Raw genomic sequence first — 57,671 nt, 5'->3', positions numbered from 1 at the left:
GGGCGTGGCGCTGACAGGTCTTCTTCTGATCGCGCTGCTGATGCCCGAGACCGGGCACCGCCGGCGCAGGGCGTGAACGGGCAGGGCGCCTCAGGCGTCCATGCTGCGCAGGCGCTGGCGGTTGCGCAGCACGATCTGGCGGGCACCGGAGAAGCCGAGAACGCCCTGGCTGTGCAACTGCGACAGCGCGCGCGACACGGTCTCCAGGGTCAGGCCGAGATAGTCGCCGATATCGCGGCGGCACATCGGCAGCGCCATCATGCCGGCGACCGCGAGGCGGCGGTCCATCTCGAGCAGGAAGGTCGCGACGCGCTCCATCGCGGTCTTGCGGCCCAGCAGCAGCATGTGGTCCTCGGCATGGCGGAGATCGCCGGCCGTCATGGTCCAGAGCTTGCGGGCGACCGCGACGTCGACGCCTGCGGCCTGTTCGAGGCTGCGGCGCTTCACCAGGCGCACGGTGGTATCGATGATGGCCTCGGCGGCGAGGCGATGCATGGAGCCGAATTCGAGGCCGAAAACGTCACCGGGAAGATGGAAGGCGCCGATCTGGCGGCGGCCGTCGGAGAGCAGCTTGTAGCTGCGAACCGCGCCGGAGATCACCTGGTAGACGTACTCGGCCGGCTCATCCTCGCCATAGATCTCCTCGTCCTTCTTGTAGGAGAACTCGCTGGCGATCAGCCCGGCATGGCCGGTGATCTCGGCAAAGGGATTGGCGGCAGGAGAGACGACAGCAGAGGGGACGGCGTGGGGGGCGTTGGTGCTGACGACCGAATTGGTAATCGACTGATTGAGCATGACCATCTCCTTGCGGCGGATGGCGATGTGGTACACGGCGGCTCCCGTTAAGGACATTTCGGCCGTTATCTTAAGGGGGGTTCCTTACGTAGATATACGTAGCCGGCCCGCTCAGGAGACGCGCTGGGCGGTACCCGAATGGTCGTTGGCGATCGCCTTGCGGATCCGCTTCACCAGATTGTCGTCGAGCAGCGGCTTGAGCAGGAAATCCTGGATCCCGACGGCCGCCGCGCGCGCCGCAAGCCGGTCATCGTAGTGCCCCGTGATCAGCACCACCGGCGCGGTCGCCCCCTGCTTGCGCAACCGTTCGGCGAGCTCGACGCCGTTGATCTCCGGCATCTTGTAGTCGACCACGAAGCAGTCGACGGGCGCGTGGTCCGAGGCCTTGAGCAGCGCGGTGCCGCTGCGAAACGTGCGCACGTCGAAGCCATCGGCCTCCAGCAGGAAGCGCAGCGAGCCAAGGACGTCAGCATCGTCGTCGGCTACGTAGACCGTAGGTTTTGTGTGAGCCGACATCGCACGTGCCGCGAGAATGTGATGTTGAACCGAGGCGCAAGATAACACTCGATTCTGTCAAGGTAGCTTGATCTAGCTCAATCCTTCAGCGCGCCTGCGCGCATCGCCAGACGCACCAGCTCGGAGAGGCTGTTCGCTCCCATCTTGGTCATCACGTTGGCCCTGTAGACCTCGATGGTGCGCGGACTGATGTCGTATTCGCGCGCGATCAGCTTGTTGGAGAGACCGGCCATCAGTCCATCCATCACCTGGCGCTCACGGGGGCTCAGGCTGGCGACGCGCGCCAGGATGTCCTGCGTGACCGATTCGTTCTTCGCGGCCGGCTCGGCCTGCTGGATGGCCGTTTCGATCATGGCGACCAGTCGCTCGTCCTCGAACGGCTTCTCCAGAAAATCGACCGCGCCGAGCTTCATCGCCTCGACCGCGAGCGGCACGTCGCCATGGCCGGTCATCACCAGGATCGGAAAGCTGCTGCCGGCGGCCTTCATGCGCTTGAGCAGCTCGATGCCGTCGATGCCGGGCATCCGCACGTCCGAGACGACGCAGCCGAAAGGGAGCATCGGCAGTCGGCCGAGAAAGACCTCCGCGTTCTCGAACAGCGTGACGTCAAAGCCTGATGAATCGAGCAGGAAGTTGAGCGAATCCCGCATCGCCTCGTCGTCGTCGATCACATAGACCTTGGCCCGTTCAGCCATCGTGCTCAACCTTGGTGGAGGCCGCGGGCAGGGTGAAGCGGAACGTCGCGCCTCCCGCTTCGTTGTTCTCGGCCCACATGCGCCCGCCATGGGCCTCGATGATGGACCGGCTGATCGAGAGGCCGACTCCCATTCCGGTGTCCTTGGTGGTGAAGAAGGTCTTGAAGAGATTGGGCATGACGTCGTCGTGGAATCCCGTTCCGGTGTCGGATACCGAGACCTCGATCAAGTCGTCGCTGAGTCTGCAATTTGTCGCACTGAGCTCGCGGCGTTCGGAATGAGACATCGCCTCGAGTCCATTGCGGAACAGATTGACCAGGACCTGCTGGATCTGGACCCGGTCGGCGAGCACGAGATCGGCCTCCGGATTGAGTTGGAAGCGCAACTGGACGTTCTGCTCGCGGGCGCCGGAAAGGCCGAGGGCGCCGGCTTCCTCGATCAGCTTCGACAGGCTCTCGACCCGCTTCTCCGATTCGCCGCGCGAGACGAAATCGCGCAGACGGCGGATGATCTGGCCGGCGCGAATCGCCTGCTCGGCGGCGCGGTCCATCGCGCTCTCGATCTTGGGCGTGTTCGGATCACTGCTGCCGGCCAGCAGCCGGCGCGAGCCTTTCATGTAATTGCTGATCGCGGCGAGCGGCTGGTTGAGCTCATGCGCCAGCGCCGAGGCCATCTCGCCCATGGCGCTGAGGCGCGACACGTGGACCAGTTCCGACTGCAGTTCCCGCAGCCGTGCCTGGGTCTGCTGGTGCTCGGTGAGATCATGGGCGAAGCCGGTGAAATAGGGCTTGCCGCCGGACTGCATCTCGCCGATCGACAGATGCATCGGGAATGTCGTGCCGTCGCGGCGGCGGCCGGTCACGATGCGGCCGATGCCGATGATGCGGCGCTCGCGGCTGGCATGGTAGCGGGTGAGGTAGCCGGCATGGCGCGAGCGGTCCGGCTCGGGCATCAATTCGCTGACGTCAAGGCCGACCGCTTCTGCCTCGGTGAGGCCGAACATCCGCTCCGCCGCGGAGCTGAAGAACTGGATGGTGCCGCTGCCGTCGATCACGATCATCGCGTCCGGCACGGTGTCCAGGATCGAGCGGAAATGCTGCTCGCGCAGCCGCAGCGTCTCCTCCAGCCGCTTCTCCTGGTCGATGTCGAGGGCGATGCCGCGCAGATGGTGCGGCGCGCCGGCCTCGTCGGGGACCACGCCGGCAAGCACGCGAATCCAGTGGCCGCCGCCGGACACCCTGAACGACATGTCGAACCCGGTGCTCCGATGGCGCGAATCCTCGATCGCCGCCTCGACCGGCGCGCGATCCTCGGGCGCGAGCAGCGCCAGGAAGGACCCGTAGGTCACCGGCTGATCGGCCGCCACGCCGAACAGCTTCCGCGTCGTCACCGACCAGTAGAACTCGCCCGAGGCCAGATCGAGATCCCACGCGCCGAAGCCCAGCCTCCGAGCGTCCTCGGGAGCGTCGTCGAGCCTGGCGGATGCATCCGGGAAGGGGTGGGTGAAGTCGCGCAATTCGAGGCCTTTGATCGATTCGCCGTTGTCCGATTCGCCGTTGCCGCCGCGGCCGGGAGGCCGACCACCGCGGTATCCTATACCAGATTGCGCCCCTGCAACCCGGCCCGACTTAAACTTTGGTTCGACAATTCAAGGCCTTCTCCGATCCTGGGCCGGGTTCCAACGGTGTCCTGCCGCCCGTGCTTCACCGCCGCACCTTGATCTATCTCATCACGGCAGGCGATTTCACCTCTAAGAGTTGCATGGAAGCAATGTTTGGAGAGGCGGGATGACGTTCGCGACTGTCATGGTGAGCCTTGCGCTCAGTCAGCCGAATGAGGCCCGCCTTCAGGTCGCGGCCGACTTGGCGGCGCGCTTTGACGCAGGTGTCATCGGCGTGGCGGCCGGGGAATTCGCGCCGCCGCTCTACTTCACGACCGGCGAGCAGGCGCAGGATCTGATCGAGCAGGGTGAGGCCGCGCTGCGGAATCGACTGGCCGAGCTCGAGCAGCAGTTCCGCACCGCAGTGGGTGACCGGGCTGCGTCGTTGAGCTGGCGCAGCGCCGTGGATTTCCCCGCGCGCTACGTGCTGGCGCAGGCCCGTGCCGCCGACATTCTCGTCACCGGCGGCGTGCCGCCCGGGGTGTCCGATGCGTTCGCGGTCGCCAATCCCAAGGATCTCGTCATGCAGGCCGGGCGCCCGCTGCTCGTGGTGCCGGACAACGCCAGTTCGCTCGATCTCGGGACCGTGCTGGTGGCCTGGAAGGAGACACCAGAGGCGCGCCGCGCTTTGACCGATGCCCTGCCGCTGCTCGCCAAGGCGAGCGGCGTCGTGGTCGCCGAGATCCCGGAGACCGCCTCGGAATATGACGCCTGCGCGGCGCGTCTTGCGGACGTCGTCGCATGGCTCGGCCGTCACAAGATCGTCGCATCGGCGCGCGTCGCGGAACCGGGGCAGGGGCGCAACGTTGCGGCTACGCTCGACGCCGTCGCCGCCGATCTTTCGGCCGGTCTCGTCGTGGCGGGCGCCTATGGCCATTCCCGATTCCGCGAGCTCGTGCTCGGCGGGGTCACCGAGCATCTGATGACGCGCAGCGAGCGTTGCGTTCTGCTGTCGCACTGAAATTCGACCCGCTCCATTCGAGAACAGGATTGCCGCCTTGTACAGATTTCTCGAGGAAACCGCCGGCAACTACATGACGCGGAACGTCACGACCGTGACCCGGGAGACGACGATCCGCGAGCTCGGCGAGATGTTCGACCGCGACGATTTCAACACCTACCCCGTCGTCGAGAACGACGAGGTGATCGGCATCGTCACCAAGTTCGACGTGCTGAAATGCTTTGCCTTCACGCCGAATCAGATGCTGCCGCGCTACAGCGACCTGATGAACCGGACGGTCGCCGACGTGATGACGTCCGAGTTCATCTACGTCCGGCCGGATACGAAGCTGACGCGCGTGCTGCAGCTGATGGTCGAGCATCGCATCCGCAGCCTTCCCGTGACCGATGCCGACAACCGCGTGGTCGGGATCGTCGCCCGCGAGGACATCGTGCGAGCGCTGGCGGCTGCCGCCAAGGATTGAGCGCGGCGCGCTGAGTCCGAAGCCTGCTACGAACGTCTAATGACGGCCGGCATGCATCGCTGCATGCCGGCCGTCGCCGTGTCTGCGAGCGAAACCGCGTCGGGCCGCGTCGTCGTGCAACACTCCGCCTGTTTACCGGCGAACTGGTCGCAAAGTTGATTTCGATCAATTCCACGTGTGAACGATTGTGGTTGCTGGGCTCGTGTTCTTTCAGCGAGATTCCGCATGAGCGCGTCCTCATCCACAAAATCCATGACCATCGGCGAAAGTGGCTTGTCGCTCACTTTTGCCGTCACCGCCTTCCTGTGCGTCTTCGCTGCGGCGAAGGCACTGGATACGGCCTTCGCGTTCCACGCCTCGCTCGCGGCTGCCGCCAGCGCGGCGTCCGTCTTCTTCATCCTCAACCGCTACTTCGAGCGCCGCGAGCTGCCTCCGCAGGAGATCAATGGTCGGCCGAACTACAATCTCGGTCCGATCAAGTTCGCCTCGTTCATGTCGATGTTCTGGGGCATCGCCGGCTTCACGGTCGGCCTCATCATCGCCTCGCAACTGGCCTGGCCCGCGCTGAACTTCGACCTGCCATGGACCAGCTTCGGCCGCCTGCGGCCGCTGCATACCTCGGCGGTGATCTTCGCCTTCGGCGGCAACGTGCTGCTGGCGACGTCGTTCTACGTCGTGCAGCGGACCTGCCGCGTGCGTCTCGCCGGTGATCTCGCGCCCTGGTTCGTGGTGATCGGCTACAACTTCTTCATCCTGATCGCGGGCACGGGCTATCTGCTCGGTGTCACCGAGGGCAAGGAGTACGCCGAGCCCGAATGGTACTCGGATCTTTGGCTGACGATCGTCTGGGTAGTCTACCTGCTGGTCTTCCTGACGACGATCATCAAGCGCAAGGAGCCGCACATCTTCGTGGCGAACTGGTTCTATCTTGCCTTCATCGTCACGATCGCGGTTCTGCACCTCGGCAACAATCCGGCGCTTCCGGTGTCGCTGTTCGGCTCCAAGTCCTACATCGCCTGGGGTGGCGTGCAGGATGCGATGTTCCAGTGGTGGTACGGCCACAACGCGGTCGGCTTCTTCCTGACCGCCGGCTTCCTGGCCATCATGTACTACTTCATCCCGAAGCGGGCTGAGCGTCCGATCTACTCGTATCGGCTGTCGATCATCCACTTCTGGGCGCTGATCTTCCTCTACATCTGGGCCGGCCCGCACCATCTGCACTATACGGCGCTGCCGGACTGGACGCAGACCCTGGGCATGACCTTCTCGATCATGCTGTGGATGCCCTCCTGGGGCGGCATGATCAACGGCCTGATGACCCTGTCGGGAGCGTGGGACAAGCTGCGGACGGACCCCGTGCTGCGCATGCTGGTCGTCTCGGTCGCCTTCTACGGCATGTCGACCTTCGAAGGTCCGATGATGTCGATCAAGGTGGTCAACTCGCTCAGCCACTACACCGACTGGACCATCGGTCACGTGCACTCCGGTGCGCTCGGCTGGGTCGGCTTCGTCTCCTTCGGCGCGCTGTACTGCCTGGTGCCGTGGATCTGGAACCGCAAGGGTCTCTATAGCCTCAAGCTCGTGAACTGGCACTTCTGGACGGCCACGCTGGGCATCGTGCTCTACATCTCCGCGATGTGGGTCTCGGGCATCCTGCAGGGTCTGATGTGGCGGTCCTACACGGCGCTCGGCTTCCTCGAATACTCGTTCATCGAGACCGTCGAGGCGATGCACCCCTTCTACATCATCCGTGCCGCTGGTGGCGCACTGTTCCTGATCGGCTCACTCATCATGGCCTACAATCTCTGGATGACGGTCCGTGTCGGTGAGGAAGAAGTTCAGTCGCCCGTCGCCCTTCAGCCGGCGGAGTGAGGTATCAACCATGTCTTTCTGGCAACGACACCAAGTCTTCGAGAAGAACTCGATCATCCTGGTCATCGGCATCCTGCTGGTGATCGCGATCGGCGGCCTCGTCGAGATCACTCCGCTCTTCTACCTGAAGAGCACGATCGAGGCGGTCGACGGCGTGCGTCCCTATACGCCGCTCGAGCTGGCCGGCCGCAACATCTACGTCCGCGAGGGCTGCTATCTCTGCCATTCGCAGATGGTTCGTCCGCTGCGCGACGAAGTGGAACGCTACGGCCACTTCTCGCTCGCCGCGGAGAGCATGTACGACCATCCGTTCCAGTGGGGCTCCAAGCGTACGGGTCCTGACCTCGCCCGCGTCGGCAACAAGTACTCCGACGACTGGCATGTCACCCACCTGACCAACCCGCGCGCCATCGTCCCGCAATCGATCATGCCCGGCTATCCCTTCCTGAAGGAGACCGAGCTGAACGCCGACAACGTCGCCGATCACCTGAAGACGCTGCGGGCGGTGGGTGTGCCCTACACCGACGACCAGATCGCCAACGCCGCCGCCGACCTCAAGGCGCAGGTCGATCCGGACGGTGCCGGTGCCGAGGCGCTCACCAAACGCTATCCGAAGGCGGTGGTGCGCAACTTCGACGGCAAGGCGGGTGCGCCGACCGAGATGGATGCGCTGGTAGCGTATCTGCAAATGCTCGGCACCTTGGTCGACTTCAAGATCTACAACGAAAAAGCCAATCTGCGCTGAGATCAGAGGCGAACATCATGAAGCCCATCATTGCAGTCGAAAACATCGCGTCGTCACTCGTGACGACGCTGTGGACCCCGATCTTCGTCGCGATCTTCATCGCGATCGTGACCTATGCCCTCTGGCCTCGCAACAAGGCCGCTTTCGACGAGGCGGCGAGCATGCCGTTGCGGGAGGATTGATTCATCATGGCTGACCATACCGAAGTCGACAGTGTCTCCGGCACCCCCACCACCGGCCACGCCTGGGACGGCATCAAGGAGCTCAACACCCCGCTGCCGCGGTGGTGGGTGATCACCTTCTACATCACCATCGTCTGGGCGATCGGCTACTGGATCGTGTATCCGGCCTGGCCGACCATCTCCAGCAACACCCAGGGCCTGTTCGGCTACTCGTCCCGTGCGGACGTGGCGGTCGAGCTTGCCAATCTCGAGAAGATCCGCGGCGCCAAGATGGCCGCGCTCGCGACCGCCTCGCTCGCCGACATCGAGAAGGATCCGGCGATGCTGGCCCTGGCGCGTGCCAAGGGCAAGACCGTGTTCGGCGACAATTGCGCCGCCTGCCACGGGACCGGCGCGGCCGGCGCCAAGGGCTTCCCGAACCTGAACGACGACGACTGGCTGTGGGGCGGCTCGCTGGAGCAGATCCAGCAGACCCTGCTGTACGGCGTGCGCTCGGGTCACCCGAAGACGCGTGAGGGCCAGATGCTCGCCTTCGGCAAGGACGGTGTCCTGAAGCCGGCGGAGATCGTCACGGTCGCCAACTACGTTCGGGAGCTGGCGGGCCTGCCGACCCGGCCGGGTTATGACGCCAAGGCCGGCGCCAAGGTCTTCGCCGAGAACTGCGCGGCCTGCCATGGCGACAACGCCAAGGGCAATCCGGAGCTCGGCGCGCCGAACCTCACCGACAAGATCTGGCTGTACGGCTCCGACGAGGCGACCCTGATCGAGACCATCACCAATGGTCGCGCCGGCGTCATGCCGGCCTGGGAGGGCCGTCTCGACCCGACCACGATCAAGGCGATGGCGGTCTATGTCCACTCGCTGGGTGGCGGAAAGTAACGGAAATCCAACGGAACTTTCCCTTCAATTGAGCTGGATCAACTGAGCGGCCGGAGGTGGACATACCTTCGGCCGCAACTGCGAGAAGACCCCCCAGCCATGATCCGCCAGCCATGAACCAGACGGTAAGACCGGACGACCTGAAGCCTCAGGACCTGCAGCCCGTGGACGATTACGGTCCGCTCTATGCTGCGCACAAGAAGGTCTATCCCCAGAGCGTCTCGGGCACTTTCCGCCGGATCAAATGGGGCCTGATGGGCTTCTGCCTCGGCGTCTATTATTTCCTGCCGTTCGTGCGCTGGAACCGCGGCCTCGGCGCGCCCGACCAGGCGGTGCTGATCGACTTCCCGAACCACCGCTTCTATTTCTTCTTCATCGAGCTGTGGCCGCAGGAGGTGTACTACTTCACCGGCCTCCTGATCATCGCCGCCATCGGCCTGTTCCTGATGAACGCGATCGGCGGCCGTATCTGGTGCGGCTATCTGTGCCCTCAGACAGTGTGGACCGACCTGTTCTATGCCGTCGAGCGCCTGATCGAGGGTGACCGGCGGGAGCGCATGAAGAAGGATGCCTCCGGCGACCCGATGAAGCTGGAGCGGATTTCGGAGCTCGTGCTCAAGCATTCGATCTGGCTGATGATCGCGTGGTGGACCGGCGGCGCCTGGGTGCTGTATTTCAGCGATGCGCCGACGCTCGTGAAGGATCTCATCACCTTCCAGGGGCCGATGCTCGCCTATGTCTGGATCGCAATCCTGACCGCGACGACCTACACGCTCGCCGGCTTCATGCGCGAGCAGGTCTGCGTTTATATGTGCCCGTGGCCGCGCATCCAGGCGGCGCTGACCGACGAATGGGCGCTCAACGTCACCTACCGCTATGACCGCGGCGAGAGCCGCATGTCGGTCAAGAAGGCCGCCGAATTGCGGGCGCTCGGCCAGCCGGCCGGCGACTGCATCGATTGCAAGCAATGCGTGGCGGTATGCCCGACCGGCATCGACATCCGCGACGGCGCCCAGATGGATTGCATCCAGTGCGGCCTCTGCATCGACGCCTGCGATACCGTCATGACCAAGATCGGCCGCCCGACGCGGCTGATCGGCTATGACAACGACATCAACATCCATCGTCGACAGGAAGGCAAGCCGCCGATCTACAAGCTCGTGCGCCCGCGGACCATCGTCTATGCCGCGATCATCGCCGTGGTCGGCGGCGCCATGGTCTACAAGCTCGCGACTCGGTCGCTGCTCGAGGTCAACGTGCTGCACGATCGCAATCCGATCGCGATCAAGCTGTCCGACGGCTCGATCCGCAATGCCTATACGGTGCGCGTCCTCAACAAGCACGGCTTCGATCGCGTCATCGCCATCGACATCGAGGGGCCTGCCAATTCGACCGTCCACGTCGTCGGTGCGGATTCGGTGACGCCGGACCGGCCTATGATCGTGATCGGGCGCGACCAGACCGAGGAGCTGCGCCTCCTGGTGACCGCTCCCGAGGAGAACAATCCCGCGAAGTCCATCCCAGTGAAGTTCCATGTGACGGATATCGGTCTCGGCGTCGTCGCCTCCGCCACCGACAATTTCGTCAGCCCGTAGAGCTAAGGAGCCTGTCAATGGCCAGCCGTTCCAATCCTTCTTTCCAGCTGACCGGAGGCATGGTGCTCGCGATGCTCCTCGCCTTCTTCGGGACCGTGATCGGCGTCAACGTCTACATGATGAAGATGGCGATCTCGACCCTGCCGGGCACCGAGGTCGACAGCGCCTACAGCGCCAGCCTCGGCTACGAGAAGGAGATCGCGGCGGCGCGCGCCCAGGAGGCGCGGCGCTGGCAGGTCGAGGCGCATATCGAGCGTAGCGCCGGCGGTGCCGCCATCCTGCAGGTCAACGCGCGCGACGCAAGCGGCAATCCCGTCTCGGGCCTGACCTTCCAGGGCCGGCTCGAGCGTCCGGCCGACAAGCGCGCGGATCAGGACGTCGCCCTCGCCGAGGTCGGCATCGGCATCTATCGCGGCACGGCGGAGGCGATCGCGCCGGGCCAGTGGGACCTCGTGCTCGAAGGTGATTCCAGCGGCCGCCGCCTGTTCATGTCGAAGAACCGCGTGCTGCTGAACTGAAGGGACTTCCGATCATGCATGTGACGCGTGACTTCTCCCACTACGTCAAGGATCTCGGCGCCGGCCTGAAGCACATCGACCTCGCGGTCGAGGGTGTCAGCTGCGCCGGCTGCATGGCCAAGATCGAGCGCGGCCTCTCGGCTCTGCCCGACGTGACGCTCGCGCGGGTCAACCTGACCGACCGCCGCGTCGCGCTGGAATGGAAGCAGGGCACGCTCGATCCGGCCAAGTTCATCGACCGCCTCGCCGAACTCGGCTACAAGGCCTATCCGTTCGAGAAGGCAAGCGCCGAGGCCACCGAGGCCGAGGAATCGCGCTTCCTGCTGCGCTGTCTCGGCGTCGCCGCGTTCGCGACCATGAACGTGATGATGCTGTCGATCCCGGTGTGGTCCGGCAATGTCAGCGACATGCTGCCGGAGCAGCGCGACTTCTTCCACTGGCTGTCGGCCGTCATCGCATTGCCGGCCGCGGCCTATGCCGGCCAGCCGTTCTTCCGTTCGGCATGGCGCGCGCTCAAGAGCGGCAACGTCAACATGGACGTGCCGATTTGCATCGGCGTGATCCTGGCGCTGGGCATGTCGGTCGTCGAGACCTTCCACCACGCCGAGCACGCCTATTTCGACGCCGCGATCATGCTGCTGACCTTCCTGCTGGTCGGCCGCTATCTCGACCAGAACATGCGGCGGCGGACTCGCGCGGTCGCCGGCAATCTCGCCGCGCTGAAGGCGGAGACCGCGACCAAGTTCATCGGCCCCGACGAGATTTCGGAGGTACCGGTCGCCGCCGTTCGCGCCGGCGATCTCGTGCTGCTGCGACCCGGCGAGCGCTGCGCCGTCGATGGCGTCGTGGTCGAGGGCCGCTCCGAGATCGACCAGAGCCTGATCACCGGCGAGACGCTGTACGTGCCGGCCGAGCAGGGTACCGCGGTCTATGCGGGTTCGCTCAACATTTCCGGCACGCTGCGCGTCCGGGTGTCGGCCGCGGCCGAGGGCACCTTGCTCGCCGAGATCACGCGCCTGCTCGACAACGCGCTGCAGGCCCGCTCGCGCTACATGCGCCTCGCCGACCGCGCCTCGCGGCTCTATGCGCCGGTCGTGCACGCGACAGCGGCGCTCACCGTGCTCGGCTGGGTGCTGATGGGCGCGAGCTGGCATGACGCCATCGTCACCGGCATTGCCGTGCTGATCATCACCTGTCCCTGCGCCCTCGGGCTCGCGATTCCCACCGTGCAGACCGTGGCGTCGGGCGCGATGTTCAAGTCCGGCGTGCTGCTCAATGCGGGCGATGCGATCGAGCGCCTCGCCGAGGCAGATCACGTCATCTTCGACAAGACCGGCACCTTGACGCTGCCGGAGCTCGAGGTCGTCAACGCCGCCGACATCCCTGCAGATGTGTTCGCGCTGGCCGGCCAGCTCGCGCTGTCGAGCCATCATCCGGTGGCCGCGGCGGTGGCACAGGCCGCCAATGCGCGGTCGCCGCTGATGGGCGCGGTCGAGGAGCCGGGCCAGGGTGTCCGCGCCGTCGTCGACGGCGTCGAGATCAGGCTGGGACGTCCAACCTTCTGCGGCGCCGAGGCGCTGGTTGCGCAGACCGGCAGCGTCGATCCCGAGGCCTCGGTGGTGGCCTTCAGCCGCGGCGACAGCAAGTACCTGTTCTCGGTGCGGCAGGGCTTGCGCCCCGACGCCGCCAAGATCGTCGCCGGCCTGCAGCGGCGCGGCATCAAGGTCGAGATCCTCTCGGGCGATCGCGAGGCGGCGGTGGCCGCGGCCGCCAAGGCGCTCGGCATCGGCGAGTGGCGCGCCGGCGTCACGCCGGCCGACAAGATCGCGCGCATCGAGGAGCTGAAGCGCGCGGGCGTCAAGGTCATGATGGTCGGCGACGGCATGAACGACGCGCCGTCGCTCGCCGCCGCGCACGTCTCGATGTCGCCGATCTCGGCCGCGCATCTGAGCCAAGCCACCGCGGATCTCGTCTTCCTCGGTCGTCCCCTGGCGCCGGTGCTGGCCGCGATCGACTACGCGCGCAAGGCGCTGCATCTGATGCGGCAGAATCTGTGGCTCGCAGTCGGCTATAACGCCCTGGCGGTGCCGCTTGCGATCAGCGGCGTCGTCACCCCGCTGATCGCGGCAGCCGCGATGTCCGGCTCGTCGATCATCGTCATGCTGAATGCGCTGCGTGCCCGCAAGGTGGCCGGGGAGGCCGCGTCATGGAAGTGATGATCATTCTCGTCCCGCTCGCTCTGGCGCTCGGCCTTGCCGGCCTGGTCGGCTTTCTCTGGTCGCTGAAGAGCGGCCAGTATGAGGATCTCGAAGGGGCGGCCTGGCGCGCCATCGCCGACGATGATGAGCAGGCCCCGCCGGCTCAGCCCGAGGCCGCGCCGAGCCGGTCCTGAACGCCTGGCAGCGTCATCCGACGCGCCAGGTATCCCGCGACCGCGAGCGCGGCGGCGATGCCTGCCACGCAAGCCGTCCAGCCGAACCGGTCGAACAACTGGCCGAGCACGGCCGTTCCGATGATGCCGCCGGCGAAATAGCTGGCGAGGTAAAGACCGCTTGCAACGCCCTGATCGTGGGCGGCGGTCTTTCCGACGAAACCTGTGGTCACGGCCTGGGCGAAGAACGTGCCCGCGCCGACCAGCACCATGCCGGCGAGCACCGCCCCGAGCTGTGACGACAGCATCAGGACGAGGCCGAGGCCTGCGGTTGCGAGTGCGCCCCAGATCGCGCCCTGTGTGCCAATCCTTGCGACCGTCCGGCCGGCGAGCAGCGTGGTGACGATCGAGGGCAGGAAGACGAAATACACCAGTCCGACCTCCATCATGCCGAGCGACAGCGGCGGTCGCACCAGCACGAAGTTCACGAAGGTGAAGGCGCCGATGAAGGCGAACAGGACGCAGAAGCCGACGCCGAAGGCCGCGCGCAGCCGGCGGTCGCGCAGGTGATCGGCGATGGCCCCGCCGCGCAGCCGCATCGTTCCCTGCACACGCATGGCCGCGCCTCCGACCGCGAATGCGGCGAGAAGGGCACCGCAGACATTGAGCGCGGCGAAGACGTAGAAGGTCGGCTTGAGGCCCAGGGCACCGGTGAGACCGGCCGAGAGCAGGCGCCCGACCAGATTGCTGGCGACGTTGCCGGTGATATAGGCCGCGAAGGCGCCGCCGGCCTCGCTGGCGGTGCACTGCTCGCCGAGATAGGCAAGGGTGAGGGCGAACGCCGAGGCCATGCACAGGCCCTGCAGGATGCGCAAGCCTGCGAACACCGTCAGGTCGGGCGCGCTGCCGAGCAAGGCGGTGAAGCCGGCGAGCAGGGCAAGGCTGGCGACGATGCCGATCCGGCGATCGATCAGCGGGCTGAGCAGGCCGATGACCAGGCTCGCGATCGCCATTCCCAGCGTGCAGGCGTTGACGGCAAGCCCCATCTCGGCCGCGCTGACCTGATAGTAGCGCGCGAGGACCGGCAGCATCGCCTGCGCCGCGAACAGATCGACGAGGCTGAAAAAGGCGAGCAGGCCGACCAGGACCGCGCGCCGCGCCGCCCTTCGTGCATTCACATCGGCGGCTCCAATCGGCAACCGTGCGGACAGATCCGTCATGGCAATCTCCTCGGCTCCACAGGCAACGCGGCCGTATCCGGATCGCCTGCCTGAAGGGGGCGATCCGAAGGCGGCTGGCGGAGGCCCGCGATCTACATGTTGTGATCGTGCGGATCCTTGCGAACGTCGCCGACATAGAGGATGACCGTCTCCTTGCCGTCGTTCTTCCACCAATGCGACGTGCCGAACACCTCGGCTCTCAGATCGCCGGCCTTGTGCAGGATCGGCTCGGCGCAGTTGCTGGCATATTCGATGATCTCGCCCTGCTGAACGAAGATCAGCGCCGGGCGATCGTCATGGCTGTGCCACGGCACGATGCCGCCGGGCGCGATGGTCAGCTTGCGGAAGCGCAACTCGCGGTCCTTGATATTGGCGGGCTGCTTGGCGAGATCGATCGCGCCAAGCGTGACGTCGGTAACGCCGACCGCCTTGACGTCGGCTTTCTCACGTACGCCGGCCTTGATCTTGTCGGCCGGACACTCGCCGGCGCGGGCGCCGGACGCCGCGATCACCGTCGTAGCAACGGCCAGGACGAAAGCAGCGCTCAGGCGGCGCGCGCGTGTAGGTGCGATCTGCATCAACATGTCATTGTCTCCTCTGATGGAACAGCGGCCCGCGCCGAGCGGGCATCGCGAGGCGCACCATCGGGGAGCAGGGGACATGATGGAAATGCATCCTTTCTCTGGAGCCGATAGACCGCCGCTATCGATAGGCGGACGCTATCCTCGCGATTGGACAACGGCATTTCTCAAGCAGAGCAGGTCGCGCTTGTAATGCGGACGCCCGATGACGGGCGACAGCATTCATGAGGAGGAGATATCCATGACCCGCCTGTCCAAGACCTTGATCGCCGCGGCCGTGGTCGCGGTCTCTGCCACCGCAGCCATCGCGCAAGGCGGCCTCGATCTCGCGCCCGGCATGGCCTATGTCTACAGCGCCGGCAAGACCAGCATGATGACGATGGCCGCCGGCGACGCCAATCATCGGGCCATGATGCGCCACGCCAGGAAGGTGCCGAACAACACCGTCTTCTTCATGAGCGACGGGCAGCTCTATTCGGCGTCCGGCATGCTCGATCCCACCGGCAATTTCTATCGGCCCTGAGCGCGACAGTCGGGCAGGCCGCCCTTGTGGTCGGCTTGCCCGGGAAACTATCATGGTTGGGGTCCTGAACCTGCCGGAGCTGCTCATGACAGTGCTTTCACCCGCGGATGCCGAGCGGCTCAGACAGGCCTTCCTGCAATGCAGGGAGATGCAGGGCACCCTGCGTCAGCAGCTCGATGCCTATGCCGCTGCGGGTCGCGAGATCTTTCCGGCCTACGCGTCCGCCGTCGACCGCCTGGTGGCGCGGCTCGGAGACAACGGCGGCGGCGAGACTGCGCCGCGGCCCGGTGAGACGATGCCGCCATTCGTCCTCCCCGATGAGGCTGGCCGGCTGGTGAGCCTGCAATCCTGCCTCGTCCGGGGGCCGGTCGCCGTGATGTTCTTCCGCGGCCATTGGTGCCCCTATTGCCGGCTCAACGTTCGCGCGGTGATCAAGGCGCAGGAGCGCATCGACGCCGCGGGCGGCGCGATCGTCGCGATCATGCCGGAGCTGCAGGCGTTCACGCAGCAGTTCAAATCGGACGCCGGCGCCACCTTCCCTGTGTTGACGGATCTCGACAACGGCTATGCCTTGTCGCTCAACCTCGCGATCTGGCTTGGTCGTGAGATCCAGCAACTACTGGCGCACCAGGACCTGGCGAGCTTCCACGGCAATGACGGCTGGGTGTTGCCCATTCCGGCTGCCTTCGTGGTCGGGCGTGACGGTCTCGTAAAGGCGCGCTTCGTCGATCCCGATTTCCGCAAGCGGATGGAAATCGACGATCTGGTCGAAGCGCTTCGCCAGGCCGCGGCTCAGGACAGCTGAGCGAGCCATCCCTGCCAGTTCCTGCCGCGCAGCATGCGCATCACGGTCGAGGCAACCGCCGTGCGTTCACGGCCAGCAACGCCGTAGAGATGAACGGTGCGCCGCGCGTCGAGTCCGTCGACGGTGGCCCGATGCAGGGTCTCCGGCAGCGTGGTCGTTTGCGGCACCACACCGATGCCGACTCCGGCTTCCATCAGCGCGATCAGGTCGCGTTCGGAGTGGACATCATGAGTTCGTCCGAGGTCGACGCCGCGTTCGCGGAGCAGCGTGCGCAACCTGTCCGCATGTTCGCAATAGTTGCGGCACAGCAACGCGTCACCGCCCAGATCATCGATCGCGATCGGATCCTGCCCGGCCAGCCGGTGCCGGCTGCTCACGGCGAGCGCGAAGTCCTCCGTGAAGAGAGGCCAGACATCCAGCCGATCCCAGGTCTCGTCGATCTCCGAGGCGATGCCGAGCTCCGCTTCGCCGCTCTTCAGATGCTCTGCGATCATGCGGCTGCTGCCGCGTAGAAACCTGAGCTCGAGCTGGTTGAACTGGCGCTGCAGCTGATCGAGCAGCGGGATCAGCAGCGCAAGGTCGACCGAGTCGGCGAGCGCGATCCGGAGCGTGCCGAGCTCTCCGCTCTTGAAGGACGAGGCGAGGGTTCGCGCGCCAACGGCAGCCTCGTAGCATTGCTTCAGCAGTGGATGCATGCGCTGGCCGAGCTCGGTGAGTTGCGCGGCCGGCCGCTCACGCCGGAACAAGTCGCCACCGAGCTCGGCTTCGAGCTGCTTGATCGCACGCGTCAGCGACGGCTGCGTCACGTTGCATTCCTCGGCCGCGCGCGTGAAGTGCAGCAGCCGGGCAACGGCAAGAAAATACCGAACCTGATGCATTTCCATCGAGGTGCTCCGTTCGATCGGGCCGACGTCCCCGGGTGCAATATCCTACCAAGCGGGGCTTGGCACCAGCGATTGCGATAGCGAACACCTATCGTGTGGTGAGCCAAACGGCATTTCCATTGGTCATGGCGGCCCGGCAATTTGTGCAGGCACGGGGCTCAACTGCTCGGACGAAGGCGACGCCATGGCTGTAGATTCACTGAAAGCCCGATCCACATTACCTCCGTTGTCCGGCAGGGTGGCGGTGATCACCGGCTCGACCAGCGGCATCGGTCTGGGGATTGCGCAGGCACTTGCCGGTGCCGGGGCGCACGTGATGCTGAACGGCTTCGGAGCTCCCGAGGAGATCGGCCGCATCAGGTCGCAGATCGCTGCGGAGTTCGGTGTTCGCACCGGCTATGCTGCGGCCGACATGACGCAGCCGGAAGCGATCGCGCGCATGATGGCCGGTACCCTGCAGGAATTTGGCCGTATCGACATCCTGGTCAACAACGCCGGCATTCAACACGTCGCGCCGCTCGAGCAGTTTCCCGTCGAAAAGTGGGACGCCATCGTTGCGGTCAATCTCTCGTCGGCGTTCCACACGATGCGGTTGGCACTGCCGTCGATGCGGCGGAATAGCTTCGGTCGCATCATCAACATCGCCTCGGCGCATGGCCTCGTCGCGTCGCCGTTCAAATCGGCCTATGTCGCTGCCAAGCATGGCATCATCGGCTTGACCAAGGTCGCGGCGCTGGAGGCGGCCGAGATCGGCATCACCTGCAATGCGATCTGTCCAGGCTACGTCTACACGCCGCTGGTCGAGGCGCAGATCGACGGACAGGCCAGGGCGCACGGCATCTCCCGCGATCAGGTCATCCGCGATGTCCTGCTGGCGCAACAGCCGAACAAGCGCTTTGCAACGGTGGAGGAGATCGGTGCGCTCGCCGTCTTTCTCGCCAGCGATGCCGCCGCATCGATCACCGGTGTTGCCCTGCCGGTCGATGGTGGTTGGACCGCACATTGACGGTTGGGCGATGTAACAGCGACGGGAAAACTGCGAACAGGACAATGCATCAGGAGGGAGACATGAGGAGGGAGACATGGCCGACGTCGACGACACGATGTGCGCGATGATCGATCGCAGCAGGCTGCCTGGGCAGGTGGTTCTCGTCCTGCAGGGCGGTGGTGCGCTCGGTTCATACCAGGCCGGCGTCTATCAGGCGCTGCACGAGGCTGGTCTGGAGCCGGACTGGGTGATCGGGACATCGATTGGCGCCATCAATGCCGCTCTCATCGCCGGCAGCCCGGTGCAGGAGCGCATGACGCGGCTGCGGGAGTTCTGGAAGCAGATGCACCGGCGGCCAGCCTGGACAGTGCGCACGGCCTTTCCGGATTTCAACGAGCGGCTGTCCTATTGGACGACCGTGACGCATGGGATTCCGGGCTTCTTCCGTCCCAACGCCCTGGCGCATGCCGGGGAGTCCTATCCGCTCGGTGCCGAGCAGGCCGGCTATTACTCGACCGCTCCGCTGCGCGAAACGCTGCAGGAGCTCGTCGACTTCGATCGTCTCAACAATGGCGGTCTACGCCTCACGGTCGGGGCGGCGCATGTCAGGACGAGCCGGATGCGCTATTTCGACAGTCGCGACGAGGTGCTGGATGTCCGCCACATCCTGGCATCGGGCGCGCTGCCTCCCGCGTTTCCGGCAGTTCGCATCGATGGCGAACTGTATTGGGACGGCGGCATCCTGTCGAACACGCCGACCGAGGTCGTGTTCGACGACAATCCGCGAAAGGACTCGCTGATCTTCGCCGTGCATCTGTGGAATCCCGAGGGAGCCGAGCCGACGACCATGGCGGAGGTGTTCAACCGCCACAAGGACGCGCAATATTCGAGCCGGATCTCGAGCCATATCGCGCGCCAGCAGCAGACGCATCGGCTGCGGCATATCATCAATCAGCTTGCGGTTCATTTGCCGGAGTCGGCCCGCAATGATCCGGCGATCCGCGATCTTGTCAGTCACGGTTGCCAGACGCGGATGCATGTCGTCCGGCTGCTGGCCCCGCAACTCGCTCGCGAGAGCCATACCAAGGATATCGATTTCACCGAGCGAGGCATCATCGCGCGCTGGACTGCGGGCTATCAGCACACGCGATCGGTCCTGCAGCGCAGGCCCTGGTCGGGCGAGCACGATCCGCTCTCCGGCGTGGTGTTGCACGATCCCTCGGTGACGCTTGCAGCGGCTGCGGAGTAGAGGGCCCGATGGGCCGAGTCGATCCGATTGGCGCGGTATCGCGGCATTCCGATACCGCTCGGATCAGCTCAGTTTAAGGGATTAGTCGCCATTCGTTCTTAATCATTATGGCGCGGCAGCATCGCCGCGATTCGTGTTTGCCGACCGCGCGGGGACGTCGCCGGAGGCCGCTGCGCCAGCGCGTATCGGCCGACGCGAGCGTGACCGGCCGGGCAGCGATATTTGATTGGGAACGGCCGATGTCCGAGCGCTCGGTGCTGCAGAATGAGACGATCAAGCCGGAGACCGGTGCGGTCAGTCTCAAATGGAAAATTCTTGCCGGCAATCTGCTGACCGGCTTCTTCGCGATGGCCTTCGCCTTTGCGCTCGCATGGAGCGGGTGGGGCGACTTGCGCAAGCGCGAGCGGGCGGAGCAGGTTCTGGACGCCTTCGAGCTGGCACTGAAGGTCAATGCGCAGATCCCGCTCGAGCGCGGCCAGTGGAATCTGCTCGCGGCGGCCGGGTCCGCGTCGGCGGATGATGTCGCCAAGCTCGACAAGGCCATCGCCACGACGGACGAGTCGTTGGCACGGGCCAAGACCGCCGCGCAAGTTGCGGGCCTGCCGACCACCAACATCGATGCCGCAGCGACGACACTGCGTGGCGTCCGTTCGGCGGCGCGCAACGCTGTACCGCTTCCGGCCGCGCAACGTCCGGCGAACATCCAGGCGACGACCACGGATGGCCTCGGTCGGGCGGCCGAGTCCCTGAATGCCGCCATCGACGAGACCGCGATCGAGCTGTCGGGGGCCGGCGGCGAGGTCGAGAACCTGTTGCCTTCGGCCCAGCTTGCGCAGCTGTCGCAATCGATGCGCACGATCAACGGCGCGCGCTCCGCCGTGCTGCGCTTCTTCATCCAGAACGTCAGCTGGACCCCGGCGCGTCTTGCCGAGGTGACCGAGCAGAGCGGACAGGTGACCCTGCTGTGGCAGCAGATCGAGCTCGCGGCGCGCAGCGTTCGCAATACGCCGGAGGTGTCCGCCGCGCTGGAGCACGTGCGCACGACCCTGATGGGTGCTGGCGAACAGCGCTACCGTCAGATCGTCACGGCGGGGCGCGACGGACAGCCGTCGCCGGTCACGGCTGAGGAATGGGGCCGCTGGACCACGCCGATGCTGAACAACGTCATCGTGCTGCGCGATGCGGCGCTGAAGTCCGCGCATCAGGCCATCGATCAGGCGATCGGCGCGGCGCGGCTGCGGCTGTTCATCGCGCTCGGCGTTCTGCTGCTGGTGGCGATCGTGTCGGTCGCCGTGGTCATCGGCGTCGTCCGCGGCGTCATCGGCCCGCTGGTCGGGCTGACCGGCGTGACCCTGCGCCTCGCCAATGGCGAGCTGAGCGCCGACATTCCGAACGAGTCCCGCAAGGACGAGATCGGCGCGATGGCGCGCGCCCTGAAGATCTTCAAGGACGCGCTGATCGCCAAGAAGGCCTCGGACGAGGCCGCGCAGCGCGACGCGCAGGCGCAGATCGATCGGGCCCAGCGGCTGGATGCGCTGACGCGCAACTTCGAGTCGACGATCGCCGACATCGTCAACACCGTGTCGTCGGCGGCCTCGGGCCTCGAGACGTCGGCGGATATGCTGACAAACACCGCTAGCCGCTCGCAGGAGCTCAGCACGGTGGTGGCGGCTGCGTCGGAGGAAGCGTCCGCCAACGTTCAGTCGGTCGCCTCCGCCACCGAGGAGCTCTCCTCGTCGGTGACCGAGATCAGCCGTCAGGTCCAGGCGTCGGCCCGCATGGCCGGCGACGCCGTGCAGCAAGTGCGCCAGACCAATGGGCGCGTCGCCGAGTTGTCGCAGGCCGCAGCCCGCATCGGCGACGTCGTCGAGCTCATCAACAGCATTGCCGGACAGACCAATCTCCTCGCACTCAACGCCACCATCGAGGCGGCGCGCGCCGGCGACGCCGGCCGCGGTTTCGCGGTGGTTGCGACCGAGGTGAAGGCGCTCGCGGAACAGACGGCGAAGGCGACCGAGGAGATCTCACAGCAGATCTCGGGCGTGCAGGCCGCGACGCAGGAATCGGTGAATTCGATCCAGGCGATCAGCTCGACGATCGAGCGGCTTGCCGAGATCGGAGCAGCCATTGCGGCGGCGGTCGAAGAGCAGGGCGCGGCAACGCAGGAAATCTCGCGCAACGTGCAGCAGGCGGCCCACGGCACCCAGCAGGTCTCGTCCAACATCACGGACGTGCAGCGCGGCGCCTCGCAGACCGGCTCGGCCTCCGCCGAGGTGCTGTCGTCGGCCAAGTCGTTGGCTGGAGATTCCAACCGCCTCAAGCGGGAGGTCGGCAGCTTCCTGGAAGCGGTCCGCGCAGCGTAAGAAGCCGGCCTTTACAAGCGCCCAAGAAAAAGCCCGGACGAGGTCCGGGCTTTTGTTGTTTGACCCTAGCCCGGATGAGCGAAGCGATATCCGGGGCCTGTTCGACAGGATGAGATGAACCCGGATGTGGCTTCGCTCATCCGGGCTACGGGAGCGGGCTACGACGCCAGCATCTTCCGGTACAGCGCGTTGTAGCAGGCGGCCGACAGGTTCCAGCTGAATGAGCGGGCCATCGCCGACAGCCGCATCTCGTTCAGCCGTTCGGTGCTGGTGAACGCCGAAAACGCGCGCTTCACCCCGCCGAGGAAGGATTCCGCCGACGGCTTCTCGAACAGGAATCCGGTCTCGCCATCTGTGATGGTCTCGGCGAGGCCGCCGGTCTGGTGGCCGATCGGCAGCGAGCCGAAGCGCTGGGCGTACATCTGGCTCAGGCCGCATGGCTCGAAGCGCGACGGCATCAGGGTGAAGTCGCTGCCGGCGAAGATGCGCCGCGCCTGTGCATCGTTGAAGCCGATGGCGACCCCGATCGCGTCCGGCCGGCGGCGGTGGGCCTCCATCAGCGCGCGCTCGATGGCGGGCTCGCCGGTGCCGGTGACCACGATCTGGCCGCCGGCGCCGACGATCTCATCGGCGGCTTCCAGCACCAGGTCGATGCCCTTCTGATGGACGAGGCGCGCGACGATGCCGAACATCGGACCGCGCGACACGGCGAGGCCGAACTGCTTGCGGACGTAGTCGGCGTTGGCCTTCTTGCCCTTCCAGTCGCCCGCGGCGAAGGGCTGCGCCAGCTGCTGGCAGTAGCGGGGATCCCAGCTCTCGTCGATGCCGTTGAGAATGCCGGTCAGCTCATCGGCATTGGAGCGCTGCCGGAGCAGGCCCTCCAGCCCGCAGCCGAGCTCGGGCGTCGTGATCTCCTGGGCATAGGTCGAGCTGACCGTGGTGAGATGCGACGCATAGATCAGACCGCCCTTGAGAAAGGACAGTTTGTCGTAGAACTCCAGACCGTCGATGTGGAACGAGGATTCGGGGGCGCCGATCCGGCGCAGCGACTCGCGCGGGAACAGGCCCTGATAGGCGAGGTTGTGGATGGTCAGGATCGACGGTACGTCGACCCCGCGCCACGCCAGATAGGCCGGCACCAATGCGGCCTGCCAATCATTGGCGTGGACCAGATCGGCTGCCCAGTTCTTGTCCAGCGTGCCCGCCGCCAACTCGGCGGCGGCGGCGGCGAGACGGCCGAAGCGGATGTCGTTGTCCGCCCAGTCCTGCCCGCTTTCGTCGCCATAGGGGTTGCCCGGCCGGTCGTAGAGCTCGTCGCAGAGCAGGACGTAGACCGGCAGGCCGTCGCGGGTCGACGACCGCCCCAGGGCGCAGCCCGGCATCTCTGCCAGGGGCGCGCAGTGGCCGACGATCTCGATGTGAGTGAGTTGCTCGATCACGTCCCGGTAGCCGGGCAGCATGATCCTGACATCGGTGTGTGAGCGCAGCGCCCGGGGAAGTGCCGCCGAAACGGCAGCCAGTCCGCCCACCCGGACGAAATCGTCCATTTCGGTCGTAACGAACAGAACCCGCAAGAGATGTCCTCGATCAAGCCCCATGTTCGTCCTATGCAAGAAAAGGTCCAAATTCAGTCATGAAGAAAGGCGCTGCCGCACCGCGGCGGGACGCCAAACGCTTTCGACATCGAATGGTTCGATCTAGAAACGACCTGCACAACGATCGATGGCTTACGCTTTGTGAATCCGCGACGGCAAAGCGGACCTTCGGCCTCGGTGCCGAGCGAGAAGAGTTCAAACCAGGGAGCTGCCAGGGTGAGTCTAGTGGGAAACGATGAGAGCCGTTTGACAGGATGTTTCGAGGGACTGCGCGTCCTCGACTTCTCGACCACCATCGCCGGCCCGCACTGTGCCCGCATGCTTGCCGATATGGGAGCGGAGGTGATCAAGATCGAGTCAGTCGAAGGTGAAACCATGCGCACCCGGCCTCCGATGCGTCATGGCTGCTCTACCGCTTTCGGTCAGCTCAACGTCGGCAAGAAGAGCGTCGTGCTCGACCTCAAGTCGCGCGACGGTGTCGCCGCGGTGCGTCGGCTGGTCGCATCGGCCGATATCCTGGTTGAGAACTTCCGCCCTGGAGTGATGCAGCGGCTCGGGCTGGACTATGCGGCCTTGAGCGCGCTGAACCCGCGGCTGATCTACTGCTCGATCTCGGGCTACGGCCAGACCGGCCCATCGGCGGAACTCCCGGCCTACGCCCCGGTGATCCATGCGGCTTCGGGCTACGACATGGCGCATCTCGCCTACCAGCCGGGGCGCAGCCGGCCCGATTATTGCGGCATCTATCATGCCGACGTCGTCACCGGGACCTACGCGTTCGGCGCCATCGCCTCCGCTCTGTATCAGCGCGAACGCAACGGGCGCGGCCAGCACATCGACTGCTCGATGCTGGAATCGATGCTGAGCCTGACGCTGAACGAGATCCAATGGTCGCAATTTCCCGTCACGCAGCCGTCGCGGCCGACCTTCGGCCCGGCGGAGTGTCGCGACGGCTATGTGATGATCGCCATCGCCAGCGAGAAGACGTTCCAGAACCTGATGACCGTGATCGGCCATCCGGACTGGGTCGATGATCCCAGATTCGCAAAGTATTCCGACCGGCGGGCAAACTGGGGGGCGCTGATGGATGGCGTGGAAGCCTGGTCGCGCCGGCTCACCGTCGCCCAATGCCTGGAGGCATTGAATGCGGGCGGCGTGCCAAGTTCGGCCTACCGCAGCGTGGCCGATGCGCTGGCTGATCCGCAGATCGCGCATCGCGACGCGCTGGCCAATGTGGAGGATGCAGCCGGCAACTTCAAGGTCGTCAACCTGCCGTTTCGGATGTCGGAAGCGAAGATTGCGGCCGGCCCGCGGGCCGCAAGCCTCGGAGAGCACACCGTGGAAGTCCTGCGGGGAGCTGGCGTAGGCGACGCTGCAAAACCTTGAGCTCGCTGAGGCAAAACGCTGCAGGGCTGCCATGACCGCAGGTGCTGCGCGCAGCCTTGCCGCTCCTCACGTTTCCAGCCAATGTCGCGATATCGCAAGAACAGTCCGGACCAGCCGGACGCGCTCATGCCGGGGAGGAGGTCCGAGGCGACGTTGCCGCGCGCAGCCACGCCGCTCGTCCCGTCGATGCGCCGTCCGGTCGCGCCCGCACGGACTACGGGAGTGAAACCATGAAGAGCTTCAAGGTCACCGATTTCAATGCGCCGCTGACCGAGGTCGACGAGCCGACACCGCAACCATTCGGCAAACAGGTGCTGATCAAGGTGAAGGCGGCCGGCGTCTGCCACAGCGATCTGCACATCTGGGAAGGCGGCTATGATCTCGGGCACGGCCGCAAGCCGCTGTCCCTCAAGGATCGCGGCGTGTCGCTGCCGCGGACCATGGGCCATGAGAGCGCCGGCGAGATCGTGGCGTTCGGGCCGGAGGTCACCGAGGCGGAGAAGAGCGGGCTGAAGGTCGGCGACGTCGTGCTGGTCTATCCCTGGATCGGCTGCGGCAAGTGCGCCACCTGTCTCGCCGGCGACGAGAACATGTGCCTGAAGCCGGCCTCGCTCGGCGTCTATTGCGACGGCGGCTATGCCGACCACATGACGGTGCCGCATCCGCGCCACCTGATCGATCTCAAGGGGCTCGATCCGGTGACGACCGCGCCTTACGCCTGCTCCGGTGTCACGACCTACAGCGCGCTCAAGAAGGTCGAGAAGGATTTCGACACGCCGATCGTGATCTTCGGCGCCGGCGGCCTCGGGCTGATGGCGCTGTCGCTGTTGAAGGCAATGGGCGGCAAGGGTGCGATCGTGGTCGATATCGACGCGCGCAAGCGCGAGGCGGCGCTGGCGGCCGGCGCGCTGGCGGCGGTCGACGGCAAGGCGCCTGATGCGCTGGAGCAACTGAACAAGGCCGCAGGCGAGCCGATCCGGGCCGTCATCGACCTGGTCGGCAATGCCGCCACCGCGCAGCTGGGATTCGACTGCCTCACCAAGGGCGGCAAGCTGGTCATCGTCGGCCTGTTCGGCGGCGGCGCGCCGTGGGCGCTGCCGCTCATTCCGATCAAGGCGGTGACGATCCAGGGCAGCTATGTCGGCAACCTCCGCGAGACAAAGGAGCTGCTCGACCTCGTCCGCGCCAAGCACATCGCGCCGATCCCGGTGACGCCGATGCCGCTCGCCAAGGCCAACGATGCCCTGCGTGAGCTGCAGAAGGGTCAGCTGGTCGGCCGCGCCGTGCTGACGCCGTAGGACACACCCTCTCCATCGTCATTGCGAGGAGCGAAGCGACGAAGCAATCCAGAGTCTCAACCTGGGCCCTGGATTGCTTCCGCCGTCGCCCTTCGGGCTAAGGCGGACAAGTCGCTTCGCTCGCAATGACGGCGCTAAATCCCTCGTGTGACGAAGAAAAAAGCATGCCCTCCACCAACGCACTCCACATCGCAGTTCTCCCCGGCGACGGCATCGGGCCGGAGGTCATGGCGCCGGCCCTTGAAGTGCTGCGCAAGGTCGAGGCCAAGGCCGGCCTGTCGTTCCGGTTCACCGAGGCCCAGGCCGGCGCGAACAACTATCTCGCGACCGGCGTCTCGATCGCCGACTCCACGATCCGGCTGTGCGAAGAGGCGGACGCGATCCTGCTCGGCGCCTGCGGGCTGCCGTCGGTGCGCTATCCCGACAACACCGAGATCGCGCCGCAGATCGAGCTGCGCTTCCATTTCGACCTTTATGCCGGCGTGCGGCCGGCGCGGCTGATCCCGGGCGTGCCGAGTCCGATCGTCGGCGCCGCCGAGCGCGGCATCGACTTCGTCGTGATCCGCGAGTCCACCGAAGGCCTGTTCGCTTCGATGGGCAAAGGTGTCGTGACACATGAGGAGGCGCGCGAGACCCTCGTCATCACCCGCAAGACATCCGAGCGGCTGTTCAACTTCTCCTTCAAGCTCGCCGCCCGGCGCCGCGCGCGCGGCCGCTCGGGGACTTTAGCCTGCGTCGACAAGGCCAACGTCTTCAAGGCCTTCGCCTACTTCCGTAAGATCTTCGACGAGGTCGCTCAACTTCATCCGGACGTGAAGACGGACCGCCTCTACATCGATGCTTGCGCGCTCATGCTGGTGAAGCGCCCGTGGGATTTCGACGTTCTGGTCACCGAGAACATGTTCGGCGATATCCTGTCCGATCTCGCCGCTGGTCTCGTCGGCGGCATGGGCATGGCGCCGTCGGCCGACATCGGCGATCGCCACGCCGTGTTCCAGCCCTGCCACGGCACCGCGCCCGACATCATGGGGCAGGGCAAGGCCAACCCGACCGCGATGATCCTGTCGGCCGCGATGATGCTGGACTGGCTGGCGGACACCCATGGCATCGAGGGGGCAGCAGAGGCGGCCCAGCGGATCGAGCAGGCCGTCGACCAGGTCTATGCATCCGGCCTCAAGCCATTCGAGTTCGGTGGCAATGCCGGCACGATCGACGTGACCAGGGCGGTGCTGGAGGCGCTCTAACGTCCCTTGAAGGCTGGCTTGCGCTTCTCCATGAAGGCGCGGCGGCCCTCGCGGAAATCCTCCGAATCCATGCAGATGTCGCCGATCCGCTTGATGGCTTCCATGTCGCGGCGGCTTTCGTCCTTCAGCACTTCGGCGATGGTGATCTTGGCGGCCTTGACCGCCAGCGGCGCATTGACGGCAATGGTGCGGGCGATCTCCAGCGTGGCCGGCAGCAGTTCGTCGTTGCTCATCATCCGGTCGACGAGGCCGATCCGCAGCGCCTCCGCGGCATCGATCCGCAGGCCCGTATAGAGCAGCAGCCGCGCCTGCGACGGGCCGACCAGTGACACCAGGTTGCGCAGGCCGTCATAGCCATAGGCGATGCCGAGCCTGGCGGCGGGGATGCCGAACTGGCTGTCCGCGGCGGCGAAGCGCATGTCGGTCAGCATCGCGATCTGCAGGCCGCCGCCGAGGCAGAAGCCGCTGATGCAGGCGATCGTCGGCTTCGGGTAGCCGGCGAGCAGCGCCCGCTGGGCGGCGCTTCGCTCGGCATAGGCCTCCGAGGCCGCGGCATTGTGGCGGCTCTGCTCGAACTGGCTGATGTCGGCGCCGGACACGAAGGCCTTGCCGCCGGCGCCGGTCAGCACCACGACCCGGATCGCGTCATCGTCGCGCAGCGCGACCAGTGCCTGGCCGAGCCCCTCCCACATCTCCAGCGACATCGCATTGCGCTTGTCCGGGTTGTTGAAGGTAATGATGCCGACGCCATCGTCCGCTCTGGTCATGAGGATCTTGTCCCCGGCGAAGGTGGTGGGGAGCTCGGAGATGGTCGGCATGTGGGTCCGTCCGCAGGAGGGCAGGCGGCCGGCATCGTTCACCGCGCCTGTGACGGCGTCAATGCAAGTTCAGGACATGATGGGCAGGCAAAGGGACGTTCGGGCCGAGCTCTCGACCTGTGCACGTGTGGCCCAGGAGAGGACGCGCAGCGTTCATGATCAGCGTCGGCCGGACAGGACCGAAACGCCGGCATGCCGCCACTTCCTATGACGGCAGAGAGCACGAGATTATAAAAGCGACGAAGCCTCAGACCGCGCAGCGATCGCTGTGCGGACGAGAAGGGCCGGTGTGTCGGCCGCGCCGATCGCTCGGCCTTGAGCCGAGGCAGTGAACTCGCCCGAGCTGGCAGAGCGCCTGGCGCCCCCAAGTTGCGCCCTCGAGCGAAGATGGCCCATATCCATCACGGGCAGACCTGTCTGACGGATCAGACAGCCTTGCCTATTCTTCGTTCGCTGCGATCGATTCCATCAAGGATACCAGCTGACGCTGCACGGTCTGGTCCTTGATCTTGCTGTAGGCGCGCAGCAACCGCAGGCTGAAGGCTGAGTCCAGGAACAGGAGGCTCTCGACCTCGCGCGCCTTGCTGTCGCCGTCGTAGAAGAACGTCACGGGCACGTCGAGCGCGGTGGCGATCTGCTGCAGACGCGCAGCGCCGACCCGGTTGACGCCCTTCTCGTACTTCTGGACCTGCTGGAAGCTCACGCCGAGCTTCTCGCCGAGCTCGGCCTGCGAGATCTTCTGCTCTACACGCCGCAGGCGAATCCGCTTGCCGAGCTCGATGTCGGGCTTGCCCGCACTGCGCTGCTTCATTTTCTTTGCCGCTGATTTGTTCATACTGATTTTACCGTCCTTCCATCGGAAAGCCCCCGAATAGATGGGTCAGGGGTTCACCCATATATACTGTTTTAAGTTGCTGTGGATGAATGAATTCGTCTTTAAACCACGGGTATTTGCCAGGGTTAAAAGCCTCGACCAGCCAGTCGATCATGTGACGCACCCTAGGGATGCGTCCGGTGGTGGCATGATAAGACAGCCAGATGTCGTAGGACCACTTGAGGTCAACCTCCAGTGGTATGATCTTCCCGCCCAGGGCACTCGCATAGGTTGGGAAGACCCCGATGCCGGCGCCGTGCGCCACGGCCCAGTAATTGGCGCTCGAGACATTGGTGGTCATCGCGATCAGGTCCCGCTGCTCGAAACCGGGGAAGATGGTGGCGAAGGCGGCATTGGCGGCGGCTTCGTCCGCCACCTGCAGAACCAAGCGGTGTTTGACAAGATCGTCAATCGTCTTTGGGATGCCAAATATCTCCAAATATTTCTCGCTCGCAAAGCACATCAGGTGCATGCGGCCGAGCCGGACCAGCTTGACGTCGAGCGCCGCCGGCCGGGAGAGGTGGATGGCGACGTCGGCCTCGTGACGCGACACGTCGGCCGAGCGCATCGCGCAATAGAGATCGACCATGACGTTGGGAAAGCTCTGCTGAAATTCGACCAGCCGGGGCGCCAGCCAGAACGTGCCGAGCCCCTCGGTCACCGCGACCCGGACCTCGCCCGACGCAGCGCCGGCGAGACCATCGCCCGCGCGCAGCAGCTCGAATGACGCGGCCTCCATGTGCTCGACGGCGGAGACCACCAGCGCGCCTTCGTCGGTCAGCCGAGCGCCGTGGACATCGCGCGTGAACAGCGTCGCGCCGATCTGCCGCTCGAAATCATCGATGCGTCGCCGTACGGCATTGATCGAGAGCGTCAGCCGCTCGGCCGCGGAGCGAAAGCTGCCGGCCCTGACAACCTCGAGGAATATCCGCGCTGCATCCCAGTCGGTGAGGCTTGCCTGCGCCGATTTGCTCACGGTCGACTTGGCCGGGGCGGCCCGGCCCGTCGCAGTTCTTGCCGGCTTGCTCGCCGTTGCGCCCTTGGCGCCGCCACTCTCTCGGCTCAGTTCAATGCTCGATCCTGCCCCAGCAGACGAGCCGCCGTGCTCCCCTGGTGCCAGCGTCGCAGGGGTCTCGGCTAGTTCCCGGCGTTCCTTCTGAGGAACGCCCCGTTCCGCCGCAACGCGCATACAAGCTCTCTCCGCCTGCTAGAGTGATTCCGATAAATTACGGGCAGGGCACGTTCGTGCCATGATTTGGTTGAGCGATCGAGGGTCGATGAGTCTGCCACCTTCAGTTCTCTGCAGCATGGTCTTACCGCCAGCAGATGCGCGGTCTGACACATCATGTAGGACAGGGACACGCTTAACGCGAGTCGAACCTAAGATCGACGGTTTTTGCCTCGACCGCAATGAAATGGTATTCGAAGATGGGCCGTTGTCATGCTATCGTGATGAACGGATCGTGGCGCTAATTCATCGAATGCCGGGGAGCGGTGATGTCTCTTCACCCTGCGTCATGCCAGGACGCCGTCGTGCCGTCCCAGGGGGTGGGTGCATGGCTCGGCTGAGCCGCATCGGCAAAGCGCAGGGGAGCAACGACATGACGTATTTGGAAGCCATCCGCGAGTCGGGAGTTGCTCGGCTCCATCTCGTCGCACGCTACTAGAACGGAAACGACGCCTGTGGCCAATTCAGACGAACAAATGCTTGCAGTGCTTGCGTCCCTCGAGCAGTGCCGCGCCATGCTCGCGGCGACGGGCAATCGCGAATCGGCGCATTTGGTCTCGGTTGCCATCCTCGACCTGCGCATGAAGCTGAACCGTCTGAGCGAGGACGATCTGAAATCGCTCTGCGATGAGATGGTTCAAGCCGACAATCCCGACAAGCTGCGCGATGCGAAGCTGCAGCCGGGTCAGCGCCGGCCACCGTTGCTTCGAGTGGTGAAATAGCACAGTTCGATGTGTGCACAAGGGTGCATTTGGCGCATTTGTGATATGTCGTGATCCCACGGTGAGGCGCGCGCCGGCTCGCAGACGAGCCGGTTAAAGCGAGGCGACACTCCCTATCGGGGCGGGGGACTTCGCCAATGAGGCCCCGATCCGGGGACGTCGGGCTCTATCCTGGCGAAAGCCCGCAGGCCGTGATCATCGTTGACCGCCGTAACTTCGGCACGTCTGTTGCGTATTCCCCGCATCGGCGGCAAGAAGCGTCGTGCCCCGGCTTGCGCCTGGAGGGGCGTATCGCGGGACTCGCATGATCCAGAACGTATCGATTCCGGCCGCGTTCATTGCTGGCCTGGTCAGTTTTCTTTCGCCCTGCGTGCTACCGCTGGTTCCTCCGTATTTGATCTATCTCACCGGCGCCACGATCGAGCACATCGAGAGCGACGAGCCTCCGGCCGCGTCGCGCCGCGCCGTGATGATCTCGGCCGCACTGTTCGTGCTGGGCTTCTCCACCGTGTTCGTGATGCTGGGGGCGAGCGCCTCGCTGATCGGCGGCCTGATCCGGGCCTGGTCGGAGCAGTTGTCCATCCTCGCCGGCGTCGTCATCATCGTGATGGGCCTGCACTTCCTCGGCCTGACGCGGATCTCGTTCCTGATGCGCGAAGGGCGGCTGCCGATCCCCAAGCCGGTCGGCCTGTGGGGCGCCTATGTCATGGGGCTCGCCTTCGCCTTCGGCTGGACGCCGTGCATCGGGCCGATCCTGGCGGCGATCCTCTCGATCGCAGCCGCGGAGACGACGGTCGCCAAGGGGGCGGGGCTTCTTGCCGTCTATTCCGCCGGCCTCGGCATTCCGTTCCTGGTCGCGGCGTTCATGATCGAACAGTTCTCGGCGCTGTTCATCCGCATGCGTGGCCATCTCGTGAACATCGAGCGCGCGATGGGCGTGCTGATGATCGCCACCGGCATCGGCTTTCTCACTGGCGCGGTCTCGACCTTCAGCATCTGGCTGCTCGAGACGTTCCCGGCGCTGCAGAGGTTCGGCTGACGCGGCTCAATCGTCGAGCTTGCAGGTGATGGTGTAGACCACGCCCGGCGGCAGGAAGTCGACCGTGGCCTCGCCGCCGAGCTGATCGCGCGCGCTGCGCTCGATCAGGCGGGAGCCGAAGCCGCGCTGGATCGGCGCCGAGACCACCGGGCCGCCGGTTTCCTGCCACACCAGCCGCAGCCGTGCCGGCAGCTTCTTCGCCGCGTCGGCCGCGCTCGCCAGCTCCCAGGACAGATCGACCGTGCCGGTGTCGTTGGAGAACGCACCATATTTGGCGGCGTTGGTTGCGATCTCGTGCACGATCATCGACAGCACGACGGCGAGCCGCGGCGACAGCGCCACCTTCGGGCCGGAGATCCTGATGCGGTCGGGCGTGTTGAGGCGGTAGGGCTTGAGCACGCGCTCGATCACGTCCTGCAGCTCAGAACCCTGCCATTTCTCCTTGCTGAGCAGATTATGGGCCTCGGCGAGCGCGCCGAGCCGGCCCTCGAACTTCTCACGCTCATGGCGGCTGGCGCTGCGGAAGGTCTGCACCGCGATCGCCTGCAGGATCGCCAGCGTGTTCTTGACCCGGTGATTGAGCTCCTCGATCAGCAGGTCGTGCAGCATCTCGGCGCGCGCGATCGTCGTCGCCATCCGCACCGCGAAGGCCAGACCGATCGCCAGCATGATGCCGCCGAGCAGGCTGGTGACGGCGAGGTTGCGCCACAACGGCGCAACCAGCGAATCCTCGGCGATGCCGGCACCGATGGTCCATCCGGTGAGAGTGGAATGGGTGAAGCTCGACAGCAGCGGCACGCCCTCGAGCGATACGCTCGACAGCGTCGCCTCCTGCTCGTTGCGCATGCGATCAAACACCGAGGGCGAGGCCTGCTTGCCTATCGTCTCCGCCGGATTTGGCACGCGCGCGAAGACGGTCGCCTGGCGGTCGAGCAGCGACAAGGTCCAGTCCGGATTCGGCCGCTGCTTTTCCAGGATGGTCTGGAACATCTCGATCGGTGGGCTGAACGAGATGTCATAGACGACCTCGCCGTCGCGAAAGACGGGCACCTCGACGGTGACGATCAGGCTCTTCTTCACGACGCCGTAGAACAGGTCGGAATATTGCGGCTGCCGGGTCTCGAACACGCGGCGGGTGATCTCGCGGTTGTTGCGCGTCGGCAGGTGAGCCGTATCCGTCGTCGCCGACGAGAATAGCTGGCGTCCGTTGCGGTCGGCGACCACGATCGTGCCGTTCTTGCCGTACTGCTCGAGGAAGCCCATCGCGATCGGCCGGAAGCGTTCGAAATCGCCGGTGGTCAGAGCATCGGTCAGCGCCAGGACCTGGACGCCGCCGGTCATGCGCTGCATTTCGGCATCGAGCGTCAGCCGGATGCTGCGCACCGTCTCCAGCACGCGCTGACGGGCGTCGCTGCGATCCTGCATGTAGCTGTGCAAGACGATTCCGCCTGCGAACAGGATGAGCGGCAGTGTGGTCCCTGCGACCAGAAGAGCAAGCCGGATCGGCAGGGAGAGTTTTGGCACGGATGCCCCGTTTGAGCTGGCGCTGCTGATCGCCGTTGGGACTGACGCAGGCGGGAGACGCGTCGGGCGGAGGCGAATTTGTGCGGCGAGCGCATATCAGGCTGGAGCGGCTGCCTCCGCAAGGGCTCGGCGGTTGCAGCCGTTCACATGACTGTCAGCATAAGAGAGCACCGCGTGCACGCCAAGCGCAACGCGCGGGGATCGCCGGTTCCCTGAGCGGCTTTACCGCCACGACGCCTCTCCTAGACGTTGCTCTCGGTGATCGCCGCGTACACCATCGTGCGCAGCTCGCGGCGGATCGGGTAGGCGCTCGACGGCAAGACCTGGGTCATGAAGATCGTGATCAGCTCCTCGGCCGGGTCGATCCAGAACGCCGTGGAGGCCGCACCGCCCCAGGCATATTCGCCGGCGCTGCCGGGGATCAACGTCTTGGCCGGATCCATCGTCACCGAGAAGCCGAGACCGAAGCCGATCCCGTTATAGGCTGCTTCCGCGAACATCGAGCGCGACAGCGCCGGCAAGTCGACGCCGCCCGGCAGATGGTTCGAGGTCATCAGCTTCAGCGTCTTCGGTCCGAGCAGCCTGACGCCGCCGAGCTCGCCGCCATTGAGCAATGCGCGGCAGAACGTCAGATAGTCGGCCGTGGTCGAGCACAGGCCGCCGCCGCCGGAGATGAAGTCGGGCGGGTTCAGGAACGAACTGGTCGCCGGGTCGTCCTGCAAGGTCAGGCCGCCCTTGCGATCGGCGGCGTGGAACGACAAGGCGCCGCCGGCATCGGCCGAGTAGCACGCCGCCAGCCGGTGCGCCTTCGCCGCGGGCACGTGGAAATCGGTGTCGCTCATGCCGAGCGGATCGAAGATGCGCTGCTTCAGGACTTGCTCGAACGGCTGGTCGGCGATCTTGCCGACGAGATAGCCGACCACGTCGGTCGAGACCGAGTAGTTCCAGGCCTCGCCCGGCGAGAATTCGAGCGGAATACGCGAGAGATCATCGATCATCGACTGTAGCGTTCCCGCCTTTTCGACTGCGCCGATCTTGGCGTCGCGATAGGCGGCATCGACGTTCGAGCGCTGCTGGAAGCCGTAGGTCAGGCCGGAGGTGTGGCGCAGCAGGTCGACGATCAGCATCGGCCGCGACGGCGGCCGGCTGACAAAGGCCGGTGCGGTGCCGGCGACGAACACGCCGAGATTCTTCCACTCCGGAATGTATTTCGCGACCGGCTCGTCGAGCGCGACCTTGCCTTCCTCGACCAGCATCATGAAGGCGACGGAGGTGATCGGCTTGGTCATCGAATAGATGCGGTAGATCGTGTCGTCCCTGACCGGGACCTTGCGCTCGACGTCGGCATAGCCGAGCGAGCTCGCATGCACGATCTTGCCGCGGCGATAGACCATCAACTGCGTCCCGGGAAAGCGGCCGGCCTCGACATAGCGCTGCCGCAGATGGGTATCGATGCGATCGAGCGCGGCTTTGGACATGCCGACGGTTTCGGGCGAGGCGGGTGTCGGGGCGAGCATCGGGCGTCTCCGCTATGATCGGTTTCTGGCGGCCGGCGCGAGGATCGGCCGCGCATGCCGTTTGTTCCGGGTGATAGCCGAAAAACGCGCCGCGTCCAATGGCAGGCCAGGCATGCGTCGTGTACCCTTTGCGCCGGGAGGAATTGGCAATGACACAATTCAATGAAGGCGAGCTCACGGAGGCCGTCGTCGCGAGCTTCGAACGGACACCCGATCCGCGCGCGAAATTCCTGCTGCAGGAATTGGTGAAGTCGCTGCACGATTATGTGCGCCGGACGGAGCTCACTTTCGACGAATGGGCCGCCGCCATCGAGTTTCTCACCCGCACCGGACAGACCTGCACCGCAAGCCGGCAGGAGTTCATCCTGCTGTCCGACGTGCTCGGCGTGTCGATGCTGGTCGACGCCATCAATCATCGCGACCGGGCAGGGGCGACGGAGACGACCGTACTCGGCCCGTTCTACGTCGGCGAGCACAAGGTGACGCCCCACGGCACCGACATCTCGGCGGATCTCAAGGGCGAGAAGATGTTCGTCCAGGGACGGGTGACCGATCTGGCGGGTGCCCCGCTGGCAGGCGCCGCGGTCGATGTCTGGCATGCCGACGACGAGGGCTTCTACGATTCGCAGCGGCCGTCCTATGAAAGCGATGGTCCGTCGTCGCGGGCGCGCTTCATCACCGATGCGGATGGCCGCTTTTTCTTCCGCACCATCCTGCCCTGCAGCTATCCGATCCCGACCGACGGTCCGGTGGGACGGATGATCCTCGAGACCAAGCGTCATCCGATGCGCCCGGCCCATGTGCATTTCCTGGTGGACGCCAAGGGCTACGAGCCGCTCATCACCCATGTCTTCGTCGGCGGCGACGAATATCTCGACAGCGACGTCGTCTTTGGCGTCAAGGACGAGCTCATCGCCCAGGTCGAGCGGCGCAGCGACGCGGTGATGCCGGACGGCAAGCTGGCCATCGGGCCATGGCACTTGATGACCTATGATTTCCGCATGAAGCCGGGAGCGGGCGTGGCGCCGAGGCCGCTTGGCGCGATCGCGCCTGAACCCGCCTGATCCGCGGCTGGCAGGTCCGCCTACCAGCCGCCGTGGCGAGCCGCGAGCAGGATGATCACTGCGATCGCGAGCAGCGCAGTCGTCGCCTTCCAGAACAGCAGCGGATTGCGCTCGATCAGGGGCGTCCGGCCGCCGCCGATATAGGCGGGATTGGGGTGCCGAAGGTCGAAGACGAATTCCGAGAGGCTCTCGTAACGTTTGGCGGCGACGGGATGGACGGCGCGCCGGAGTGCGCCATCGATCCAGAGCGGGACGGTTTGGTCATCGCCGGAGGCCGGGTGATAAAGCACCTTGCGAAACTGCGCCCGGGTTCGTGCACGTGCCATCTGCGCGCCGTAGGGCAGCCGGCCCGTCAGCATCTGGTAGGCGATCACGCCGAGCGAGAACTGGTCGGACCATTCGGAGCCGCCCTCGCCGAGAAAATATTCCGGCGCCGTATACTGCTGGGTGCCGAGGATGCTGTCGTGGTCGGCAGCCGGATCGGCCTCGACCACGCCGCTGACCCGCACCGATCCGAAATCGATGATCTTCACCGTCCCGGTCCGGTCGATCATGATGTTTGCAGGCCGCAGATCCTGGTGCAGCACTTCCTTGCGATGCAGCGCCTGCAGCCCCCTGGCGATCTGCTCGATGATGTCTCTGACGGTATCGAGATCGGCTTTGGGATGGTCGATCATCCATTGCGCCAGGGTCTGGCCTTCGACGAATTCGGTGACGACGTAGAGATGATCGCGGCGACGCGTCGATGGGAAGGCCTTCAGCACGTGCGGGTTGTCGATCCGCCGCGCAATCCAGTCTTCCATCAGGAACCGTTTGAGATAGGCCGGGTCGCCGCGCAGGTCGATCGAAGGCACCTTGAGGGCGACGGCGAGCTCCGTCTCGACGTCGACGGCCAGATAGATGTGGCTGCGGCTGCTGGCGTGGATCTCGCGCACGATCCGGTAGCCCTCGAAGATCATCCGCGCGTCCAGCAGCGGCGCCGGCGGCAGCTGCTCGGCCTGGACCGGAATCTCGGCGGCATCGCCGGCACCGAGTTCGTCGATCCGCACGATCTGGATCGTGAGATTGTCCGCGCTGCCCTGCGCCAGCGCCTCAGCGACGATGATACGGGCCGCCTGGTCGAGGTCGTGGGAATTCTCTTTCAACACGTTGGCGACAAAACGCTTGCCTACGTGTTCGTGAACGCCGTCGGTCGCGAGCACGAAGATGTCGCCGCGCTCGATCCGAATGGCCTGATAGTCGATTTCGACCTCGGGATTGACCCCGAGCGCACGCCCCAGATAGCTCTGCTGCGACGAGATGATGACGCGATGATCGTCGGTGAGCTGTTCGAGCGAATGGCCTGCGGGGCGATAGATGCGACAATCGCCGATATGGAAGAGATGCGCCGTGGCCGCCTTGATCACCATCGCGCTGAGCGTGCAGACGTAACCCTTGTCGCGGTCATAGGCGTATTGGCTGGCTCTGGTCTGGGCGTAGAGCCAGGAGTTGGCCGCGGCGATCACGCGTCGCGCCGAGGTCTTCACCGACCAGGCATCCGGCGTACAGTAATAGTCGGTCAGGAAGCTCTTGACCGCCGACTCGCTCGCAATGTGGCTGACCTCGCTGCTGCTGATCCCGTCCGCGATGGCGATCGCGATGCCCTTCAGGCTGAGCGCCGGCTCATCGGGAATCAGTGCGCCGTGGAAGTCCTGGTTGCCCGGCTTCTGCCCTTTGTCGGAATGCGCTCCGATGGTGATCCGCAATGGCATTTGGGCTATCGAGCGATTTGAGGAGAGCCCGACCTTAACTGAAGCCGGGCTCTCCAAGGGAGACGGAAATCAAGCCGCGACGCGGGCTGCGATCTTGGCATCACGCTTCGGCTGCGTCCTGACATGGGTGGCGTACAGCGTCAGGCCGGTGAACGAGAGACCGCCGACGAGATTGCCGAGCACGGTCGGGATCTCGTTCCAAATCAGGTAGTCCATGATCGAGAACTTCGCATGGAGCATCAGCCCCGACGGAAACAGGAACATGTTCACCACCGAATGCTCGAACACCATGTAGAAGAACACCAGGATCGGCATCCACATCGCCAGCACCTTGCCCGGGACCGTCGTCGAGATCATCGCGCCGACCACGCCGGTGGAGACCATCCAGTTGCACAGCATGCCGCGGATGAACAGCGTCGCCATGCCGGCCGCGCCATGCGCCGCGTAGCCGAGCGTCCTGCCTTCACCGATATTGCCGATGACAGCGCCGACCTTGTCCGGCTCCTGCGTGAAGCCGAACGTGGTCACGAATGCCATCATGAAGGCAACGGTCAGTGCTCCGGCGAAATTGCCGATGAAGACGAGGCCCCAGTTGCGCAGCACGCCCCCGAGGGTCACGCCGGGACGCTTGTCGATCAGCGCCAGCGGCGACAGCACGAACACGCCGGTCAGCAGATCGAAGCCCAGCAAATAGAGCATGCAGAAGCCGACCGGAAACAACAGCGCGCCGATGATCGGCTGGCCTGTGTTCACATTGATGGTGACGGCAAACCAGGCCGCGAGCGCCAGGATCGCGCCAGCCATGTAGGCGCGGATGACGGTGTCCCGGGTCGACATGAAGATCTTGGACTCACCTGCGTCCACCATCTTGGTCACGAATTCTGAAGGCGCGAGGTACGACATTCAAACGTCCTTTGTTTGCTCTCGGGAATAGATTGCGCGCTGCCTTGCGAGAGGTTCTGGCTCTCGCGGGACATCGCCACGGGCAGGCGGATCGGATGTCGAATGCGGGGAAGGGCGTCACGACGACCGCGCCGAGGTGACCCCGGTCGCGAGCGCGCGTCCGTCCCGGAGATCAGGCGCCATCGGCCTCGACAGTCCGGCGAACCGCAGTCATCGTTGACTTGTAGGCGTCGAAGCAATGCCTGTGCCAATTTTGACGCCAATCAAAAGATCATCGATTTCAATCGATTACGTTTGGACGTCCGGGCCGCGGCTGCTTGAAAGGGCTGATTTGCTGCCCTGGTGCTCATGGAACAATCGCGCCATGCCCGCTTTGTGTGCGGCGCACACAAAGTGGGCGAATCGCAAATTTTGGATGCGGCCTTCTGCCTCTGATGGATTTGCTGTGTGCAGTTAAACGATTGAATTTACTTGTAAATTCAAAATTGATGCGTTGGCACGAAGCTTGAAAGAGCATTCGCGACGCCATCGATGCCGTCCGCGCAATCCTCATCCGAATCGTGACGCTGCCCCTTCCGAGGCCACCTCGGAACACGCGCCTTCGTGCGTGGCGCAGCGACCCGCAACGGACGGCCTTTTCACCCATCGAGCGCTCTTCAGACAAAGGACGACAGCACTCATGACGAAGACTGCCAATCCTGCTCGCCGCAACGGCTTCAGCCGTCGTCAGCTTCTCAAGGCGGGCGCCGGCACGGCTGCGCTGCTAGCAGCCGCGAAGCTGAACTTGCCGGGCGGAGCGTTCGCCCAGGGGGCGGGGCCGGAAGTCGCCAGCGCCAAGCTCGGCTTCATCGCGCTCAGCGATGCCGGTCCGCTGTTCGTGGCCAAGGACAAGGGCATCTTCGCCAAATACGGCATGCCCGACGTCGACGTACAGAAGCAGGCCTCGTGGGGCACCACGCGCGACAATCTCGTGCTCGGCTCTGAAGGCAACGGCATCGACGGCGCGCACATCCTGACCCCGATGCCGTACCTGATCTCCTCGGGCAAGGTGACGCAGAACAACCAGCCGACGCCGATGTACATTCTGGCGCGGCTCAATCTCGATGCGCAGTGCATCTCGGTCGGCAAGGAATATGCGGACCTCAAGCTCGGCCTCGATACCGCGCCGTTCAAAGCCGCGCTGGAGAAGAAGAAGGCCTCCGGCAAGTCCGTGAAGGCCGCGATGACCTTCCCGGGCGGCACCCACGATCTCTGGATCCGCTACTGGCTCGCCGCCGGCGGCATCGATCCCGACAAGGACATCGAGACCATCGTGGTGCCGCCGCCGCAGATGGTGGCCAACATGAAGGTCGGCACCATGGACTGCTTCTGCGTCGGCGAGCCGTGGAATGCGCAGCTCGTCAACCAGGGTATCGGCTACACCGCCGTCACGACGGGCGAGATCTGGAACAAGCATCCCGAAAAATCCTTCGCGATGCGCGCCGCCTTTGTCGACAAATATCCGAAGGCCGCGAAAGCGTTGACGATGGCGGTGATGGAAGCGCAGCAGTGGGCCGACAAGATGGAGAACAAGCAGGAGCTTGCGACCATCATGGCCAAGCGGCAGTGGATGAATTGCCCGGTCGAGGACGTCGCCGGACGCACGGCCGGCAAGTTCGACTACGGTACCGGCAAGGTCGTCGAGAACTCGCCGCACATCATGAAGTATTGGCGCGACTTCGCGTCCTATCCATTCCAGAGCCACGATCTCTGGTTCATCACCGAGGACATCCGGTGGGGCAAGTATGAGGCTGGCTTCGACGCCAAGTCGCTGATCGCCAAGGTCAACCGCGAGGACATCTGGCGCGAGGCCGCCAAGGAGATGAACGTCGCAGCCGCCGAGATTCCGACCTCCAAGTCGCGCGGCAAGGAGACCTTCTTCGACGGCAAGGTGTTCGATCCGGAAGATCCCGCCGCCTACCTGAAGTCGCTGTCGATCAAGCGCGTCGACGCCTGATCAGGACCTCCCGCTGCGCGCGCAAGGCGCGCGGCCTCTCTCATTGCACGGAGAAAGATTTCCGATGTCCATGCCAGCGTTGACCAACGATAGCGCTCCCCAGGTCGTGCCGACCGCGGCGGCGTCCACCTCGGCGTCCATCGTGACCATGACGCCCAAGCAGGCGCCGAAAGCCGAACGCTATGGAAAGATGGCCCGCGAGGCCGCGGTGCGCGTGGTGCCGCCGTTGATCGTGCTGGCGCTGTTCCTGCTGATTTGGGAGCTGGTCTGCCGCCGGGCCGGCTCGGCGCTGCCGCCGCCCTCCCGGGTGTTCAGCGATACCCGCGAGCTGATCTTCGATCCGTTCTTCGATCATGGCGGCATCGACAAGGGACTGTTCTGGCATCTCGAGGCCAGCCTGCGCCGCGTCGCCTTCGGCTACGCGATTGCTGCCGTCGTCGGCGTCGGTGTCGGCACGCTGATCGGCCAGTCGGTGTGGGCCATGCGCGGCCTCGATCCGATCTTCCAGGTGCTGCGCACGATCCCGCCGCTCGCCTGGCTGCCGCTGTCGCTGGCGGCGTTCCGCGACGGCCAGCCGTCGGCGATCTTCGTCATCTTCATCACCTCGGTATGGCCGATCATCATCAACACCGCGGTCGGCATCCGCAACATTCCGCAGGACTATCGCAACGTCGCCGCGGTGGTGCAGCTCAACCCGCTGGAGTTCTTCGCCAAGATCATGATTCCGGCGGCCGCGCCCTACATCTTCACCGGCCTGCGCATCGGCATCGGCCTGTCGTGGCTCGCGATCGTCGCGGCCGAGATGCTGATTGGCGGCGTCGGCATCGGCTTCTTCATCTGGGACGCGTGGAATTCCTCGCATATCAGCGAGATCATCCTGGCGCTGTTCTATGTCGGCATCATCGGCTTCGTGCTCGACCGCCTGATTGCGGTCGTCGGCAAGATCGTCACCCGCGGCACCGCGACGAATTGAGAGGTAGAGATCATGGCCTATCTGAAGCTCGACCACGTCGACAAGACCTTCACCCGCGGCACCGCCACCGCCGAAGTGCTGAAGGACATCAACCTCTCGATCAACAAGGGCGAATACGTCTCGATCATCGGCCATTCCGGCTGCGGCAAGTCGACGATGCTCAACATCGTGGCGGGGCTCACCACGGCTACGACCGGCGGCGTGCTGCTGGAGGAGCGCGAAGTCAATTCGCCGGGGCCCGACCGCGCCGTGGTGTTCCAGAACCACAGCCTGCTGCCCTGGCTGACGGTCTATGAGAACGTGCGGCTCGGCGTCGACAAGGTGTTCGCCAAGACCAAGACCCGCGCCGAGCGCGACGCCTGGACCATGCACAATCTCAATCTCGTGCAGATGGCCCATGCCAAGGACAAGCGGCCCAACGAGGTCTCCGGCGGCATGAAGCAGCGCGTCGGCATTGCCCGCGCGCTCGCCATGGAGCCGAAAGTGCTGCTGCTCGACGAGCCGTTCGGCGCGCTCGACGCGCTGACGCGGGCGCATCTGCAGGACTCGGTGATGGCGCTGCACCAGAAGCTCGGCAACACCATCCTGATGATCACGCACGATGTCGACGAGGCGGTGCTGCTGTCCGACCGCATCGTGATGATGACCAACGGCCCGAGCGCGCATATCGGCGAGGTGCTCGAGGTCGCCCTGCCGCGGCCGCGCAAGCGGCTCGAGCTGGCGACCAACGCCACCTACGTCAAGTGTCGCCAGCGCGTGCTGGAGTTCCTGTATGAGCGGCATCGCTACGTCGAGGCGGCGTGACGATTGGAAAGCGGAGAGCGCATCGAACCGCTCTCCGCGTCGGGCGACTAACGGGTTCTCGTTTCCATCATAAGGATTTCCCATGACGCCGTCTCAGATCGCATTGGTTCAGGATAGCTTTGCCAGGGTCGCGCCGATCTCCGATCAGGCCGCGACCATCTTCTACGATCGGCTGTTCGAGGTCGCGCCGCAGGTGCGCGCGATGTTTCCCGACGATCTCACCGAGCAGCGCAAGAAGCTGATGGCGACCTTGGCGGTCGTCGTCAATGGATTGACGAATCTGCCCGCGATCCTGCCGGCGGCAAGCGCGCTCGCCAAGCGCCACGTCGATTACGGCGCCAAGCCGGAGCACTATCCGGTGGTCGGCGCCGCGCTGCTGTGGACCCTCGAGAAGGGACTTGGCGGCGGCTGGACGCCCGATGTCGCCGATGCCTGGACCGCGGCCTACGGCACGCTGTCCGGCTACATGATCGCGGAAGCCCATGGCAAGGCGCAGGCGGCGGAGTAGGCGCTTTGAGTGAACCGCTCGTCATCGTCGGCAACGGCATGGCTGCCGCAAAGCTGGTCGAGGAATTGTCGCAGACTGCGCTCGGCCGCTACGCGATCGCCGTCATCGGCGAGGAGCCGCGGCTCGCCTACAACCGCGTGCTGCTGTCGTCGGTGCTGGCCGGCGAGGCCGCGTCCCACGAGATCGAGCTCAAGCCGGCGGCCTGGTGGCGCGAGCGCGGGGTAACGTTGAAATACGGTGCGCGCGTCACCGCCATCGATGTCGGCCGTCGCGAACTGCGGATCGAGAACGACGAGAACGTGGCGTTCTCGCGCCTGGTCCTCGCCACCGGCTCGCTGCCGCTGCGGCTGCCGGTGCCGGGCGCCGATCTGCCGGGTGTGCACACATTCCGCGACAGCCGGGACACGGATGTGCTTCTGGCGCTGGCGGCGAAGAAGGGGCGCGTGGTGGTCGTCGGCGGCGGGCTGCTCGGGCTGGAAGCGGCCTATGGCCTGGCGCGTGCCGGCGCCAGGGTGACGCTGTTGCATCTGATGGACCGGCTGATGGAGCGGCAGCTCGATGCGCCGGCCGCCGCGTTGCTCAAGGCGCTGGTGGCGCGCAAGGGCATCGAGGTTCTGCTCAATGCCAGCACCGCGGCCATCCATGGCGATGGTCGCGTGGAAGGAGTCGAGCTGGCCGATGGGCGGCGCCTCGCCACCGACGCCGTGGTCTTCGCGGCCGGCATCCGGCCGAATGTGACACTGGCGAAGGAGGCGGGGCTCGCGGTCAACCGCGGCATCGTCGTCGACGACGCGATGCAGACCTCGGCGCCCGGGATTTTCGCGCTCGGCGAATGCGCCGAGCACCGCGGCACCTGTTATGGGTTGGTCGAACCTGCTTATGAGCAGGCGCGGGTGCTGGCGCGGCATCTCGCCGGCCGCCAGGCGGCCTATGGCGGCAGTGTCGTCTCGACCAATCTGAAGGTGTCGGGTGTGTCGGTGTTCTCGGCCGGCGACTTCATGGGCGCCGAGGGTAGCGAGGCGATCGTGCTCAACGACGCCAGGCGCGGCATCTACAAGAAGCTCGTCATCGCCGAGGGACGCCTCACCGGCGCCGTGCTGATCGGTGAGACTCAGGACGCGTTGTGGTATCGCGACCTGATCCGGAGCCGCGAACCGGTCGCAGCGATCCGGACAGCGATGATGTTCGGCCGCGCGGGGGCGCGGCCGCAGGCAGCGTGAGAAGGGGCCACGCACGACGATGACGACGCTCGATCCGAAGCTGCCGATGGTGCGCACCGCCTGTCCCTATTGTGGCGTCGGTTGCGGCGTGCTCGCCACGCCCGACGGTCGCGGCGGCGCGGCGATCTCCGGGGATCCTTCGCATCCGGCCAATCTCGGCCGGCTCTGCTCCAAGGGCTCGGCGCTCGGCGAGACGCTCGGGCTGGAGAGCCGCCTGCTGTACCCGATGATCCGCTGCAAGGGCGGCATGCAGCGGGTGGCCTGGAGCGATGCGCTCGATCACGTCGCGACCCGGCTGAAGCACATCGTCGCCCGCGACGGCGAAGACGCTGTGGCGTTCTATCTTTCCGGCCAGATGCTGACCGAGGACTACTACGTCGCCAACAAGCTGATGAAGGGCTTTCTCGGCTCGGCCAATGTCGACACCAATTCGCGGCTGTGCATGGCCTCGTCGGTCGCCGGCCACCGCCGTGCCTTCGGCGCCGACACCGTGCCCGGCACCTATGAGGATCTCGATCAGGCCGATCTGCTGGTCTTCGTCGGCAGCAACGCCGCCTGGTGCCACCCGGTGCTGTACCAGCGCATGCTGGCCAACAAGCAGGCGCGCGGCGCCAGGTTCGTGGTCATCGATCCGCGTCGCACCGACACGTCGAGCGAAGCCGATCTGTTCCTGGGATTGAAGCCCGGCGCGGATGCGGCGCTGTTCGCCGGCCTGCTGGTGCATCTCGCCGACAGCGGTGCGCTCGATCACGACTACATCAACGCTCACACCGGCGGCTTCGACGAGACCCTGGCCCGCGCCCGGAGCCTCGCCGGCAGCGCCGCGGCGACCGCGCTCGCCACCGGCCTGTCCGAGGTCGACGTCGCCGCCTTCTTCAAGCTGTTCCGCGATACTCCCAAGGTCGTCACCCTCTATTCGCAGGGCGTCAACCAGTCGGCGCAGGGCACCGACAAGGTCAACGCGATCCTCAACTGCCATCTTGCGACCGCGCGCATCGGCAAGCCGGGCATGGGGCCGTTCTCGCTGACCGGCCAACCCAATGCGATGGGCGGCCGCGAGGTCGGCGGGCTCGCCAACCAGCTCGCGGCCCACATGGGCTTCACGCCGCCGGACATCGACCGCGTCCGCCGCTTCTGGAAGGCCAAGGACATCGCCACCCATGAGGGTCTCAAGGCGGTGCAGATGTTCGAGGCGATCGCGCGCGGCGAGATCAAGGCGCTGTGGGTGATCGGCACCAACCCCGCGGTGTCGCTGCCGGACGCCGATCTGGTCCGCGCCGCGCTCAAGAAGCTCGAGCTGCTCGTCGTGTCCGAGAACGTCCGCTCCAACGACACCGTCGATGCTGGCGTCCACGTGCTGCTGCCGGCGCAGGCCTGGGGCGAGAAATCGGGCACGGTCACCAACTCCGAGCGCCGCATCTCGCGCCAGCGCGCCTTCCTTGCGCCGGCCGGCGAGGCCATGCCGGACTGGTGGATCCTGAGCGAGGTCGGCAAACGGCTCGGCCACGCGGGCGCCTTCAATTACAACTCTGCGGCGGACGTGTTCCGCGAGCACGCGGCGTTGTCGGCGTTCGAGAACGACGGCACGCGCGACTTCGACATCGGCGCGCTGGCGACGCTCACCGACGACGAATACGACGCGATGGCGCCGGTGCAATGGCCGGCGCGCGCGGGCAGGCCGCCCGAGCCGCGCTTTTTCGCCGAAGGCGCCTTCTTCACCAACGATCGCAAAGCGCGCTTCGTCGCGCCGGAGGTGCCGGCGCTGCGCGGCGAGACCACCGCCGCCCGCCCGCTGCGCCTGAACACCGGTCGCATCCGCGACCAGTGGCACACGATGACGCGCACCGGCTTGAGCCCGCGGCTATCAGCGCATCTGCCGGAGCCGTTCGTCGAGGTGCACCCGGATGACGCGCTGCGCTATGGCCTGATGCATGACGGTTTCGCCAAGGTCACGACCGAGCACGGCCAGTGCATCCTCAAGGTCGTCGTCAGCGAGCGCCAGCAGCGCGGCATGCTGTTCGCGCCGATCCATTGGAGCGCCACCAACTCATCGCATGGCCGCGTCGGCGCGCTGGTCGCCTCCTACACCGATCCGTTCTCCGGCCAGCCCGAGGCCAAGGCGACCCCGGCTGCGATCAGTTCTTATGAGTACGTATTCCGCGGCTTCATCCTGTCGCGCAACGAGCTCACGCTGCCGTCCAACCTGTGGTGGGCGCGCGCGACGGTGCAGGGCGGCTTCGGCTATCTGGTCGCCGACAACGGCGATCTGTCGCGCTGGCCGGCCTGGTTCAAGGCGCGCGCCACCGACGATGTCACGGACTACATGGATGTCGGCGGCGGCGTCTATCGCGCCGCGTCGTTCGCCGACGATCGCATCGAAACCTGTTTGTTCGTCGGCCCCGGCCATGATGCTGGCGACTGGAACGTCGTGAAGACGATGTTCGCCGCCGACCGCCTCGACGACGACCAGCGTCGCACGCTGCTGTCCGGCCGCGCGCCCGACGGCGTCGGCGGCGGCCCGATCGTCTGCGCCTGCTTCGGCGTCGGCCGCGACACCATCTGCGATGCGATCACGGCAGGTGCGCGCACGCCCGCCGCCATCGGCGCGCAGCTCAAGGCCGGCACCAATTGCGGCTCGTGCATTCCGGAGATGAAGCGGCTGATCGCGCAGACGGCCACGGACGCCCCGCCCATCGCGGCGGCGAGCTAGCCGAGAACACTGTCATTCCGGGGCGAGGCCAACGGCCTCGAACCCGGAATCTCGACATGGTGGAAATGAAACAGCGCAAGACAAGCTCGGGATTCCGGGTTCGACGCTGACGCGTCGCCCCGGAATGACGTGGGTGTGGAGGCGTGTCAGATGCCTTGAGCAGGGAGGGCACCCAATCGACGCCGCGTGCCTCATTCTCTATGCTCGCCCGCATGAAGCACAAGACATTCGGAACCGGCGGCGGCGGCGTCTCCGTCATCGGGCAGGGCACCTGGTATCTCGACCACGCCGATCGCAGCCGCGCCATCGCCACCCTGCGGCGCGGCCTGGATCTCGGCATGAGCCACATCGACACCGCCGAGATGTATGGCGATGCCGAGCTCGTCATCGCCGAGGCCATCGCCGGCCGACGCGACGAGGTGTTCCTGGTGTCGAAGGTGCTGCCGAGCAACGCCTCGCGCAAGGGCACCGTCACCGCCTGCGAGCGCTCGCTGAAGCGGCTGAAGACCGACCGGCTCGACTGCTATCTCCTGCACTGGCCGGGCTCCTATCCACTCGCGGAGACGGTGGCGGCGTTCGAGGAGCTCAAGGCGGCCGGCAAGATCGCGTCCTGGGGCGTCAGCAATTTCGACGTCGACGATCTCGACGAATTGCTGGAGGTCGCAGGTGAGGGCAAGATCGCCTGCAACCAGGTGCTCTATCATCTGCAGGAGCGCGCCATCGAGCATGCCGTCATCCCGTGGTGCGGCCAGCATGGTGTTGCCGTGGTCGCCTACTCGCCGTTCGGCCATGACGACTTTCCGGAACGCCGCGGCGCCGGCGGCGAGGTGCTGCAGCGGATCGCGGAGCAGCATGGTGCAACGCCGCGCCAGGTCGCGCTGGCCTTCCTGACGCGGGCGTCGTCGCTGTTCGCGATCCCCAAGGCGTCGCGGCCCGGGCATGCCGAGCAGAATGCGGCGGCCGGCGACATCGAGCTCACCGCGGCCGAGATCGCCGCAATCGATCGCGCCTTTCCGCGCGGGCCGAAGCCGCGTGGGCTGCCCATGCTGTAATGCAGCATCACGGAAAATTACGGATGTTTGCTACCCCGGCGCGTAGCAACGCATAAGTGCTGCCCGCTTCGATGGGTTGTCGCGGCGTCGCGATTGGCGTTTTGTCGCCACTCACCGAATCGTCCTGTCTCCAAACGTCCGAGTTCGACCGTGACCCCGCCACCGAGTGCGGCCGCCGCCGCGCGCCTCGACGATGTGCCGACATCCGTGCAGGAGAAGCCGCAGGCTCAGCGCAAGCGCGCGCCCGCGCGGGCCGACCGGCCGTTCCGCGGCATCGCGCTGATCCTGCTGTCGACCGTGTTCCTCGGCACCTCGGACGTCACCGCGAAATATCTCTCGAAGACGCTGCCCTCGATCGAGATCACCTGGATCCGCTTCGTGGTCTTCTCGCTGATCATGGTGCCGGCGATGATCCCGGGCTCGCCGCTGTTCGCGATGCGCACCGAGCAGCTCAAGTTCCAGCTGCTGCGCGGCGTTGCGCTGCTCGGCTCGTCGCTGATGTTCATCACCGGTTTACGCTATCTGCCGATCGCCGAGGCCTCCGCGACCGGCTTCGTCGCGCCGCTGTTCGTCACCGCGCTGTCGATCATCTTCCTCAGTGAGAAGGTCGGCCTGCGCCGCTGGGTCGCAACCGCGGTCGGGCTGTGCGGCGTGCTGATCATCCTCCGCCCCGGCACCGGCGCGTTCCATCTTGCCGCGCTGTTCCCGATCGTCTCGGCGTTCGCCTGGGCCTGCACGCTGATCATGACGCGGATGATGAGCGGCCGCGAGCACGCCATCACCATCATGACCTATTCCTCGATTGCCGGCGTCTGCGTGCTCACGGCAATCGTGCCGTTCGTGTGGACCACGCCGTCCTGGCAGGACATCGGCTTCGGCGTGCTGGTCGGCGTCGCCTCGACCATGGGGCAGTGGATCGTCGTGCTGGCATTCCGCTATGCCGACGCCTCGGTGCTGGCGCCGTTCTCCTACACCCAGCTCCTGTGGGTCAGCATCCTCGGCTTCCTGGTGTTCGGCGAGGTGCCGGACGTCTGGACCATCGTCGGCGCCGCCTTCATCGTCTCCAGCGGCCTCTACACCGCCCATCGCGAGCGCGTCCGCCGCTCGCAACTGCTCCAGGTCGCCGGCGAGAGCTCGCCGAATCCGTGAGCCATCGGTCGCACGCCCCCGGGCCATTACGGGGGAGCGACTTTTTGGGTGGATGCGTTGCGTGTCCGCTACACCCACGATCAAACGTGTAACGCACTGATTTCAAACAAGAAACAGGAGCGCCGTCGATCTCGGCGGGCGCCGTGCGCCTGCTAGGTCTTGGATTGCATCACGGGTGCAGAGCAAGATCGGGGGATTGCGTGCGGAGGCGGGTCGAAACGGCGGTGTGTCGGACGGCGCGGGCCGTGTGGGGCGCGCTGGGGCTCATGCTCGGGCTCTGTGGGCTCGGGCTGACGACGTCGGCGCTGGCCCAGACCGACTACACCTGGGGCGGCACCGGCTCGTCCACCGCGACCTCCGACTACAATCTCTCGACCAACTGGGAGAGCCCGCCGGCCGGCGCGCCGCCGGCATCGAGCGGCCAGGAGGCGCTGTTCGGCGCCACCGGCGCATCGACCATCACGGTCACCGCGCCGATCAATCCGGATTCCTGGATCTTCCTCAGCAACGCCCAGTCCTATTCGATTGGCGGCGCCGACGTGAATTTCGGCGTCGCCGGCTCCGGCTGGGGCTTCATCAACAACGCCAATTCCGGCCAGACGATCATGATCGGCAACAATCTCGGCGAGACCGTTGCCGGCGTGCGCGCCGAGCTGCTCGGCAACAGCACCACGATTCTGCTCGGCACCAACTCCTATTCGGGCGGCACCTTCATCGGCAGCGTCGCGACGCTGCAACTCGGCGACGCCACCCACACCGCCCGCATCATCGGCGACGTGTCGAATTTCGGCATCTTCAACATCGTCAGGGCCGACACCTCCGGCATCACCTCGCTCACCAATGACGGCGGCACCACCAACTTCCTCGGCGCGAGCTCCGCCGGTGCGATGACGATCGTGAACCAGTCGATCGCCACGACCGCGTTCGGCGTCGCCGGCGGCACCGACACGGCCACGGCGGGGAACGCCGTGATCACCAACCATCAGGGCCGCACGCTGTTCAACGCCAACACCAGCGCCGGCAATGCGACGATCACGAACGATACGTTCAGCATGCTGGCGTTCGTCAATGCCGCCACGGCCGCCAATGCGGTCATCACCAATGGCGGCAATTCGTACGTGATGTTCGGGATCGGCTTCGGCAGCGACACCCCGTCGGCCGGCAATGCCACCATCATCAACAACATGAACGGCCAGGTCCAGTTCAACGCCCATTCCACCGCGGCGAACGCGACCGTCACCACCAATGACGGCGGATCGACGCTGTTCTTCGATCACGCCAGCGCCGGCTCCGCCACGATCATCACCAATGATGGCGGCCGCACCCGCTTCCTCGACAATACGACCGGCGGCACCGCCCAGTTCGTCACCAATGGCACCGGCGTGGTCGATTTCTCCGGTAGCGTGGGTGTCAATGGCGACGGCCGCATCACCGCCGGCTCGCTGGCGGGTTCCGGCAACTACTACATCGGCGCCTTCAACACGCTGGTGGTCGGCGGCAACAATCTCTCCACCGAGGTCTCCGGCGTGATCGGCGACACCGATCCTTGCGGGTGCGGCACCATCGGCCCAGGCTCGCTGACCAAGGTCGGCAGCGGCAAGCTGATATTGTCCGGCATCAACACCTACACCGGCACGACCACGGTCGATGGCGGCATCCTCGCCGTCAACGGCGCCATCGCCGGCAGCAGCGTCACCGTGAATGCCGGCGGCACGTTCGGCGGCAACGGCATCGTCGGCAGCACGCTGGTCAATGGCGGCGCGCTCGCGCCGGGCAATTCGATCGGGCTGCTCACGGTGCAGGGCAGCCTCACCTTCACGGCGGCCGCGAGCTACATGGTCGAGGTGTCGCCGGCCAATGCCGACCGGGTCAACGTGACGGGCACCGCGACGCTCGGCGGCGCGACCGTGCAGGCGGCGTTCGCCCCTGGCAGCTATGTCAACAAGCAGTACACGATCGTCAACGCCGCCGGCGGCATCAGCGGCACCTTCAACACGCTGATCAACACCAACCTGCCGGCCAACTTCTCTTCGAGCCTGAGCTACGACGCCGACAACGTCTATCTGAACCTGACGCTCGGCACGGCCGGGACCAACACCAACCAGCAGAACGTCACGGACACCACGACCGGCTATTTCAACCGCACCGGCGGCATCCCGCTCGCTTTCGGCGCGTTGACCCCAGCCGGTCTGACACAGGCGTCCGGCGAGATCGCCACCGCCTCGCAGCAGGCGATGTTCGACTCGATGAATATCTTCCTTGGCCTGATGACCGATCCCTTTGTCGCCGGGCGCAGCGCGAACGCATCTGGTCCGGCTGCAGCGTTCGCCGACGCAGGACAGGGCGCCGCGCCGCGCGATGCCTTCGCCCGCATGCCGGTGAAGGCCACACCGGCCCAGCGCTTCGATGAGCGCTGGAGCACCTGGGCGGCGCCGTTCGGTGGCGGTTCGTTCGCCGACGGCAATGCCGCGCTCGGCTCGAACAACGCCACCATCCGCGAGGTCGGCTTCGCCGCGGGCGCCGATTACATCGTGTCGCCGAACTGGCTGGCCGGCTTCGCGCTGTCGGGCGGCGGCACCAGCTTCGGCGTCAATGGCGGCGGCAGCGGCCGCTCCGACCTGTTCCAGGCCGGCGCCTTCGCCCGCTATCGCAGTGGTCCGGACTATCTCTCCGCGGCGCTCGCCTATGGCTGGCACGACGTGACCACCGACCGCACCGTGACCGTCGCCGGCGTCGACCAGCTCCGCGCCCGCTTCGATGCGTCGGCCTATTCGGCCCGCCTCGAGGGCGGCCGCCGCTATGCCACGCCGTGGGGCGGGATCACGCCCTATCTCGGCGGCCAGGCGACGGCTTACGTGCTGCCGTCCTATGCCGAGCAGGTGCTCTCCGGCGCGGGCACCTTCGCGCTGAGCTATGCCGGCAAGACCGTGACGGACGCGCGCACCGAGCTCGGCGCGCGCGTCGACCGGTCGTTTGCGCTCGCCGACGGCATGCTGTCGCTGCGCGGCCGCGCCGCCTGGGCGCACAATTTCAACCCCGATCGCACCATGACCGCGGGCTTCCAGGCGCTGCCGGGCACGAGCTTCGTCGTCAACGGCGCCGCGCAGTCGCGCGACCTCGCGCTCACCACGGCCTCGGCCGAAATCGCCTGGCGCAACGGCTGGTCGGCGGCCGCCACCTTCGAAGGCGAATTCTCGTCCATCAGCCGCTCCTACGCCGGCAAGGGCGTGGTGCGCTACAGTTGGTGATCGCGCGACGTCGTGTGGCTTGGAGCCGGCGTGCACCGATGCTAGGGGTGCGCTGAGCAACAAGAACAACAGGGAGCACGACGCCATGATCAACCTGACGCCCGAGACCGTCCTGCCCGACGACGGCACCAGCGGCACGCTGGTTGGCCGGGTCTGGCGCCCCGACGTGGACGGACCGGCCGTGGTCGCGGTGCGCGATGACGGTGTTTATGACGTCACCTCGGCTTTCCCCACCGTCAGCGCGCTGTGCGAGCAGGATGATCCGGCGACGGCGCTGCGCGGCATGGGCGGGCAGCGCATCGGCGACCTCGCCGCCATCCTCGCCAACACCCCGCCGGATCGCCGCGATCCGGCCAAGCCATGGCTGCTGGCACCGGTCGACCTGCAGGTCCTGAAGGCGGCCGGCGTCACCTTCGCGATCTCGATGCTGGAGCGCGTCATCGAGGAGCGGGCGCGCGGCAATCCGGCCTCGGCCGAGGCGATCCGGAAAGAGGTGGTGCGCCTGGTCGGCGACGATTTCTCCAAGCTGAAGCCCGGCTCCGACCAGGCGATGCACCTCAAGCAGGTGCTGATCGAGCAGAACGCCTGGAGCCAATATCTCGAGGTCGGCATCGGCCCCGATGCCGAGGTCTTCACCAAGGCGCCGACGCTGTCATCTGTCGGCACCGGCATGGATGCCGGGCTGCATCCGAAATCGACCTGGAACAATCCGGAGCCGGAGGTCGTGCTGGCGGTGTCGAGCCGCGGCCGGATCGTCGGCGCGATGCTCGGCAATGACGTCAACCTGCGCGACTTCGAGGGCCGCTCGGCGCTGCTGCTGTCGAAAGCCAAGGACAACAACGCCTCCTGCGCCATCGGCCCCTTGCTGCGCCTGTTCGACAAGACCTTCACGCTGGATGACGTCCGCAAGATGGACGTGGCGCTGAACGTGACCGGCAGCGACGGCTTCGTGCTCGACGGCCATTCCTCCATCAGCAAGATCAGCCGCGATCCGACCGACCTCGTCGCCCAGACCATCGGTGCCGTGCATCAATATCCCGACGGCTTCGCGCTGTTCCTCGGCACGATGTTCGCGCCCGTCAAGGATCGCGACGCACCGGGCCAGGGGTTCACCCACAAGCGCGACGACATCGTCACCATCTCGGCGCCCCAACTCGGCCGTCTCGTCAACCGCATGCGCAACAGCGACGAATGCGAGCCGTGGACCTTCGGCGTGGGTGCGCTGATGCGCAGCCTGGCGCGGCGGAAGCTGATCTGAGGCACGCAGCTTCCACACCCACGATGTCATTCCGGGGCGCGCGACAGCGCGAGCCCGGAATCCATACGCCGCAGCGCTCGTGAGGCAGACGGCCTGAGTTACGATCGCGCTCCATCACGCGGGCTCGTGGTTATGGCCTCCGGGCTCGCTCGCTTCGCGAGCGCCCCGGAGTGACGGAGAGACTGGGGGACTCCTGCGTCACCTCACACATGCCCCGAGGCCATCTGGCTGGCGGCGCGGCGCGGACGCTCCTGCAGCGATGAGGCGTCGCCCAGCGCGCGCTCGCGCACCAGCGAGAGTGCGTGGTCGCGTTCGGCGGCCGTGCTGCGCCGTGGCTCCGACCGGCGCAGGCCCAGATCGTCGTCGATCGGATCCTTCGGCACCAGCGACAGCGCCCGCTCGAACGGATCGAGCGACGCGTCACGCCCCCTGCCGCCGTCACGGCCCGGCTCAGGCTCGGGCGGACGTCGCGCCACGAGCGTCTTGATGCGCCCGATCAGGCCAGATGGCGCTTCCGGTGGCGCGGAATCGAACGGGTCGGCATAGAACGTCGCGCCGGCCTTCTCGACCATCCCGGCGAGCGCGGTCACCATGCGCGGCGAGCCGCAGGCATAGACGACGTCGGAGGCCGTCAGCGTCGGCATGTGCGGCTCGATCCGTCCGGTGCGGATCGAGGGATGATTGACCGGACCTTCCTCGACCGTCGGGATGATCGTGACGTTCGGCAGCCGCGCCAATTGCGCCAGGATCGGCGTCATGTAGAGCTGCGGCAGCTTCTTGGCGCCGGCAATGATCACCATCGGCCGGTTGCGGGACTCGCGCAGCGCCATCGCGGCGATCGCCCAGATCGGCGCGAAGCCGGTGCCGCTGCCGGCGAGGACGAGACGGCCGGTGCCGCCCGGGCGCAGGAACGCATGCCCATACGGCCCCTGGATGCGCAGCCGATGGCCGGGACGAATGCCGCTGCCGAGCGCGGTCGTGACGCGGCCGCCACGCACGCGCTTGATGTTGAGATGGATGACACGGCCGCCGATGCGGCCGTCGAACGACGCCGTCGGGCTGTAGGCGCGTGCCGGATAGCCGTTGAAGGTGAACTTGAAGTACTGCCCGGGCAGATAGCTGATGCTCTTCTCCGGAGCGATCATCAGCTCCATGATGTCGGGCGCGACCTCGCGCAGGCCGACCAGCCGCGCCTTGCTGGTGTCGATTTCCGGCACGTCCTCCAGCTCGACGTCGAGATCGGAGACGACGCGCGCCTGGCAGGCGTAGATCATGCCCTGCGTATGCGTCTCGCCGCACACCGTCTGGCCCCTGGAGACGTGAACCATGCAGGTGCCGCAGGTGCCGGCGCGACAGTCGAACGGAATCTCGACGCCGTTGGCGAGCGCGCCATCGAGCAGCACGTCACCCGCGCGGACGCGGAACTGGCGGCCCTTGACGGTGACGGTCCTGAAGTTCGACATGGTTCACTCCTCGATCGGATACGCTGTGACGATGGTGGGATGAGACCGCGGGGATTCACGCCTTGCCGGGCGACACGCGGATGAGATTCTTGTTGGCGGTGCTCTCGAACCGGCTCGACCAGTAGTTCGACGCCATCACCGGCCGCTTCAGCCAGCTCACCTTTGGCGAACGCAGCACCAGGAACCAGAAGAAGAACGGCGTCGTGATGAGATGCGAGACCAGCGGAAACCAGTCCGGCAGCAAGGATGCCGGGCCGGGCAGGCGATACCAGTAGTAGGTGCTGATCGCGGCGGCCGCGAAGATGCGATGCATCCGGGTGCGGGCGGCGGGCCTGTAGCGCAGGATATGCTCGCCGATCCTGAAGACGACGTAGCTGACGAGCGCGGCGCCCAGCGGCCACAGATAGGCGGTGATGATCGCGGCCTGGTCGACCTGCTGCGGCGGATAGTCCGGCACTTGATACCAGCCCCAGACGAAGCCGGGGAAGCTGCCGATCAGGAAGTTGCCGAGGAACTGCTGGACTTTGGTGGGCACGCCCGCCGTCGGCGTCAGCTCGGGCGTGGAGTCGGGACACGGATTGCTGCAGGCCTCGCAGATGTTGCAGCGGGCATTCTTGAAGGTCAGGGCAGGGTTGGTGCCGTAGAGCCGCTCGACGGGGTGGATCGGACACAGCGAGGTGCACCAGCCCGAGCGCATTTCGAACACAGAGCCCATCGCGAATGCCATGACCGCGGCCGACAGCAGCATGACCGCCGTCAGCGGACCGTCGACATTGAGTCCGATTCGTCGCATCGGCACGACGATGAACAGCAAGGTCACGCTGATCACCGCGAGCGTCGCCGCGCCCCATTCCGGCATCCGGATGTTCTGCGAGATGCCCATCTTGTTCGGCAGCAGATGGAACGTCGCCATCGGACAGATGTTGCGCCACAGGCCGGGCGAGATCGTCACCAGGGCGGGCGCGACGGGAATCAGCAGATTCCACATCAGCGCGATGCCGAGCGCAGGAAAAAACAGCAGCAGGTTCACCAGCAGAACGCCGACGACCAGCATCACCGTCTGCATCGTCAGCCAGAACCGGCGCTCAGCCCGTCCGGTGCTGCGGCTGCCGGGCTGTGCGGCCGGCTGATACCTGGCGGGGGCCACCTTCACCGCCACATGCGCGAGCGGCCGGGCATCTCGATGTTGCGAAGCGTAGTCGTGTCGGGGCGAACGTTGAGCGCTGTTGTTCTGCATTGCTTTCCAGGACGCGAGTTGGTCTTCACGATCGCGCCGACGTCACGTTCACAGGTGCGGAGTTGTTAGTCCCGCAATCCCTGTGACTTCGTGTCGCAGCGCATGCTGTGACGCAGAATCTGACGGCGAGATGTGGCGCTTTTTGACGGCCAATATGGACGTCCCTGGGCCATGCTGCGGTCGGCCTGCGGCCGTTTGATCTGGATCAAATCGAGGAACATCAAGGATTTGATCTGGATCGAGGTCTGTTTTCGATGATGTTTGATCTGGATCAATGACTGCCTTCGCCGTGACAGATCGCAGGCGCGATCAAGGCACGCGTGCGTGAGATGCGGCATGCAAAAGCTGCCCGTCGGGCAAATCGGGTCGTGCGTGGAGAATCCTGTCCAGCCCTGCGCCGAAAAATAAACCGCTTGCCGATTTCGTGAAATCAGCATTACAGTCCCGCCTGTTCCGTTGCGTCGGAGGGGACGTATCGCGGTCGTCATGGACGTCGGCAGCGGAATGCGATGGGCGTGTGTCGTTGCAGCGTGATCATTCGCGCGGACGAACGACGATGCACGCACGGTCAAGTCGCGCGGTCCTGGCACCCCGATGCTGGTGTCGCCGCGGCGGCGCGCGGAAAGTGCGTCGTTGCGCACGGTGGCCAACAAGCCGGCGCACCGGGGAGAACGCGAAGCAGCCGTCAAAACCATCGCGCAGGGAAGGCCGGGTGTCTTCGGCCAGACCTGTGGTACCTGCCGCCTGCATTTTTTTCCGCAGGCGGGCCACGGGCGCGGCCAGCGCCCGGCCTTCCCTGCGCCCTTCACGTCATAAGGGCGATGATATCAGCATCACCCGGACGCAACGCGCCGCGGGAGTAAGAACGCATGTGACCATCCAGGTCGGTCCTGGACTCATGATTGTGGCAAACCCGATGACACAACAAACGTCGTCATTCCGGGACGCGTCGCGCAGCGGCGCGGGCCCGGAATCCATACGCACGATCGTGGTTATGGATTCCGGGCTCGCCCTGCGGGCGCCCCGGAATGACTGCGCAGGGAGAGGGGCTCATGCGAGGTCTCTCATGGCCGAGCGCCAGAGATGGCCGAAAGTCTCGCTTGGCTCTCCGCTGTCGTCCCGGACAAGCGCGCGCAGCACGCGCAGATCCGGCAACTGTTATGTTGATGGAGTGATCGCATAAGGTTTTCGGTCGCGCATCATGGCATTCAGGATGGTTAGAAGC

The 57,671-nt window shown here is 65.7% G+C and carries 50 protein-coding genes (1 of these 50 running past the window's edge); 32 read left to right on the top strand and 18 right to left on the bottom strand.

The genetic code is table 11. The annotated features are described in order from the left end of the window. Positions 1-76: the end of an MFS transporter gene (locus ACQR03_RS30855; protein ID WP_434842221.1), read on the top strand. It extends 1,247 nt beyond the left edge of the window; only the last 76 of its 1,323 coding nucleotides appear in the window; the start codon falls outside the window, past its left edge; the stop codon is at positions 74-76. A 14-nt stretch (positions 77-90) separates the two neighbouring features. Here ACQR03_RS30855 and ACQR03_RS30850 read toward each other — a convergent pair whose 3' ends face one another. From ACQR03_RS30850 to fixL, 4 genes are all read right to left on the bottom strand, one after another. After that, entirely contained in the window at positions 91-795 is a 705-nt protein-coding gene (locus ACQR03_RS30850) for a helix-turn-helix domain-containing protein (protein WP_315754250.1), read from the bottom strand. Between the two features lie 111 nt (positions 796-906). Then, on the bottom strand, positions 907-1,311 hold the full coding sequence (locus tag ACQR03_RS30845; protein ID WP_315715697.1) for a response regulator: 405 nt from the start codon (positions 1,309-1,311) through the stop codon (positions 907-909). A 77-nt stretch (positions 1,312-1,388) separates the two neighbouring features. Further along, positions 1,389-2,006 carry a response regulator FixJ gene (fixJ, locus tag ACQR03_RS30840; RefSeq protein ID WP_315715698.1) on the bottom strand — a complete coding sequence of 206 codons (618 nt, stop codon included), beginning with the start codon at positions 2,004-2,006 and terminating at the stop codon, positions 1,389-1,391. Continuing rightward, on the bottom strand, positions 1,999-3,522 hold the full coding sequence (gene fixL, locus ACQR03_RS30835; protein ID WP_410052266.1) for a sensor protein FixL: 1,524 nt from the start codon (positions 3,520-3,522) through the stop codon (positions 1,999-2,001). The genes fixJ and fixL overlap by 8 nt, the downstream gene beginning before the upstream one ends. A 271-nt stretch (positions 3,523-3,793) precedes the next feature. Here fixL and ACQR03_RS30830 point away from each other — a divergent pair, with 271 nt between their 5' ends. From ACQR03_RS30830 to ccoS, 10 genes are all read left to right on the top strand, one after another. Beyond that, positions 3,794-4,627, top strand: a complete 834-nt coding sequence (locus ACQR03_RS30830; protein ID WP_434842220.1) for a universal stress protein — start codon at positions 3,794-3,796, stop codon at positions 4,625-4,627. Positions 4,628-4,664: 37 nt separating this feature from the next. After that, positions 4,665-5,090: a CBS domain-containing protein gene (locus ACQR03_RS30825; protein ID WP_315715700.1), complete on the top strand. Its 426-nt coding sequence runs from the start codon at positions 4,665-4,667 to the stop codon at positions 5,088-5,090. A 225-nt stretch (positions 5,091-5,315) separates the two neighbouring features. Continuing rightward, entirely contained in the window at positions 5,316-6,962 is a 1,647-nt protein-coding gene (ccoN, locus tag ACQR03_RS30820) for a cytochrome-c oxidase, cbb3-type subunit I (protein WP_315715701.1), read from the top strand. Positions 6,963-6,972: 10 nt separating this feature from the next. Further along, a complete protein-coding gene (gene ccoO / locus ACQR03_RS30815) occupies positions 6,973-7,707 on the top strand; it encodes a cytochrome-c oxidase, cbb3-type subunit II (RefSeq protein ID WP_172236801.1) in 735 nt (244 codons plus the stop codon). 17 nt (positions 7,708-7,724) lie between these two features. Continuing rightward, entirely contained in the window at positions 7,725-7,889 is a 165-nt protein-coding gene (locus ACQR03_RS30810; protein WP_315715702.1) for a cbb3-type cytochrome oxidase subunit 3, read from the top strand. Positions 7,890-7,895: 6 nt separating this feature from the next. Then, positions 7,896-8,768: a cytochrome-c oxidase, cbb3-type subunit III gene (gene ccoP, locus ACQR03_RS30805; RefSeq protein ID WP_315715703.1), complete on the top strand. Its 873-nt coding sequence runs from the start codon at positions 7,896-7,898 to the stop codon at positions 8,766-8,768. A 113-nt stretch (positions 8,769-8,881) separates the two neighbouring features. After that, positions 8,882-10,363, top strand: coding sequence for a cytochrome c oxidase accessory protein CcoG (ccoG, locus tag ACQR03_RS30800; protein ID WP_315715704.1), 1,482 nt, complete (start codon positions 8,882-8,884; stop codon positions 10,361-10,363). Between the two features lie 17 nt (positions 10,364-10,380). Beyond that, positions 10,381-10,881, top strand: a complete 501-nt coding sequence (locus ACQR03_RS30795) for a FixH family protein (RefSeq protein WP_315715705.1) — start codon at positions 10,381-10,383, stop codon at positions 10,879-10,881. 14 nt (positions 10,882-10,895) lie between these two features. After that, entirely contained in the window at positions 10,896-13,097 is a 2,202-nt protein-coding gene (locus ACQR03_RS30790) for a cation-translocating P-type ATPase (RefSeq protein ID WP_315715706.1), read from the top strand. After that, positions 13,088-13,273 carry a cbb3-type cytochrome oxidase assembly protein CcoS gene (ccoS, locus tag ACQR03_RS30785; RefSeq protein WP_315715707.1) on the top strand — a complete coding sequence of 62 codons (186 nt, stop codon included), beginning with the start codon at positions 13,088-13,090 and terminating at the stop codon, positions 13,271-13,273. The genes ACQR03_RS30790 and ccoS overlap by 10 nt, the downstream gene beginning before the upstream one ends. Here ccoS and ACQR03_RS30780 read toward each other — a convergent pair. Together ACQR03_RS30780 and ACQR03_RS30775 are read right to left on the bottom strand one after the other, a co-directional pair. Then, positions 13,243-14,472 carry an MFS transporter gene (locus tag ACQR03_RS30780; protein WP_315754195.1) on the bottom strand — a complete coding sequence of 410 codons (1,230 nt, stop codon included), beginning with the start codon at positions 14,470-14,472 and terminating at the stop codon, positions 13,243-13,245. The genes ccoS and ACQR03_RS30780 overlap by 31 nt on opposite strands. 92 nt (positions 14,473-14,564) lie before the next feature. After that, on the bottom strand, positions 14,565-15,050 hold the full coding sequence (locus ACQR03_RS30775) for a cupin domain-containing protein (RefSeq protein WP_409977935.1): 486 nt from the start codon (positions 15,048-15,050) through the stop codon (positions 14,565-14,567). Positions 15,051-15,294: 244 nt separating this feature from the next. Between ACQR03_RS30775 and ACQR03_RS30770 the strand changes: the two genes are divergently transcribed. Together ACQR03_RS30770 and ACQR03_RS30765 are read left to right on the top strand one after the other, a co-directional pair. Beyond that, positions 15,295-15,576 (top strand): hypothetical protein, encoded by a 282-nt coding sequence (locus ACQR03_RS30770; protein WP_315715711.1) that lies wholly within the window; start codon positions 15,295-15,297, stop codon positions 15,574-15,576. 85 nt (positions 15,577-15,661) lie between these two features. Further along, positions 15,662-16,381, top strand: coding sequence for a peroxiredoxin-like family protein (locus tag ACQR03_RS30765; RefSeq protein WP_316202301.1), 720 nt, complete (start codon positions 15,662-15,664; stop codon positions 16,379-16,381). On the opposite strand, the gene ACQR03_RS30760 is transcribed toward ACQR03_RS30765, so the two are convergent. After that, positions 16,369-17,259, bottom strand: a complete 891-nt coding sequence (locus ACQR03_RS30760; protein WP_316202328.1) for a LysR family transcriptional regulator — start codon at positions 17,257-17,259, stop codon at positions 16,369-16,371. The two genes, ACQR03_RS30765 and ACQR03_RS30760, sit on opposite strands and share 13 nt — an antisense overlap. Before the next feature lie 190 nt (positions 17,260-17,449). Between ACQR03_RS30760 and ACQR03_RS30755 the strand changes: the two genes are divergently transcribed. The 3 genes from ACQR03_RS30755 (at position 17,450) to ACQR03_RS30745 (ending at position 21,865) form a co-directional block, all read left to right on the top strand. After that, positions 17,450-18,271, top strand: coding sequence for a 3-hydroxybutyrate dehydrogenase (locus ACQR03_RS30755; protein WP_315754193.1), 822 nt, complete (start codon positions 17,450-17,452; stop codon positions 18,269-18,271). 76 nt (positions 18,272-18,347) lie between these two features. Then, positions 18,348-19,502, top strand: a complete 1,155-nt coding sequence (locus ACQR03_RS30750; RefSeq protein ID WP_316202300.1) for a patatin-like phospholipase family protein — start codon at positions 18,348-18,350, stop codon at positions 19,500-19,502. Positions 19,503-19,741: 239 nt separating this feature from the next. Continuing rightward, positions 19,742-21,865 carry a methyl-accepting chemotaxis protein gene (locus ACQR03_RS30745; RefSeq protein ID WP_315754189.1) on the top strand — a complete coding sequence of 708 codons (2,124 nt, stop codon included), beginning with the start codon at positions 19,742-19,744 and terminating at the stop codon, positions 21,863-21,865. 158 nt (positions 21,866-22,023) lie between these two features. On the opposite strand, the gene glgA is transcribed toward ACQR03_RS30745, so the two are convergent. Beyond that, positions 22,024-23,439, bottom strand: coding sequence for a glycogen synthase GlgA (gene glgA / locus ACQR03_RS30740; protein WP_315715717.1), 1,416 nt, complete (start codon positions 23,437-23,439; stop codon positions 22,024-22,026). A gap of 339 nt (positions 23,440-23,778) precedes the next feature. Here glgA and ACQR03_RS30735 point away from each other — a divergent pair, with 339 nt between their 5' ends. The 3 genes from ACQR03_RS30735 (at position 23,779) to ACQR03_RS30725 (ending at position 27,388) form a co-directional block, all read left to right on the top strand. Beyond that, positions 23,779-24,846, top strand: coding sequence for a CaiB/BaiF CoA transferase family protein (locus ACQR03_RS30735; protein ID WP_434842230.1), 1,068 nt, complete (start codon positions 23,779-23,781; stop codon positions 24,844-24,846). 230 nt (positions 24,847-25,076) lie between these two features. Then, a complete protein-coding gene (locus ACQR03_RS30730) occupies positions 25,077-26,144 on the top strand; it encodes an alcohol dehydrogenase (protein WP_434842219.1) in 1,068 nt (355 codons plus the stop codon). A gap of 164 nt (positions 26,145-26,308) precedes the next feature. Next, positions 26,309-27,388 carry an isocitrate/isopropylmalate dehydrogenase family protein gene (locus tag ACQR03_RS30725; protein ID WP_315715719.1) on the top strand — a complete coding sequence of 360 codons (1,080 nt, stop codon included), beginning with the start codon at positions 26,309-26,311 and terminating at the stop codon, positions 27,386-27,388. Here the strand turns inward: ACQR03_RS30725 and ACQR03_RS30720 are convergent. From ACQR03_RS30720 to ACQR03_RS30710, 3 genes are all read right to left on the bottom strand, one after another. Continuing rightward, positions 27,385-28,206, bottom strand: a complete 822-nt coding sequence (locus ACQR03_RS30720) for an enoyl-CoA hydratase (protein ID WP_434842218.1) — start codon at positions 28,204-28,206, stop codon at positions 27,385-27,387. The two genes, ACQR03_RS30725 and ACQR03_RS30720, sit on opposite strands and share 4 nt — an antisense overlap. A gap of 439 nt (positions 28,207-28,645) precedes the next feature. After that, a complete protein-coding gene (locus ACQR03_RS30715; protein ID WP_015668220.1) occupies positions 28,646-29,041 on the bottom strand; it encodes a helix-turn-helix domain-containing protein in 396 nt (131 codons plus the stop codon). Between the two features lie 7 nt (positions 29,042-29,048). Then, complete coding sequence (locus ACQR03_RS30710) at positions 29,049-30,269, bottom strand: LysR family transcriptional regulator (protein ID WP_315715722.1); 1,221 nt, start codon at positions 30,267-30,269, stop codon at positions 29,049-29,051. A gap of 515 nt (positions 30,270-30,784) precedes the next feature. Here ACQR03_RS30710 and ACQR03_RS30705 point away from each other — a divergent pair. Next, complete coding sequence (locus tag ACQR03_RS30705) at positions 30,785-31,030, top strand: hypothetical protein (protein ID WP_315737708.1); 246 nt, start codon at positions 30,785-30,787, stop codon at positions 31,028-31,030. Positions 31,031-31,334: 304 nt separating this feature from the next. Further along, positions 31,335-32,069 (top strand): cytochrome c biogenesis CcdA family protein, encoded by a 735-nt coding sequence (locus ACQR03_RS30700; RefSeq protein WP_315715723.1) that lies wholly within the window; start codon positions 31,335-31,337, stop codon positions 32,067-32,069. A gap of 6 nt (positions 32,070-32,075) precedes the next feature. Here ACQR03_RS30700 and ACQR03_RS30695 read toward each other — a convergent pair whose 3' ends face one another. Beyond that, positions 32,076-33,593: a sensor histidine kinase gene (locus tag ACQR03_RS30695; RefSeq protein ID WP_434842217.1), complete on the bottom strand. Its 1,518-nt coding sequence runs from the start codon at positions 33,591-33,593 to the stop codon at positions 32,076-32,078. Positions 33,594-33,835: 242 nt separating this feature from the next. Beyond that, positions 33,836-35,110 (bottom strand): serine hydrolase domain-containing protein, encoded by a 1,275-nt coding sequence (locus tag ACQR03_RS30690; protein WP_434842216.1) that lies wholly within the window; start codon positions 35,108-35,110, stop codon positions 33,836-33,838. A gap of 149 nt (positions 35,111-35,259) precedes the next feature. Here ACQR03_RS30690 and ACQR03_RS30685 point away from each other — a divergent pair, with 149 nt between their 5' ends. Next, the gene (locus ACQR03_RS30685; RefSeq protein WP_434842215.1) at positions 35,260-36,174 is read left to right on the top strand and encodes a dioxygenase; all 915 of its coding nucleotides are present in this window, start codon (positions 35,260-35,262) and stop codon (positions 36,172-36,174) included. 20 nt (positions 36,175-36,194) lie between these two features. Here the strand turns inward: ACQR03_RS30685 and ACQR03_RS30680 are convergent, their stop codons facing one another. Further along, entirely contained in the window at positions 36,195-37,925 is a 1,731-nt protein-coding gene (locus ACQR03_RS30680) for a bifunctional protein-serine/threonine kinase/phosphatase (protein ID WP_315754178.1), read from the bottom strand. Between the two features lie 69 nt (positions 37,926-37,994). Further along, a complete protein-coding gene (locus tag ACQR03_RS30675; protein ID WP_315754176.1) occupies positions 37,995-38,828 on the bottom strand; it encodes a formate/nitrite transporter family protein in 834 nt (277 codons plus the stop codon). Positions 38,829-39,507: 679 nt separating this feature from the next. Between ACQR03_RS30675 and ACQR03_RS30670 the strand changes: the two genes are divergently transcribed. From ACQR03_RS30670 to ACQR03_RS30625, 10 genes are all read left to right on the top strand, one after another. Next, positions 39,508-40,824: a CmpA/NrtA family ABC transporter substrate-binding protein gene (locus tag ACQR03_RS30670; RefSeq protein ID WP_315754174.1), complete on the top strand. Its 1,317-nt coding sequence runs from the start codon at positions 39,508-39,510 to the stop codon at positions 40,822-40,824. Between the two features lie 64 nt (positions 40,825-40,888). Next, entirely contained in the window at positions 40,889-41,797 is a 909-nt protein-coding gene (ntrB, locus tag ACQR03_RS30665; protein WP_315715730.1) for a nitrate ABC transporter permease, read from the top strand. A gap of 9 nt (positions 41,798-41,806) precedes the next feature. Next, positions 41,807-42,601 (top strand): ABC transporter ATP-binding protein, encoded by a 795-nt coding sequence (locus ACQR03_RS30660; protein WP_315754246.1) that lies wholly within the window; start codon positions 41,807-41,809, stop codon positions 42,599-42,601. Between the two features lie 82 nt (positions 42,602-42,683). Continuing rightward, positions 42,684-43,109 (top strand): globin family protein, encoded by a 426-nt coding sequence (locus ACQR03_RS30655; protein WP_315754172.1) that lies wholly within the window; start codon positions 42,684-42,686, stop codon positions 43,107-43,109. 5 nt (positions 43,110-43,114) lie between these two features. After that, the gene (locus ACQR03_RS30650) at positions 43,115-44,329 is read left to right on the top strand and encodes an NAD(P)/FAD-dependent oxidoreductase (protein ID WP_410051210.1); all 1,215 of its coding nucleotides are present in this window, start codon (positions 43,115-43,117) and stop codon (positions 44,327-44,329) included. Positions 44,330-44,348: 19 nt separating this feature from the next. Next, entirely contained in the window at positions 44,349-47,039 is a 2,691-nt protein-coding gene (locus tag ACQR03_RS30645) for a nitrate reductase (RefSeq protein WP_434842214.1), read from the top strand. A 212-nt stretch (positions 47,040-47,251) separates the two neighbouring features. Beyond that, positions 47,252-48,091, top strand: coding sequence for an aldo/keto reductase (locus ACQR03_RS30640; RefSeq protein WP_315754168.1), 840 nt, complete (start codon positions 47,252-47,254; stop codon positions 48,089-48,091). Between the two features lie 195 nt (positions 48,092-48,286). Continuing rightward, entirely contained in the window at positions 48,287-49,240 is a 954-nt protein-coding gene (locus tag ACQR03_RS30635; RefSeq protein WP_316225576.1) for a DMT family transporter, read from the top strand. 266 nt (positions 49,241-49,506) lie between these two features. Further along, positions 49,507-52,488, top strand: a complete 2,982-nt coding sequence (locus tag ACQR03_RS30630) for an autotransporter outer membrane beta-barrel domain-containing protein (RefSeq protein ID WP_434842213.1) — start codon at positions 49,507-49,509, stop codon at positions 52,486-52,488. Between the two features lie 85 nt (positions 52,489-52,573). Continuing rightward, positions 52,574-53,746 carry a fumarylacetoacetate hydrolase family protein gene (locus ACQR03_RS30625; protein ID WP_315715735.1) on the top strand — a complete coding sequence of 391 codons (1,173 nt, stop codon included), beginning with the start codon at positions 52,574-52,576 and terminating at the stop codon, positions 53,744-53,746. A gap of 203 nt (positions 53,747-53,949) precedes the next feature. Here the strand turns inward: ACQR03_RS30625 and ACQR03_RS30620 are convergent, their stop codons facing one another. From ACQR03_RS30620 to ACQR03_RS30610, 3 genes are all read right to left on the bottom strand, one after another. Further along, positions 53,950-55,209 (bottom strand): 2Fe-2S iron-sulfur cluster-binding protein, encoded by a 1,260-nt coding sequence (locus tag ACQR03_RS30620; RefSeq protein ID WP_316191782.1) that lies wholly within the window; start codon positions 55,207-55,209, stop codon positions 53,950-53,952. A gap of 55 nt (positions 55,210-55,264) precedes the next feature. Further along, a complete protein-coding gene (locus ACQR03_RS30615; protein ID WP_316191781.1) occupies positions 55,265-56,368 on the bottom strand; it encodes a ferredoxin in 1,104 nt (367 codons plus the stop codon). 143 nt (positions 56,369-56,511) lie between these two features. Next, entirely contained in the window at positions 56,512-57,099 is a 588-nt protein-coding gene (locus tag ACQR03_RS30610; protein WP_316191780.1) for a hypothetical protein, read from the bottom strand. Between the last annotated feature and the right edge of the window lie 572 nt (positions 57,100-57,671).

The sequence above is a fragment of the Bradyrhizobium sp. HKCCYLS3070 genome (assembly GCF_051167575.1).
Taxonomy (GTDB): domain Bacteria; phylum Pseudomonadota; class Alphaproteobacteria; order Rhizobiales; family Xanthobacteraceae; genus Bradyrhizobium.
The sequence above is the reverse complement of the archived record's forward strand: the minus strand, read 5'-3'. Positions and strand labels throughout refer to the sequence as shown.

Bases quoted from the DNA above. Each gene is read 5' to 3' on its own strand.
- ACQR03_RS30670 (WP_315754174.1), top strand. From the start codon at position 39,508: ATGACGAAGACTGCCAATCCTGCTCGCCGCAACGGCTTCAGCCGTCGT.
- fixJ (WP_315715698.1), bottom strand. From the start codon at position 2,006: ATGGCTGAACGGGCCAAGGTCTATGTGATCGACGACGACGAGGCGATG.
- ccoN (WP_315715701.1), top strand. From the start codon at position 5,316: ATGAGCGCGTCCTCATCCACAAAATCCATGACCATCGGCGAAAGTGGC.
- ACQR03_RS30715 (WP_015668220.1), bottom strand. From the start codon at position 29,041: ATGAACAAATCAGCGGCAAAGAAAATGAAGCAGCGCAGTGCGGGCAAG.
- ACQR03_RS30730 (WP_434842219.1), top strand. From the start codon at position 25,077: ATGAAGAGCTTCAAGGTCACCGATTTCAATGCGCCGCTGACCGAGGTC.
- ACQR03_RS30850 (WP_315754250.1), bottom strand. From the start codon at position 795: ATGCTCAATCAGTCGATTACCAATTCGGTCGTCAGCACCAACGCCCCC.
- ACQR03_RS30810 (WP_315715702.1), top strand. From the start codon at position 7,725: ATGAAGCCCATCATTGCAGTCGAAAACATCGCGTCGTCACTCGTGACG.
- ntrB (WP_315715730.1), top strand. From the start codon at position 40,889: ATGTCCATGCCAGCGTTGACCAACGATAGCGCTCCCCAGGTCGTGCCG.
- ACQR03_RS30700 (WP_315715723.1), top strand. From the start codon at position 31,335: ATGATCCAGAACGTATCGATTCCGGCCGCGTTCATTGCTGGCCTGGTC.
- ACQR03_RS30735 (WP_434842230.1), top strand. From the start codon at position 23,779: ATGCTTGCCGATATGGGAGCGGAGGTGATCAAGATCGAGTCAGTCGAA.
- ACQR03_RS30655 (WP_315754172.1), top strand. From the start codon at position 42,684: ATGACGCCGTCTCAGATCGCATTGGTTCAGGATAGCTTTGCCAGGGTC.
- ACQR03_RS30745 (WP_315754189.1), top strand. From the start codon at position 19,742: ATGTCCGAGCGCTCGGTGCTGCAGAATGAGACGATCAAGCCGGAGACC.
- ccoP (WP_315715703.1), top strand. From the start codon at position 7,896: ATGGCTGACCATACCGAAGTCGACAGTGTCTCCGGCACCCCCACCACC.
- ACQR03_RS30775 (WP_409977935.1), bottom strand. From the start codon at position 15,050: ATGCAGATCGCACCTACACGCGCGCGCCGCCTGAGCGCTGCTTTCGTC.
- ACQR03_RS30710 (WP_315715722.1), bottom strand. From the start codon at position 30,269: ATGCGCGTTGCGGCGGAACGGGGCGTTCCTCAGAAGGAACGCCGGGAA.
- ACQR03_RS30690 (WP_434842216.1), bottom strand. From the start codon at position 35,110: ATGCTCGCCCCGACACCCGCCTCGCCCGAAACCGTCGGCATGTCCAAA.
- ACQR03_RS30705 (WP_315737708.1), top strand. From the start codon at position 30,785: ATGCTTGCAGTGCTTGCGTCCCTCGAGCAGTGCCGCGCCATGCTCGCG.
- ACQR03_RS30725 (WP_315715719.1), top strand. From the start codon at position 26,309: ATGCCCTCCACCAACGCACTCCACATCGCAGTTCTCCCCGGCGACGGC.
- ccoG (WP_315715704.1), top strand. From the start codon at position 8,882: ATGAACCAGACGGTAAGACCGGACGACCTGAAGCCTCAGGACCTGCAG.
- ACQR03_RS30830 (WP_434842220.1), top strand. From the start codon at position 3,794: ATGACGTTCGCGACTGTCATGGTGAGCCTTGCGCTCAGTCAGCCGAAT.
- ACQR03_RS30720 (WP_434842218.1), bottom strand. From the start codon at position 28,206: ATGCCGACCATCTCCGAGCTCCCCACCACCTTCGCCGGGGACAAGATC.
- ACQR03_RS30625 (WP_315715735.1), top strand. From the start codon at position 52,574: ATGATCAACCTGACGCCCGAGACCGTCCTGCCCGACGACGGCACCAGC.
- ACQR03_RS30795 (WP_315715705.1), top strand. From the start codon at position 10,381: ATGGCCAGCCGTTCCAATCCTTCTTTCCAGCTGACCGGAGGCATGGTG.
- ACQR03_RS30680 (WP_315754178.1), bottom strand. From the start codon at position 37,925: ATGCCATTGCGGATCACCATCGGAGCGCATTCCGACAAAGGGCAGAAG.
- ccoS (WP_315715707.1), top strand. From the start codon at position 13,088: ATGGAAGTGATGATCATTCTCGTCCCGCTCGCTCTGGCGCTCGGCCTT.
- ACQR03_RS30770 (WP_315715711.1), top strand. From the start codon at position 15,295: ATGACCCGCCTGTCCAAGACCTTGATCGCCGCGGCCGTGGTCGCGGTC.
- ACQR03_RS30845 (WP_315715697.1), bottom strand. From the start codon at position 1,311: ATGTCGGCTCACACAAAACCTACGGTCTACGTAGCCGACGACGATGCT.
- ACQR03_RS30760 (WP_316202328.1), bottom strand. From the start codon at position 17,259: ATGCATCAGGTTCGGTATTTTCTTGCCGTTGCCCGGCTGCTGCACTTC.
- ACQR03_RS30630 (WP_434842213.1), top strand. From the start codon at position 49,507: ATGCTCGGGCTCTGTGGGCTCGGGCTGACGACGTCGGCGCTGGCCCAG.
- ACQR03_RS30675 (WP_315754176.1), bottom strand. From the start codon at position 38,828: ATGTCGTACCTCGCGCCTTCAGAATTCGTGACCAAGATGGTGGACGCA.
- ACQR03_RS30755 (WP_315754193.1), top strand. From the start codon at position 17,450: ATGGCTGTAGATTCACTGAAAGCCCGATCCACATTACCTCCGTTGTCC.
- ACQR03_RS30780 (WP_315754195.1), bottom strand. From the start codon at position 14,472: ATGACGGATCTGTCCGCACGGTTGCCGATTGGAGCCGCCGATGTGAAT.
- ACQR03_RS30765 (WP_316202301.1), top strand. From the start codon at position 15,662: ATGACAGTGCTTTCACCCGCGGATGCCGAGCGGCTCAGACAGGCCTTC.
- ACQR03_RS30685 (WP_434842215.1), top strand. From the start codon at position 35,260: ATGACACAATTCAATGAAGGCGAGCTCACGGAGGCCGTCGTCGCGAGC.
- ACQR03_RS30645 (WP_434842214.1), top strand. From the start codon at position 44,349: ATGACGACGCTCGATCCGAAGCTGCCGATGGTGCGCACCGCCTGTCCC.
- ACQR03_RS30640 (WP_315754168.1), top strand. From the start codon at position 47,252: ATGAAGCACAAGACATTCGGAACCGGCGGCGGCGGCGTCTCCGTCATC.
- ACQR03_RS30750 (WP_316202300.1), top strand. From the start codon at position 18,348: ATGGCCGACGTCGACGACACGATGTGCGCGATGATCGATCGCAGCAGG.
- ACQR03_RS30620 (WP_316191782.1), bottom strand. From the start codon at position 55,209: ATGTCGAACTTCAGGACCGTCACCGTCAAGGGCCGCCAGTTCCGCGTC.
- ccoO (WP_172236801.1), top strand. From the start codon at position 6,973: ATGTCTTTCTGGCAACGACACCAAGTCTTCGAGAAGAACTCGATCATC.
- ACQR03_RS30790 (WP_315715706.1), top strand. From the start codon at position 10,896: ATGCATGTGACGCGTGACTTCTCCCACTACGTCAAGGATCTCGGCGCC.